The sequence below is a fragment of the Paraburkholderia bonniea genome (genome assembly GCF_009455625.1).
Taxonomy (GTDB): Bacteria; Pseudomonadota; Gammaproteobacteria; order Burkholderiales; family Burkholderiaceae; genus Paraburkholderia; species Paraburkholderia bonniea.
Genome location: NZ_QPEQ01000001.1, coordinates 2,247,738 through 2,304,859, shown reverse-complemented (window position 1 = coordinate 2,304,859; position 57,122 = coordinate 2,247,738). Strand labels below are relative to the sequence as shown.

The 57,122-nt window shown below is 58.4% G+C and carries 52 protein-coding genes (2 of these 52 cut by a window edge); 27 read left to right on the top strand and 25 right to left on the bottom strand.

What is annotated here, in order from left to right:
* From carB to GH656_RS10005, 3 genes are all read left to right on the top strand, one after another.
* On the top strand, window positions 1–1,819 hold the 3' portion of the coding sequence (carB, locus tag GH656_RS10015) for a carbamoyl-phosphate synthase large subunit (RefSeq protein ID WP_153075746.1). Its footprint begins 1,436 nt before the window's first position; 1,819 of the gene's 3,255 nt are visible here — the last part of the coding sequence; its start codon lies off the left edge, out of view; the stop codon is at window positions 1,817–1,819.
* A gap of 142 nt (window positions 1,820–1,961) precedes the next feature.
* Window positions 1,962–2,438, top strand: a complete 477-nt coding sequence (gene greA, locus GH656_RS10010; protein WP_153075745.1) for a transcription elongation factor GreA — start codon at window positions 1,962–1,964, stop codon at window positions 2,436–2,438.
* A gap of 20 nt (window positions 2,439–2,458) precedes the next feature.
* Complete coding sequence (locus tag GH656_RS10005) at window positions 2,459–2,959, top strand: DUF4149 domain-containing protein (RefSeq protein ID WP_153075744.1); 501 nt, start codon at window positions 2,459–2,461, stop codon at window positions 2,957–2,959.
* An 89-nt stretch (window positions 2,960–3,048) separates the two neighbouring features.
* Here the strand turns inward: GH656_RS10005 and GH656_RS10000 are convergent, their stop codons facing one another.
* Window positions 3,049–3,582: a YhbY family RNA-binding protein gene (locus tag GH656_RS10000; protein ID WP_153075743.1), complete on the bottom strand. Its 534-nt coding sequence runs from the start codon at window positions 3,580–3,582 to the stop codon at window positions 3,049–3,051.
* Window positions 3,583–3,786: 204 nt separating this feature from the next.
* Between GH656_RS10000 and GH656_RS09995 the strand changes: the two genes are divergently transcribed.
* The 4 genes from GH656_RS09995 to glmM all read left to right on the top strand — a co-directional run bounded on the left by GH656_RS09995 (window position 3,787) and on the right by glmM (window position 8,879).
* Window positions 3,787–4,452: an RlmE family RNA methyltransferase gene (locus GH656_RS09995; RefSeq protein WP_153075742.1), complete on the top strand. Its 666-nt coding sequence runs from the start codon at window positions 3,787–3,789 to the stop codon at window positions 4,450–4,452.
* Between the two features lie 172 nt (window positions 4,453–4,624).
* Window positions 4,625–6,514: an ATP-dependent zinc metalloprotease FtsH gene (ftsH, locus tag GH656_RS09990; RefSeq protein ID WP_153075741.1), complete on the top strand. Its 1,890-nt coding sequence runs from the start codon at window positions 4,625–4,627 to the stop codon at window positions 6,512–6,514.
* Between the two features lie 102 nt (window positions 6,515–6,616).
* Entirely contained in the window at window positions 6,617–7,486 is an 870-nt protein-coding gene (folP, locus tag GH656_RS09985) for a dihydropteroate synthase (protein ID WP_246184244.1), read from the top strand.
* A gap of 34 nt (window positions 7,487–7,520) precedes the next feature.
* Entirely contained in the window at window positions 7,521–8,879 is a 1,359-nt protein-coding gene (gene glmM, locus GH656_RS09980) for a phosphoglucosamine mutase (RefSeq protein ID WP_153075740.1), read from the top strand.
* 805 nt (window positions 8,880–9,684) lie between these two features.
* Here the strand turns inward: glmM and GH656_RS09975 are convergent.
* Both GH656_RS09975 and GH656_RS09970 read right to left on the bottom strand, forming a co-directional pair.
* Complete coding sequence (locus tag GH656_RS09975) at window positions 9,685–10,290, bottom strand: hypothetical protein (protein WP_153075739.1); 606 nt, start codon at window positions 10,288–10,290, stop codon at window positions 9,685–9,687.
* Complete coding sequence (locus GH656_RS09970; RefSeq protein WP_153075738.1) at window positions 10,283–10,588, bottom strand: hypothetical protein; 306 nt, start codon at window positions 10,586–10,588, stop codon at window positions 10,283–10,285. The genes GH656_RS09975 and GH656_RS09970 overlap by 8 nt, the downstream gene beginning before the upstream one ends.
* Window positions 10,589–11,427: 839 nt before the next feature.
* Here GH656_RS09970 and pstS point away from each other — a divergent pair.
* From pstS to phoR, 7 genes are all read left to right on the top strand, one after another.
* Complete coding sequence (gene pstS / locus GH656_RS09965) at window positions 11,428–12,459, top strand: phosphate ABC transporter substrate-binding protein PstS (protein ID WP_153075737.1); 1,032 nt, start codon at window positions 11,428–11,430, stop codon at window positions 12,457–12,459.
* Window positions 12,460–12,590: 131 nt separating this feature from the next.
* Complete coding sequence (pstC, locus tag GH656_RS09960) at window positions 12,591–13,577, top strand: phosphate ABC transporter permease PstC (protein ID WP_153075736.1); 987 nt, start codon at window positions 12,591–12,593, stop codon at window positions 13,575–13,577.
* Complete coding sequence (pstA, locus tag GH656_RS09955; protein WP_153075735.1) at window positions 13,574–14,470, top strand: phosphate ABC transporter permease PstA; 897 nt, start codon at window positions 13,574–13,576, stop codon at window positions 14,468–14,470. Before pstC ends, pstA begins: the two co-directional genes overlap by 4 nt.
* Window positions 14,471–14,483: 13 nt before the next feature.
* Window positions 14,484–15,320, top strand: a complete 837-nt coding sequence (gene pstB, locus GH656_RS09950; protein WP_153075734.1) for a phosphate ABC transporter ATP-binding protein PstB — start codon at window positions 14,484–14,486, stop codon at window positions 15,318–15,320.
* A 77-nt stretch (window positions 15,321–15,397) separates the two neighbouring features.
* A complete protein-coding gene (gene phoU / locus GH656_RS09945; protein ID WP_153075733.1) occupies window positions 15,398–16,102 on the top strand; it encodes a phosphate signaling complex protein PhoU in 705 nt (234 codons plus the stop codon).
* Window positions 16,103–16,131: 29 nt separating this feature from the next.
* Window positions 16,132–16,833 carry a phosphate regulon transcriptional regulator PhoB gene (phoB, locus tag GH656_RS09940; RefSeq protein WP_153075732.1) on the top strand — a complete coding sequence of 234 codons (702 nt, stop codon included), beginning with the start codon at window positions 16,132–16,134 and terminating at the stop codon, window positions 16,831–16,833.
* A gap of 100 nt (window positions 16,834–16,933) precedes the next feature.
* Window positions 16,934–18,250 (top strand): phosphate regulon sensor histidine kinase PhoR, encoded by a 1,317-nt coding sequence (gene phoR, locus GH656_RS09935; protein ID WP_153075731.1) that lies wholly within the window; start codon window positions 16,934–16,936, stop codon window positions 18,248–18,250.
* A gap of 107 nt (window positions 18,251–18,357) precedes the next feature.
* Here phoR and GH656_RS09930 read toward each other — a convergent pair whose 3' ends face one another.
* Window positions 18,358–18,828, bottom strand: a complete 471-nt coding sequence (locus tag GH656_RS09930) for a SixA phosphatase family protein (protein WP_153075730.1) — start codon at window positions 18,826–18,828, stop codon at window positions 18,358–18,360.
* A 220-nt stretch (window positions 18,829–19,048) separates the two neighbouring features.
* Between GH656_RS09930 and ppa the strand changes: the two genes are divergently transcribed.
* Window positions 19,049–19,582: an inorganic diphosphatase gene (ppa, locus tag GH656_RS09925; protein ID WP_153075729.1), complete on the top strand. Its 534-nt coding sequence runs from the start codon at window positions 19,049–19,051 to the stop codon at window positions 19,580–19,582.
* A 204-nt stretch (window positions 19,583–19,786) separates the two neighbouring features.
* Here ppa and GH656_RS09920 read toward each other — a convergent pair whose 3' ends face one another.
* From GH656_RS09920 to GH656_RS09885, 8 genes are all read right to left on the bottom strand, one after another.
* The gene (locus GH656_RS09920; protein ID WP_174769735.1) at window positions 19,787–20,710 is read right to left on the bottom strand and encodes a dihydrodipicolinate synthase family protein; all 924 of its coding nucleotides are present in this window, start codon (window positions 20,708–20,710) and stop codon (window positions 19,787–19,789) included.
* Window positions 20,711–20,753: 43 nt separating this feature from the next.
* Complete coding sequence (locus GH656_RS09915) at window positions 20,754–22,100, bottom strand: MFS transporter (RefSeq protein ID WP_153075728.1); 1,347 nt, start codon at window positions 22,098–22,100, stop codon at window positions 20,754–20,756.
* A gap of 59 nt (window positions 22,101–22,159) precedes the next feature.
* Window positions 22,160–23,887: an IlvD/Edd family dehydratase gene (locus tag GH656_RS09910; protein WP_153075727.1), complete on the bottom strand. Its 1,728-nt coding sequence runs from the start codon at window positions 23,885–23,887 to the stop codon at window positions 22,160–22,162.
* A 72-nt stretch (window positions 23,888–23,959) separates the two neighbouring features.
* Window positions 23,960–24,973 carry a porin gene (locus GH656_RS09905; protein WP_246184243.1) on the bottom strand — a complete coding sequence of 338 codons (1,014 nt, stop codon included), beginning with the start codon at window positions 24,971–24,973 and terminating at the stop codon, window positions 23,960–23,962.
* A gap of 172 nt (window positions 24,974–25,145) precedes the next feature.
* The gene (locus GH656_RS09900) at window positions 25,146–25,799 is read right to left on the bottom strand and encodes a 2-dehydro-3-deoxy-6-phosphogalactonate aldolase (RefSeq protein ID WP_153075725.1); all 654 of its coding nucleotides are present in this window, start codon (window positions 25,797–25,799) and stop codon (window positions 25,146–25,148) included.
* Window positions 25,800–25,831: 32 nt separating this feature from the next.
* The gene (locus GH656_RS09895; protein WP_153075724.1) at window positions 25,832–26,806 is read right to left on the bottom strand and encodes a 2-dehydro-3-deoxygalactonokinase; all 975 of its coding nucleotides are present in this window, start codon (window positions 26,804–26,806) and stop codon (window positions 25,832–25,834) included.
* 62 nt (window positions 26,807–26,868) lie between these two features.
* Window positions 26,869–27,801, bottom strand: coding sequence for a 2-hydroxyacid dehydrogenase (locus tag GH656_RS09890; protein WP_153075723.1), 933 nt, complete (start codon window positions 27,799–27,801; stop codon window positions 26,869–26,871).
* A 66-nt stretch (window positions 27,802–27,867) separates the two neighbouring features.
* Window positions 27,868–29,187 (bottom strand): MFS transporter, encoded by a 1,320-nt coding sequence (locus tag GH656_RS09885; RefSeq protein WP_153075722.1) that lies wholly within the window; start codon window positions 29,185–29,187, stop codon window positions 27,868–27,870.
* A 289-nt stretch (window positions 29,188–29,476) separates the two neighbouring features.
* On the opposite strand from GH656_RS09885, the gene GH656_RS09880 reads away from it, so the two are divergent.
* Window positions 29,477–30,274, top strand: a complete 798-nt coding sequence (locus GH656_RS09880; RefSeq protein WP_153075721.1) for an IclR family transcriptional regulator — start codon at window positions 29,477–29,479, stop codon at window positions 30,272–30,274.
* 227 nt (window positions 30,275–30,501) lie between these two features.
* Here the strand turns inward: GH656_RS09880 and GH656_RS09875 are convergent, their stop codons facing one another.
* Window positions 30,502–30,825 carry a GIY-YIG nuclease family protein gene (locus GH656_RS09875; protein WP_153075720.1) on the bottom strand — a complete coding sequence of 108 codons (324 nt, stop codon included), beginning with the start codon at window positions 30,823–30,825 and terminating at the stop codon, window positions 30,502–30,504.
* 301 nt (window positions 30,826–31,126) lie between these two features.
* On the opposite strand from GH656_RS09875, the gene GH656_RS09870 reads away from it, so the two are divergent.
* From GH656_RS09870 to glnK, 4 genes are all read left to right on the top strand, one after another.
* Complete coding sequence (locus tag GH656_RS09870; RefSeq protein WP_153075719.1) at window positions 31,127–31,555, top strand: hypothetical protein; 429 nt, start codon at window positions 31,127–31,129, stop codon at window positions 31,553–31,555.
* Window positions 31,556–31,786: 231 nt separating this feature from the next.
* Complete coding sequence (locus GH656_RS09865; protein ID WP_153075718.1) at window positions 31,787–32,932, top strand: GNAT family N-acetyltransferase; 1,146 nt, start codon at window positions 31,787–31,789, stop codon at window positions 32,930–32,932.
* Between the two features lie 524 nt (window positions 32,933–33,456).
* Window positions 33,457–35,178 carry an NAD+ synthase gene (locus tag GH656_RS09860; RefSeq protein WP_153075717.1) on the top strand — a complete coding sequence of 574 codons (1,722 nt, stop codon included), beginning with the start codon at window positions 33,457–33,459 and terminating at the stop codon, window positions 35,176–35,178.
* Window positions 35,179–35,275: 97 nt separating this feature from the next.
* Window positions 35,276–35,614, top strand: coding sequence for a P-II family nitrogen regulator (gene glnK / locus GH656_RS09855; RefSeq protein WP_153075716.1), 339 nt, complete (start codon window positions 35,276–35,278; stop codon window positions 35,612–35,614).
* A gap of 207 nt (window positions 35,615–35,821) precedes the next feature.
* Here the strand turns inward: glnK and GH656_RS09850 are convergent, their stop codons facing one another.
* From GH656_RS09850 to GH656_RS09825, 6 genes are all read right to left on the bottom strand, one after another.
* Complete coding sequence (locus tag GH656_RS09850) at window positions 35,822–36,955, bottom strand: porin (RefSeq protein ID WP_153075715.1); 1,134 nt, start codon at window positions 36,953–36,955, stop codon at window positions 35,822–35,824.
* A 541-nt stretch (window positions 36,956–37,496) separates the two neighbouring features.
* Window positions 37,497–38,999 (bottom strand): pentapeptide repeat-containing protein, encoded by a 1,503-nt coding sequence (locus tag GH656_RS09845; RefSeq protein ID WP_217352246.1) that lies wholly within the window; start codon window positions 38,997–38,999, stop codon window positions 37,497–37,499.
* 397 nt (window positions 39,000–39,396) lie between these two features.
* Entirely contained in the window at window positions 39,397–40,176 is a 780-nt protein-coding gene (locus GH656_RS09840; protein ID WP_153075714.1) for an ABC transporter ATP-binding protein, read from the bottom strand.
* 17 nt (window positions 40,177–40,193) lie between these two features.
* Window positions 40,194–40,907: an ABC transporter permease gene (locus tag GH656_RS09835; RefSeq protein ID WP_153075713.1), complete on the bottom strand. Its 714-nt coding sequence runs from the start codon at window positions 40,905–40,907 to the stop codon at window positions 40,194–40,196.
* Complete coding sequence (locus tag GH656_RS09830; protein WP_153075712.1) at window positions 40,904–41,593, bottom strand: ABC transporter permease; 690 nt, start codon at window positions 41,591–41,593, stop codon at window positions 40,904–40,906. Before GH656_RS09830 ends, GH656_RS09835 begins: the two co-directional genes overlap by 4 nt.
* A 115-nt stretch (window positions 41,594–41,708) precedes the next feature.
* Window positions 41,709–42,485 carry an ABC transporter substrate-binding protein gene (locus GH656_RS09825; protein ID WP_153075711.1) on the bottom strand — a complete coding sequence of 259 codons (777 nt, stop codon included), beginning with the start codon at window positions 42,483–42,485 and terminating at the stop codon, window positions 41,709–41,711.
* Between the two features lie 414 nt (window positions 42,486–42,899).
* Between GH656_RS09825 and GH656_RS09820 the strand changes: the two genes are divergently transcribed.
* Window positions 42,900–43,598: a pirin family protein gene (locus GH656_RS09820; RefSeq protein ID WP_153075710.1), complete on the top strand. Its 699-nt coding sequence runs from the start codon at window positions 42,900–42,902 to the stop codon at window positions 43,596–43,598.
* A 150-nt stretch (window positions 43,599–43,748) separates the two neighbouring features.
* On the opposite strand, the gene GH656_RS09815 is transcribed toward GH656_RS09820, so the two are convergent.
* Window positions 43,749–44,324, bottom strand: a complete 576-nt coding sequence (locus GH656_RS09815; RefSeq protein ID WP_246184242.1) for a Spy/CpxP family protein refolding chaperone — start codon at window positions 44,322–44,324, stop codon at window positions 43,749–43,751.
* 326 nt (window positions 44,325–44,650) lie between these two features.
* Here GH656_RS09815 and GH656_RS09810 point away from each other — a divergent pair, with 326 nt between their 5' ends.
* Window positions 44,651–45,376, top strand: coding sequence for a response regulator (locus GH656_RS09810; RefSeq protein ID WP_153075709.1), 726 nt, complete (start codon window positions 44,651–44,653; stop codon window positions 45,374–45,376).
* Entirely contained in the window at window positions 45,360–46,679 is a 1,320-nt protein-coding gene (locus GH656_RS09805; protein ID WP_153075708.1) for an ATP-binding protein, read from the top strand. The genes GH656_RS09810 and GH656_RS09805 overlap by 17 nt, the downstream gene beginning before the upstream one ends.
* Window positions 46,680–46,852: 173 nt before the next feature.
* Here GH656_RS09805 and GH656_RS09800 read toward each other — a convergent pair whose 3' ends face one another.
* On the bottom strand, window positions 46,853–47,119 hold the full coding sequence (locus GH656_RS09800) for a double-stranded DNA-specific endonuclease (protein ID WP_153075707.1): 267 nt from the start codon (window positions 47,117–47,119) through the stop codon (window positions 46,853–46,855).
* Between the two features lie 110 nt (window positions 47,120–47,229).
* Window positions 47,230–48,933 carry a sensor domain-containing diguanylate cyclase gene (locus GH656_RS09795; RefSeq protein WP_153075706.1) on the bottom strand — a complete coding sequence of 568 codons (1,704 nt, stop codon included), beginning with the start codon at window positions 48,931–48,933 and terminating at the stop codon, window positions 47,230–47,232.
* Window positions 48,934–49,446: 513 nt separating this feature from the next.
* On the opposite strand from GH656_RS09795, the gene GH656_RS09790 reads away from it, so the two are divergent.
* Together GH656_RS09790 and GH656_RS09785 are read left to right on the top strand one after the other, a co-directional pair.
* Window positions 49,447–51,201, top strand: coding sequence for an ABC transporter permease (locus tag GH656_RS09790; protein ID WP_153075705.1), 1,755 nt, complete (start codon window positions 49,447–49,449; stop codon window positions 51,199–51,201).
* 21 nt (window positions 51,202–51,222) lie between these two features.
* Window positions 51,223–52,572 carry an ABC transporter ATP-binding protein gene (locus GH656_RS09785; protein ID WP_153075704.1) on the top strand — a complete coding sequence of 450 codons (1,350 nt, stop codon included), beginning with the start codon at window positions 51,223–51,225 and terminating at the stop codon, window positions 52,570–52,572.
* A gap of 70 nt (window positions 52,573–52,642) precedes the next feature.
* Here GH656_RS09785 and GH656_RS09780 read toward each other — a convergent pair whose 3' ends face one another.
* The 3 genes from GH656_RS09780 to GH656_RS09770 form a co-directional block, all read right to left on the bottom strand.
* Window positions 52,643–53,155, bottom strand: coding sequence for a hypothetical protein (locus tag GH656_RS09780; protein ID WP_153075703.1), 513 nt, complete (start codon window positions 53,153–53,155; stop codon window positions 52,643–52,645).
* A complete protein-coding gene (locus GH656_RS09775) occupies window positions 53,152–53,685 on the bottom strand; it encodes a hypothetical protein (RefSeq protein ID WP_153075702.1) in 534 nt (177 codons plus the stop codon). The genes GH656_RS09780 and GH656_RS09775 overlap by 4 nt, the downstream gene beginning before the upstream one ends.
* A 307-nt stretch (window positions 53,686–53,992) precedes the next feature.
* Window positions 53,993–55,066: a sigma-54 interaction domain-containing protein gene (locus GH656_RS09770; RefSeq protein ID WP_153075701.1), complete on the bottom strand. Its 1,074-nt coding sequence runs from the start codon at window positions 55,064–55,066 to the stop codon at window positions 53,993–53,995.
* A gap of 456 nt (window positions 55,067–55,522) precedes the next feature.
* Here GH656_RS09770 and GH656_RS09765 point away from each other — a divergent pair, with 456 nt between their 5' ends.
* Both GH656_RS09765 and GH656_RS09760 read left to right on the top strand, forming a co-directional pair.
* Entirely contained in the window at window positions 55,523–55,747 is a 225-nt protein-coding gene (locus GH656_RS09765; protein ID WP_153075700.1) for a hypothetical protein, read from the top strand.
* A 494-nt stretch (window positions 55,748–56,241) separates the two neighbouring features.
* Window positions 56,242–57,122, top strand: the 5' portion of a protein-coding gene (locus GH656_RS09760) for a sigma-54-dependent transcriptional regulator (protein ID WP_153075699.1). It continues 490 nt past the right edge of the window; only the first 881 of its 1,371 coding nucleotides appear in the window; it begins with the start codon at window positions 56,242–56,244; its stop codon lies off the right edge, out of view.

The following is a 57,122-nucleotide window of genomic DNA, read 5'->3' as shown; positions in this document are numbered from 1 at the left end:
GGGCCGCACGCTGGCAAGTCTGTCCAGGGATGAACTGTATTTCCTGAAGCAAAGCGGTTTTTCGGACCGGCGTCTGGCGAAGCTGCTTGGCGCTACGCCTGCCGAAGTGCGCCAGTACCGTATCGAACACAAGGTGCGCCCGGTGTACAAACGGGTGGATACCTGCGCGGCAGAATTCGCTACGAAAACCGCCTATATGTATTCGACCTACGAGGAAGAATGCGAAGCCAATCCCACCAGCAACAAGAAAATCATGGTGCTGGGCGGTGGGCCTAACCGTATCGGGCAGGGTATCGAATTCGACTACTGCTGCGTCCACGCGGCGCTGGCGATGCGCGAAGACGGTTACGAAACGATCATGGTCAACTGCAATCCGGAAACGGTTTCGACTGACTACGACACATCTGATCGTTTGTACTTCGAATCGCTGACGCTCGAAGATGTGCTTGAAATCGTCGACAAAGAGCAACCGGTGGGCGTGATCGTCCAGTACGGTGGCCAGACGCCACTGAAGCTGGCGCTGGATCTCGAGGCCAATGGCGTCCCTATCATTGGCACCTCGCCAGACATGATCGACGCCGCCGAAGACCGTGAACGCTTTCAGAAGCTGCTGCAAGATTTGGGGCTGCGTCAGCCGCCTAACCGCACCGCCCGGGCGGAAGATGAAGCGCTAAAGCTGGCTGAGGAGATCGGCTATCCGCTGGTCGTGCGTCCGTCGTATGTGCTGGGTGGCCGGGCGATGGAAATCGTGCATGAGCCGCGGGATCTTGAGCGTTATATGCGTGAGGCGGTGAAGGTGTCGCACGATTCCCCCGTGCTGCTCGACCGCTTTTTGAACGATGCGATCGAGTGTGATGTGGACTGCATTTCAGATGGCGAGGCGGTGTTTATTGGCGGCGTGATGGAGCATATCGAGCAGGCTGGTGTGCACTCGGGCGACTCAGCGTGTTCGTTGCCGCCTTATTCGTTGTCGGCACCGACGATTGCTGAATTGAAGCGCCAGACGGCCGCCATGGCGCAAGCGTTGAATGTGATTGGCTTGATGAATGTGCAGTTCGCCATTCAGCAAGTGCCGCAGGCCGATGGCTCATCGCACGACGTGATTTACGTGCTTGAGGTGAATCCGCGTGCGTCGCGCACCGTGCCTTATGTGTCGAAGGCGACCAGCTTGCCGCTAGCGAAGATCGCTGCGCGGGCGATGGTAGGCCAGACGCTAGCCGCGCAAGGCGTGACCAAAGAAATTAATCCGCCGTATTTCAGCGTGAAGGAAGCGGTGTTTCCATTCGTCAAGTTCCCGAGCGTCGACCCGGTGCTCGGACCTGAAATGCGTTCGACCGGTGAAGTGATGGGAGTTGGTCAGACCTTCGGTGAAGCGCTTTTTAAGTCGCAGTTGGCGGCGGGTTCACGCTTGCCGGAGTCTGGAACGGTGCTGCTAACCGTGATGGATGCGGACAAGGCGAAAGCGGTTGAGGTGGCGCGGATGCTGCACGAGCTGGGCTACCCGATTGTGGCTACGAAGGGCACCGCGGCGGCAATCAGCGCGGCAGGTGTGCCGGTGAAGGTCGTGAACAAGGTCAAGGATGGCCGCCCGCATATCGTGGACATGATTAAAAATGGCGAAATCGCACTGGTTTTCACCACAGTCGATGAAACCCGTGCGGCGATTGCCGATTCACGCTCAATTCGCATGAGCGCCCAGGCAAACAAGGTCACGTATTACACGACGATGTCGGGTGCGCGTGCGGCAGTTGAAGGCCTGCGTTATCTGAGAAACCTCGAAGTCTATGATTTACAAGGGCTTCACGCTCGCCTACACTGAAGCATCAGATTTGTGTCACAGATGTAAGTGCCGCGGTTAAGCGGTGTTTCGCAGGGTCTGGCTTAGGTTCTCGCCAGATTTTTGTGAGATGCACTTAACCGCGGTGATTTTTTTATGGTCGTTTTTGCCACATGAACGGTTTATGAGCACTACTCCATTGACGAAGCGTGGCGCAGAGCAACTGCGCGACGAGTTGCAGCGCCTGAAGTCGGTTGAGCGCCCCTCTGTAATCAGAATGATTGCTGAGGCGCGTGCCCAGGGTGATCTGTCAGAAAACGCCGAGTACGACGCGGCTAAAGAAAAGCAGGGCTTTATCGAGGGCCGTATTGCGGAAATCGAATCGAAGCTCGCTGGAGCCCAGGTGATTGATCCATCGTTAGTGGATGCTGACGGCCGGGTGGTCTTCGGCGCGACGATCGAGCTGGAAGACCTGGCTTCGGGCGCGCCGGTTACGTATCAGATCGTCGGTGATGACGAAGCGGATCTCGAACATGGCCTGATTTCGATCAGTTCGCCTGTCGCCCGTGCGCTGATTGGCAAGACAGAGGGCGATGTGGCGTCGGTCCAGGCACCGAGTGGCGTGCGCGAGTACGAAATCATTTCGGTGCGTTACGTCTGATGCGCAAGGTGATGACGGGAATGCCGCAGCGTCTCTTTCAACTGCTTACTGTGGTTTGGGTCGGTAGTTTGCTGACGCTGGGGTATGCGGTAGCGCCTGTGCTGTTTACTTCGCTGGACCGGATGATGGCGGGGATGGTCGCAGCCAGGCTGTTTCATTTCGAAGCGATTGCCGGGGTGGTGTGTGGTGTGGCGCTACTGGGGCTGGCGAACCTGCTGGTTCGTCGCGGCTGGCACGGCTATCGCCGCCTGCGCTGGCTGATTGTTGGTATGTTGCTCTGCGTACTGGTGGGCTATTTCGCGCTTCAGCCTTTTATGAATGCCTTGCGGGTCGCGGCATTCAATGCGGGTAGCGATGTGAGCCATTCAGCTTATGCAAGCCGGTTTGGCATGCTGCATGGTGTGTCGAGCGTGTTTTATCTGCTCGAGAGCTTGCTGGGGCTTGCGCTGTTATGGCTGTTGCCAGCAGCGCAGCGCGAGGCACCTGCTCTAACCGAGGTGGCTGGAGATCGGGGCGCTTAAGTTTCTGCGCATGATGGTGTATCGGCAGAGTTTTATCCGGGCGTCTGCTGACGCCCGATGCTGACTGATACCTGCCGGATATCTGATACCTACTTCGAAGACTGATGCTGGCGTTTGGCGCTGGGCAGACGTTTTTTGGCCCGTTTGATATTGCCGCCAGCCGTCACACGTTCATTACCCCGCACCAGCATCTTTTTTGGCTTGGGCTTGCGCATGGGGTTATCCGCGGGCTTGACGACTTTCACCACGCGTGGCGGTGCCCGGCCTTTGTCCAGCTTGCCTTCTTTCGCTGCTTCACGGGCACTGGGAAGCACACCGCGTTTGAGCTTGACGGGATCTGGCTGGGCCGCCTCGGGCTTCCAGATCACCAGCAGCTTGCCAATGTGCTGAATGGGCGCAGCGTTCAACTGGTCGCAGATTTGCTCATAAATGGCGATCCGTGCTTCACGCTCATCACCAAATACGCGGATCTTGATCAACTGATGCACGTTGAGGTGGACGCGGATTTCTGCCAGTACCGCGTCGGTCAGGCCTTCAGCGCCGATGAGCACAACCGGTTTGAGCGCATGTGCCTGGGAGCGCAATTCAGCGCGCTGGTCGGAAGATACTTTAAGAACTGGCATGGAAAGTGAAAGACTCGACTAAAATGGCGGCACCTTGAGTCCAGACGGATCAGTGATTGATGCGTTGCAAGACCGTGGGGCGCGTCAGAACGACAGAAGGATCGCGGTTGCGGGCCAGATGAAAGGCCAAGCATGGCAGCCGCGCGATATAAACGCGTATTATCCGCTAAAAGCACGGCGTCACGCAGAAGAGTTCATCGCTTAATGGCAAAAAATCGCTTCAACCACTCGTGGCTCCACGATCATATCAACGACCCGTACGTAAAACTGGCGCAACGCGAGGGCTATCGGGCCCGCGCAGCCTACAAACTCAAGGAAATTGACGAGCAGGACAAACTGATCCGCCCAGGTCAGGTCATTGTCGATCTGGGCTCGACGCCAGGTAGCTGGAGCCAGTATGTGCGCAACAAGCTGTCGCAGGGGACACGGCGCGGCACCGCTGAGCGCGAAGGCGGAATCGACGGCATGATTATCGCCCTTGATCTTTTGCCGATGGAGCCGATTGCCGATGTGCACTTCATCCAGGGCGATTTCCGTGAAGATAGCGTGCTGATCCAGCTGGAAGAGATTCTAGGGGAACGCGAAGTTGATCTTGTAATTTCCGATATGGCGCCCAACCTGTCGGGAGTAGCGCTGGCAGATGCTGCACGGATTGAGCATGTTTGTGACTTGGCGCTCGAATTCTCGCAAAAGCATTTGAAGCCAGATGGTGCTCTTTTAGTTAAGTGTTTTCATGGCAGTGGTTACAGCCAGATTGTCGAAAAATTCAAGCGTCAGTTTCGGACTGTGGCACCGCGCAAGCCCAAAGCATCACGAGATAAATCGGCAGAAACATTTATTTTGGGCAAGCATTTGAAACAAGCCCGTTAATCGGGAAGTCATGCGCCGTCCTGCATACCTGCTGGGCCAGAAAATAACGTAGCTACTGTGTGGGGCGGCTATGTTTAGTGAATGGCAGGGGTCTGCGGAGTGGATTAGAATGCCTGAGGGTATGCCGCAAGGAAAATGTAGGCGCCCGTTCTATGAGTGAAGGAGTGGTGCTTTGAACAACAATATGTTTTCGAAGGCGGCAGTGTGGGCGGTGATTGCACTGGTGCTATTTACTGTGTTCAAGCAGTTCGACAAGCCGCATGTCCAGGAAAGCGTTTCCTATTCCAAGTTCATGGACGATGCCAAGAATGGCAAAGTCAAGGACGTTGTGGTGCAGGGCCGCAATCTGATTGTGACGCCGCAGGATGGCCAGAAATACCAGATTGTCTCGCCGGGCGATATCTGGATGGTGGGCGATCTGCTGAAGTACAACGTTCAGGTTAGCGGCAAGGCAGATGAAGAACCCAGCATGCTGGTGTCAGCGTTGACCTATCTTGGTCCGACCATTCTGATCATCGTTTTCTGGTTTTATATGATGCGGCAGATGCAGGGCGGGGGCAAAGGCGGGGCCTTCTCGTTCGGAAAATCACGTGCGCGTCTGCTGGACGAAAACAATAACGCGATTAATTTCACCGATGTCGCGGGTTGTGACGAAGCCAAGGAAGAAGTCTCTGAACTGGTTGATTTTCTGCGTGATCCACAAAAATTCCAGAAGCTCGGTGGCAGGATTCCGCGCGGTGTACTGCTGGTGGGGCCGCCGGGAACGGGTAAGACCTTGCTGGCCCGGGCGATTGCCGGTGAAGCAAAAGTGCCGTTCTTCAGCATTTCAGGTTCAGATTTCGTTGAAATGTTTGTCGGTGTGGGCGCAGCCCGTGTGCGCGATATGTTTGAGCAGGCCAAAAAACACGCGCCGTGTATTGTGTTTATCGACGAAATCGACGCAGTAGGCCGTCATCGTGGCGCTGGCACAGGCGGTGGTAACGACGAGCGCGAGCAGACGCTGAACCAGATGCTGGTTGAGATGGATGGCTTTGAAGCGAACTCAGGTGTGATTGTCATTGCCGCAACCAACCGCTCGGACGTGCTCGACAAGGCCTTGTTACGACCGGGACGTTTCGACCGCCAGGTTTATGTCGGGCTGCCTGATATTCGTGGCCGCGAGCACATCATGAAGGTTCACCTGCGCAAGGTGCCGATTTCAAATGACGTGGATGCCGCTGTTATTGCACGTGGCACACCAGGTTTTTCGGGTGCTGACCTGGCTAATCTCGTCAATGAAGCCGCGCTTTTTGCTGCACGCCGGGGTAAGCGGATTGTCGAAATGGCCGACTTCGAAGATGCGAAAGACAAAATCTTCATGGGTCCTGAGCGCAAGTCTGCGGTGATCCGTGAGGAATCGAAGCGAGCGACGGCCTATCACGAGTCCGGGCATGCGGTGATCGCCAAGCTTTTGCCGAAAGCGGATCCGGTGCACAAGGTGACGATTATTCCGCGTGGCCGCGCGCTAGGTGTCACGTGGCAGTTGCCGGAACACGATAACGAAACTTATTCGAAAGACTATTTGTTGGACCGTCTGGCCATTCTGTTCGGTGGCCGGGTAGCTGAAGAGCTGTTTCTTAATCTCATCAGCACGGGTGCATCAGATGACTTCAATAAGGCGACGTCGACGGCCCGGGCCATGGTGGCACGCTTTGGGATGACGGATGCACTTGGGCCAATGGTCTATGTCGACGACGAAAATGACGCGACGCCATTTGGCCGTGGTTTCACACGGACCATCTCCGAGGCGACCCAGCAAAAGGTGGATGCTGAAATACGCCGGGTGCTTGATGAGCAGTACAACCTGGCCAAGCGTCTGCTGGACGAAAACCGCGACAAGGTTGAAGCCATGACTGCGGCACTGATGGAGTGGGAAACCATCGACGCCGATCAGATCAACGACATCATGGCGGGCCGCCCGCCGCGTTCACCTAAAAACGCACCTCCTCCCACAGGTGGTGCCGCTCCCGGTGGCAGTACAGGCACCGAGGTGAAGCCTGGTAATGCGACTGCCCCTGCCTGATCGTTAATCGGTTTGAAGTACGGGCCGGTGTGATTTCACACCGGCCCGTTTTGCATTCTTCCCTGATCTGTCCAAAACTTTCCTGTGTTCAATTCCGCTAGCGTGTCCCGCGCCGTTCCCGAGCCGTTGCAATGTGGCCGTTTTACGCTGACGTTCGAGCGGCCATTAGTGATGGGAATTTTGAATGTCACGCCGGATTCGTTTTCCGATGGCGGTCAATTTGCCGCGCGAGATGATGCGTTGCGTCAGGCCGAGCAGATGCTGCGCGCTGGCGTGGACATCATTGATATCGGCGGCGAGTCATCGCGTCCCGGTGCGCCGCCGGTGCCACTTGAAGTCGAGCTTGAGCGGGTGATGCCGCTGCTGGAGCAATTGCGTGATGCGCAGGTGCCGTTGTCAGTCGATACCTATAAGCCAGAGGTCATGCGTGCGGCACTCGCGGCAGGGGCGGACCTGATTAACGATATCTGGGGTTTTCGCTTGCCTGGCGCGCTCGAGGCTGTGCGTGACAGTACCTGCGGCTTGTGTGTGATGCATATGCAGGGCGAGCCGCAGACCATGCAGCTTGGCGCAACGGTTTATCAGGATGTCGTGGCCGAGGTGCGTGAATTTCTGCAAAGCCGTGCCGATGCGCTTATCCATGCAGGAATTGCGAAGGCACGGATTTGTGTCGATCCAGGGTTTGGTTTCGGTAAAGGCGTGGTTGAGCACAATTACGCGTTGCTTGCGCAGTTGCAAGCTACCGCGCCACAGGGTGCGCGGCCGTTTCCGATTCTCGCGGGAATCTCACGCAAGTCGATGCTGGGTGCGGTCACGGGGCGGGCTGCCTCTGAGCGGCTCGCAGCGAGCCTTGCCGCAGCGGTCTGTGCAGTCGAGCGGGGAGCGGCAATTGTGCGTGTGCACGATGTGGCACCAACGGTCGATGCACTCAAAATCTGGGTAGCCGTGCGCGATGCCGCGCTTGGCGGCTGAACCTGTAAGCAAAGCAATCAAGGATATTTCAACGATGGCACGTCGCTATTTTGGTACTGATGGGATTCGCGGGAAGGTAGGAGCAGCGCCCATTACCCCTGATTTCGTCTTGCGCCTGGGTTATGCCGCGGGCAAGGTGCTGGCGGGAGGCGAGCACTGGGTTGGCACCGCGCAGCGGCCTACGGTGCTAATTGGCAAGGACACCAGAGTGTCGGGCTATATGCTCGAAGCGGCGTTGGAGGCAGGGTTTTCGGCCGCTGGGGTTGACGTAATGCTGGCAGGGCCGATGCCTACCCCTGGCATTGCTTACCTGACGCGCGCATTGCGGCTTGCAGCAGGCGTCGTGATAAGCGCTTCGCATAATCCCTACGATGACAACGGCATCAAATTTTTCTCCGCCGATGGCAACAAGCTGCCGGATGAGGTTGAAGCCAGAATCGAAGCGCAGCTTGAGCAGCCATTGGCGTGTGCGTCGGCTGAACAGCTTGGCAAGGCGCGTCGTCTCGATGACGCCCCAGGGCGTTATATCGAGTTTTGCAAGAGCACCTTTCCCGCCGCTTTCGATCTGCGTGGCATGAAGCTCGTGGTGGATTGTGCGCACGGTGCGGCGTATCACATCGCTCCCCATGTTTTTCATGAGCTAGGCGCGGATGTGATTCCGATTGGCGTTGCACCCAATGGTTTCAACATCAACGATGGCGTGGGTGCGACTGCGCCGGATGCCCTGGTGCGCGCGGTGCGGGCCAATCACGCGGATCTCGGGATTGCGCTGGATGGTGACGCCGACCGCCTGCAGGTGGTGGATGCAGCCGGGCGGCTCTACAACGGCGACGAGTTGCTGTACGTGCTGGTCAAGGACCGGATAGCGACTGACGGCGAAGTCCGGGGGGCGGTTGGCACGCTGATGACCAATCTGGCGATCGAAGTCGCGTTGCAGCGCCTCGGCGTGCCATTCGTGCGGGCGGCGGTGGGTGACCGTTATGTGCTTGAACAATTACGGGAACATGGCTGGCAACTGGGCGCTGAAGGCTCGGGGCATATTTTGTCTCTCGACCGGCATTCGACGGGCGATGGCATTGTTTCGTCGCTGCTCGTGCTGGCGGCGATCAAGCGCAGTGGCCAGACGTTGGCGCAATTGCTCGATGGTGTGACGTTGTTCCCGCAAAAGCTGGTGAATGTGCGCATGCAGCCGGGTATGGACTGGCAGGGAAATGCGGCGATCCAGCGGGCGATTAGCGCGGCAGAGCAGGCGCTGCATGGTCATGGCCGCGTGCTGATTCGCGCGTCGGGCACTGAGCCGCTGCTGCGCGTGATGGTTGAGGCCGAAGCGCGGACCGATGCGGAGCGTCATGCCGAGGCGATTGCTGCGGTGGTGCGTGAGGCGAGTGTTTAAGGCGCCGTGGTGAAACGGGTTAAACCGGTTTCACCGAGGGGGCGGGCGGACGTGCCCAGACAATCAAGGCACGAAGCTGATTGCTTGTCAAAGATGGCCGTTTCAAGCGCCAGGTGCTGCGCCGACTAATTTGGCGGTACCGGGTGCCGCAGGCCATTGACGTTCTCGTTGCTGCCGCGTTGCCAACGGTCAGGTAGGTTAGTAAATCCGGCACTGGGATTCAAGCCTTCCAAGCCTTCGTCATGGCCGGTCGTTTGGTGTCGCATTCACTTTTTATCTGCCGCGTGAAGCCTGGGCGGTACTGCCGTCCAGGTGACACGACATTTAATTAGAGCTGACTCGGCCAAGGCCATGTCTTAAAACCTTCGGAAGGGGGCATTTCCCCAATTTAATGCTTCTTTTAAAGTCCACTGCGGAGTATCTGGCACAGCTTCGATTTTTTCGAATTGTGGCACGTTAAACACAGGTTCAATGTGGTGTTTTAATCTGATTGCATGCTCTGCTGCAGCAAAAAACTGGAGAAGTTATAGAGGGGATCTTTTAATATATTCTTCGTGAAATGCGGCAATTCCATAATTAAAAGTCAATTTTTTATTTTTGGAAAAATTTTTATATTCGATACATATCTATCAAGAAAGTCATACAGATATCCCAGTGAAATAATATTTGATCCGGATAAATCTAGAGTCTCCAGAGACGGAAGTTTCGTGCCGGAAGGTAGATTATTTAAATCAAAATAATCCTCGTCTGAGACTAAATTTAAATGTTTTGCTGACTCATTGTTGATGGCGGCAATAGGGCATTTTCACTTGAATTTTATCTCCATGGTTTCTAATCTATTGAATTGGCTTATATCCGGAATGGAGGTTTTTAGCGCTATCTGTTCTTTTAATTCTTTGCACTGATAGGCCGCATAATTTGTTTTTTCAACACTTGGATGCCGTTGATACCAGGCAGGTTTGCTGATTTTTTCCTGCAGAGAAAGGTCGTGGTGTAGTTTAGACAAAATGCTTTCGTATTGCTGTCTACGTTTAAAAATCAAATCTGCCTTGGAAATTGTGTTCGTATTCGAGGTGGGTGCGCAAAGCGAGGGGTCATTTTCAAAACCGTCTGTGCGGGTGGCGCATGTATCGAGATCGTGAGTCTTGTATTTGATTAAAATTGCCGTGTCAGGCGGTGCTATTTTGCTATCAATAAGTCGAAATGAAAAATATAAAGAAGAAATGAAATATTTCCCCTCTGAGGTATCGGTTTCTTCGAGTGCTTCATATACCCACTGCCGAAAATCAGTGCTATATAAACCTTTCGATCCCGAGATTTTTATTTTATAAAAACCGATGCCGCCATTTTCCCCAAATAAAAATCCGGTAATTTTTTTCTTTGCCAGGACCTTTCTGTTCTCGTCACTCATGCGATGACATATTGAGAATTTCATTTTGAATCGATAAAAGGCCTTCTTCGCATGAATTTTTATCATTGACAAGGTGCCACAATATTTCCTTTTTAAGGACTAAATTGTTCCAGACTTTAGCGACGGAGATTTCTGTCAGCGGCGTAGAATCTGGAATGTCTGGCGCAGCATTCATGGAAATGCTGCTCAGGCTGCCCTCCCTGCGCAGGAGAGATGCCCTTCCTGAACTTCCAGTACCGCTCTCGTCCTGGACAGAGTTACTGCCATGTATGGATTTTGTATTCTGAATTTTTTGCATGGGCCCACGGGACTCATTCGGTTCGACCTGTTGGATCGTATCCTTGAAAGATGACTGCAAATCATTGTCTGAGGCGCAGCTGTGCAAAAAAGTTTGATGGGTTTCAGTACGCATTCAGTCAATTTAAAATTAATCAGTTTCATAACTCGTATTTTGTTTGTGCCTGCATTAAATAACAGCGACTGTTTGCCACGATGTAGCTCTTACAGCCAGGGTGCCTTGGGATACAAGGCCCAAGGTGACAACCCGCAACCCTGACAAATTGGCTTGGCTAAACTGTCGGTTTTAGCCACTCGGCCGACCTGGCCAGCACGGCTGCCAGCATATTGCGTCACTTACCGGCCTGAAACGTTCCATTAGAAGGCCACTTATGGCTGATTTTCCAGGATGCCATTAATCCATGCCGCATAGATACAAGAAGTTCTGGCTAAATTAACTAAGGAATGTCTGCAAAAATTCTGCTATCAAGGTTCTGATGAACTATCCTGGGATAGCAGAAAAATTAACTGGGGGAGAGGCGTGATGATGTGCTGGTTAAAACATCCGAACTTCGAAAATCAGGTTGTGCAGGTATTTCATGCAAATCGGCAGTTTAATTTTCCACTGACCTTTAAAGCGTGGAGCGAACTGACAGCACCCAGTTGGTTCATCAGATACCCCCCACTGGGCTTCCTTCCGGCTTTTTCCCGAGGGTATATCGGTTCGCATGACCTAGACTTATTTCTTCCCGATGGCAGTCCGGTGACTGTCACATTCGTTTCATCATTCGTCACGGTACTGTCATAAAGCAACGTTAGTCTGCGTGGTGTTGTGTTTCCGCTCATCCCACTGGAGGTCTTATGAAGCTGATGTATACCGCGTTCGCTGGTCTGGCTGGCATGTGCTTCGCGCTGGCCGCGCAGGCCGCCGATATCACTGGTGCTGGCAGCACCTTCGCCGCGCCGATCTACACCAAATGGGCCGATGCCTATCAAAAGTCCGGTGGCGGCAAGGTGAACTATCAGGGCATTGGTTCGTCAGGCGGGATCAAACAGATCATTGCCAAAACAGTCGATTTCGCCGGTTCCGATGCGCCGCTCAAGGATGATGCACTCGCTAAAGATGGTTTGTTCCAGTTTCCAACGGTGGTCGGCGGGGTAGTGCCCGTGGTGAATGTGGCGGGTATCAAGCCGGGTGAACTGGTGCTGTCTGGTGAGTTGCTGGGCGAGATCTATCTGGGCAAGGTCACTAAATGGAATGATCCGGCGATTGTCGCGCTGAATCCGAAACTGAAGCTGCCTGACACCGATATCGCGGTGGTTCGCCGTGCCGATGGTTCGGGCACCAGTTTTATCTGGACTAACTATCTGTCGAAGGTGAATCCGGAATGGAAGTCGAAGGTCGGCGAGGGCTCGACCGTCAACTGGCCAACGGGCACGGGCGGTAAGGGCAATGATGGCGTCGCCGCTTTTGTGCAGCGTCTGCCGGGCGCAATTGGCTATGTTGAATGGGCCTACGCGAAGCAAAACCGCATGGCCTATGCCGGCCTGAAGAACGCAGCGGGTGCGCTGGTCGAACCAAAAATCGAAACTTTTAAAGCGGCTGCGGCGGGTGCTGAATGGTCGAAGTCGTTCTATCAGATCCTGACCAATGAGCCCGGCAAGAACGCCTGGCCGATCGTCGGTGCGACATTCGTGTTGTTGCACACCACCCAGGACAAGGCTGCGCAAGGTGCCGAAACGCTCAAGTTCTTTGACTGGGCATTCAAGAATGGTGCCCAGGCAGCGAGCGATCTGGACTACATCACGTTGCCTGATTCGGTGGTGGCAGAGATTCGTTCGCAGTGGAAAGCAAAGGTTAAAGACGCAACAGGTAAAGCGCTGGCTGAGTAAGCGGCGCGGCAGTCTGTGCTGTGGTTTTTAAGCAGCTCTTGTCTGGCGCGGTGGTAGTGCGTTAAACCACCGCGCCAGGTGCTCTCCGAAGCATCACGTGAGGTGGTGCGCCTTTTCTGGAATGGGTTCTCATGTCCGATGTCCATCCTGTGCCGAACCAGCCTCGCGTGTCTGCTGCGCCCAGAGCTCCGGGCCGTTTCGGGGACCTGATTTTTGCCTCGCTGACCCGTGCATGCGCTGCCATTACGCTGCTGCTACTGGGCGGCATCGTGGTGTCGTTAGTGATTGCGTCGCTGCCGTCGATTCAGCAGTTTGGCTGGAATTTCCTGTGGAATGCCGATTGGGACCCTCCTGCCGATCAGTTCGGTGCGCTGGTTCCGATTTACGGCACGCTAGCCACATCAGTCATTGCCTTGCTGATCGCTGTGCCTGTCAGCTTTGGCATTGCGCTGTTTCTGACCGAACTCTCTCCGGCCTGGCTGCGTCGTCCGCTGGGTATTGCCATTGAACTGCTCGCCGCGATTCCGTCGATTGTGTACGGCATGTGGGGGCTGTTAGTGTTTGCGCCGATTTTTGCTTCCTGGTTTCAAAAGCCGCTAGGCCATGTGCTGGGCGGCATACCGTTTGTGGGTGCGTTATTTCGCGGCGCGCCGATTGGCATTGGCATCCTGTGCGCAGGGGTGATTCTGGCGATCATGATTATTCCGTACATCGCTTCGGTGATGCGCGATGTGTTTGAGGTCACGCCGGTGCTGCTGAAAGAATCGGCGTATGGCGTGGGTTGCACCACGTGGGAAGTCATGTGGAAGATCGTGCTGCCGTTCACGCGCACCGGGGTGATCGGCGGCATCATGCTGGGCCTTGGCCGGGCGCTGGGCGAGACCATGGCGGTGACCTTCGTGATCGGTAACACCAACTTGCTGGATAACGTGTCGCTGTTTTCGCCGGGCAATAGCATCACGTCGGCGCTGGCCAATGAGTTTGCCGAAGCGAGCCCGGGCTTGCATACCGCGGCCTTGATGGAGTTGGGCCTGATTCTCTTTGTCATTACTTTTATCGTGCTGTCGGTGTCGAAGCTGATGCTGCTGCGCCTTGAACGCAAGGAGGGGGCGAAATGAGCCAGCCAATGTCCGACATGCCCGCGTCAAGCGGTGGGGCCGCACTCGAAGCCATGCGGGTGCGTTTGCAGCGCCGTCGCCGGGTGACCAATGCCGTGGCGTTGACCTTGTCGCTGGCAGCCATGGTGTTTGGCTTGATCTGGTTGATCTGGATTTTGTTCACCACGTTGCGGCTCGGTGTGGGCGGGCTGTCGCTGGCGTTGTTTACTGAGTCGACGCCGCCGCCTAATACCGATGGCGGTGGGCTCGCCAATGCGATTGTCGGCAGCCTGATGATGGTTGGCCTGGCGACCTTTGCGGGCACGCCGATCGGTATTCTGGCTGGGGTGTTTCTGGCCGAGTACGGACAAAAAAGCTGGCTGGCGAGCATCACGCGTTTCGTCAACGATATCTTGCTGTCCGCGCCGTCAATCATCGTGGGCTTGTTTGTGTATGCGCTGGTGGTGCTCAAGATGGGCCATTTCAGTGGCTGGGCTGGGGTGATCGCGCTGGCGCTGTTGCAGATTCCGATTGTGATCCGCACGACGGAAAACATGCTCAAGCTCGTGCCGAATGCGCTGCGTGAAGCGGCTTTTGCGCTGGGCACGCCGAAATGGAAGATGGTGCTGTCAATCACGCTTAAGGCTTCTACGGCGGGCATCGTGACCGGTGTGCTGCTGGGCGTGGCCCGTATCGCGGGTGAAACCGCGCCGCTTCTGTTCACTGCGCTGTCGAATCAGTTCTTCACATGGGACATGAGCCAGCCAGTTGCCAATCTTCCCGTGACTATCTTCAAGTTTGCGATGAGCCCGTTTGCCCAGTGGCAGTCGTTGGCATGGGCCGGAGTCTTTCTGATTACGCTTTGCGTGCTGGGGCTGAATATCCTCGCACGCACGATCTTCTCGAAACGCTAAGGAAAACCAGGTGATGAATCTGAGCGAACTCTCTCCCAATAAACCAGCGCGCGGGTTTGAGCGCGCGGGTGCAAGCCTGAGGCCCGTGCCGCACGCGGCCGCGAAGATCTCGGTCAATCATTTGAATTTCTTTTATGGCAAGTTTCATGCGCTGAAAGATGTCAACTTGCGGATTCCCGAGCACAAGGTCACGGCTTTTATCGGTCCGTCAGGTTGTGGCAAATCCACGTTGCTGCGCACTTTTAACCAGATGTATGCGCTTTATCCCGAGCAGCGTGCCGAAGGCGAGATCCTGATGGATGGCGAAAACCTGCTGACTTCCCGGCGCGATATTTCGTTGCTGCGCGCGCGGGTGGGCATGGTGTTTCAGAAGCCAACGCCGTTTCCAATGTCGATCTACGACAACATTGCGTTTGGCGTGAAGATGTTTGAAACGCTGTCGCGCTCCGAAATGGAGGATCGCGTGGAGTGGGCGCTGACCAAGGCCGCGCTCTGGAATGAAGTGAAAGACAAGCTGGGACAAAACGGCTATGGGCTTTCTGGCGGCCAGCAGCAGCGTCTGTGTATCGCACGCGCGATTGCGGTGCGCCCGGATGTGTTGTTGCTCGACGAGCCGTGTTCCGCGCTGGACCCCATTTCGACTGGCCGGATTGAAGAGTTGATCGCCGAGCTGAAAGACGATTACACGGTCGTGATTGTCACTCACAACATGCAGCAGGCCGCACGCTGCTCGGACTACACCGCTTATATGTACCTGGGCGAATTAATCGAGTTTGGCGAAACTGAAAAAATCTTTATCAAGCCGCTCCGCAAGGAAACCGAAGACTACATTACCGGCCGTTTTGGCTGACTGGGCTGAGCGCATCTCAGGCTGCCGTTTTTGCCCGCTATTTTTTGCCTGCCACTGGCCTGACCACGGAGCACGATATGTCCGATAAACACCTTTCCAGCCAGTTCGATGCTGACCTGAATCTCGTATCTTCGAAGGTGCTCGAAATGGGTGGCCTCGTTGAATCACAAATTGTGAATGCGATGCACGCGCTGAATCATTTCGATGCCGACATGGCCGATCAGGTGATCGCGGCCGAGGCTCGGCTGAATGCGATGGAAATCGAAATTGACGAAGAGTGCAGCAACATCATCGCGCGCCGTCAGCCAGCGGCCCGCGATCTGCGTTTGCTGATTGCGATTTCAAAGACCATCACCAACCTTGAACGCGCGGGCGACGAAGCCGAAAAAATTGCCAAGCGCACCCGGCGTCTGATGGAAGACGGTGCCGCGCGCACGATCAATATCGCGGAGATCAAGCTCTCGGGCGAACTGGCGGTGTCGATCCTGCGGCGTGCGCTGGATGCCTTCGCCCGGCTGGATACGGTGGCGGCCGCGCAGATCGTGCGCGACGACAAAGCCATCGACGAAGAATTCCGTGCGTTCGTGCGCAAGCTGATCTCTTACATGACAGAAGACCCGCGCTCAATCTCGGTTGGGCTCGATTTCCTGTTTATCGCCAAGGCGATTGAGCGCATTGGCGATCACGCGAAGAACATCGCCGAATTCATCATCTACATCGTCAAGGGCAAGGATGTGCGGCATCAGTCGCCCGATGAGCTCGAACGTGAGGCCTTGAGCTAACTTCAACTGGTTTCAATCAAGAGGTGACGATGCCTGGCAGCATTCTGGTGGTCGAAGACGAACCCGCGATCGCTGAGTTGATCGCGGTCAATCTGCAGCATTCAGGTTACTTTGCGATTCGTGCGTATAACGCAGAACAGGCGGCGCATCTGATCGGTGATGTGCTGCCGGATCTGGTGCTGCTCGACTGGATGTTGCCGGGCAAGTCAGGGGTTGCGTTTGCTCGTGAACTGCGTGGCAGCGAGCGCACGAAGCATATTCCGATCATCATGCTGACCGCGCGCGGTGACGAGCAGGACAAAGTGCTTGGCCTCGAAATTGGCGCAGATGATTACGTGACGAAGCCGTTCTCGCCTAAAGAACTGATGGCGCGGATCAAGGCGGTGTTGCGCCGCCGTGCGCCGCAACTGACGGAGGATGTCGTGTCGATCGACGGCTTGCGGCTTGATCCCGTCACGCACCGGGTGGCGGCGCATGCGCCCGCAGGCGAGATCAAGCTTGATCTGGGACCCACCGAATTCCGCCTGCTGCACTTTTTCATGACCCATCCCGAGCGCGTGCATAGCCGCACGCAATTGCTCGATCAGGTGTGGGGCGATCATGTTTTTGTCGAAGAGCGCACGGTGGATGTGCATATCAAGCGTCTGCGCGCGGCGCTTAAGCCTGCTGGTTGCGATGCGATGATCGAAACCGTGCGCGGCAGCGGTTACCGCCTCGCCAAGGCATCCTGAGCATGCGTGCCTGGCTGGAACGAGCATCCCGTAGTGCGTGCTTCATGATTTGTGGCACGCTCCCGTTTTTTCCTGCTGTGTTCTCGCTGAGCGCTCGCTCATGAATCCGATCTGGACGCGCTCTCTCATCGCCATCGTTTTGCTGGGCTTGCTGTGCTTCGTCGCTGGCGCGCTGGCAGGCGTGACGGCGGCGCTGGTGCTGGCGGTGGTGGTGCTGCTGGCACAAAGTCTGTCCGGGACGTTTCACAAGCAACGGCTGTGGCGTTTGCTCGACGCGCCCGCGTATGGCGAAGTGCCCAGCGCGTCGGGTGTCTGGGGCGAAATTTATTACCGCCTGTACAAGCTCGCCAAACGCTGGCACGGCCAGGTGCGGCAGATTGAGCAGCAGCATGCGCGGTTTATTCAGGCGATTCAGGCTTCGCCCAACGGTGTGGTGCTGCTCGATCAACATGACCGGATTGAGTGGTGCAACGCGATTTCGCAGACGCATTTTGGTCTCGATGCACAGCGTGACCTGCACCAGCACATCACGCATCTGGTGCGCCAGCCTACGTTCGTGCGCTATCTGAACGCGCATCAGTACGACGGCACGCTGGTGATGTCGGGGATGGGTGAAGCGCGCTACAACGTGTTGTCCGTGCAGGTGTTTCCGTATGGCGAGCGCCGCAAGCTGGTGCTGTCGCAAGACATTACCGAGCTGGAGCGCACGGATGCGATGCGGCGTGATTTTGTCGCTAACGTGTCGCATGAGCTGAAGACGCCATTGACGGTGTTGTCAGGGTTTCTCGAAACCATGCGCGAGTTGCCGCTGGGCGAGGCCGAGCGGCAGCGCTATCTGGAGCTGATGGCGCAACAGGCTGCACGGATGCAGCACATCGTGAGTGATTTGCTGGTGCTGGCGAAGCTCGAAGGCGATAGCCGCCCGCCTGGCGAGCACATCGTCGATATGCGCGCAGTGCTGCGGCATCTGCGCGACGATGCGGAGAATTTATCGGGTGGGCGGCATCGCCTCACGTTTGCTAGCGACCTGGGCTTGAGCGTGGCGGGGGTGGAGAGCGAGATTCTGAGTGCGCTTGGCAATCTGGTGACGAATGCCATTCGCTACACCCCTGATGGCGGCACGATTCATGTGGTCTGGCATGACGTGATGGGCTGTGCTGTGTTCGCGGTGAGCGATAGCGGGTTGGGTATTCCTGCTGCTGATATGTCACGGCTCACGGAGCGTTTTTACCGGGTGGACCGCAGCCGTTCGCGCGATACCGGTGGCACGGGGCTGGGGCTGGCGATCGTCAAGCATGTGCTGCAACGGCACGATGCACGGCTCGAGATCAAGAGCGAAGAAGGGCGCGGTAGCACTTTCTCAGTGCAGTTTCCGGTGTCGCGCACGGTGTGGTGCGAGGCGTCTTCCGAAGATTGATGCCGCGCTTGATACCGTGCGCCTGGGGTACGTCTGGTGTGCGCTGGCATCGGCGTAAATCGTGTGGGCCGTGCGGCCACACTGGTTTATTCCGTTCATCGAGTTCATCAAACCTGGTCGGGTGTCAGTGCGGCGTGCAGAAGTGCCGTGCTCGCGCCCTGATCTGTGCCAGCCATGTGGTGTTGCAACCACCACAGGCCAGCTTTCTGCAGCGGCCAACTGCGGCGCTCGCCTGCCAGCAAATGAGCGGCGACATGCCCGAGCGTTGGTTGATGGCCGACGATCACTACCGTATTGGCCACGCTGCCATCCGCCCAGCCTGCCGCGCTGAGTACTTCTGCAACGCTCGCATCCGGCGCGAGCAGTGGCACCACGCGATAGTGCTCGCTGAGTGCCTGAGCCGTCTGGCGCGTGCGCAGCGCTGGACTGGCGAGCACCACGGCATCGGGATCGAGGCGGGCCTGCAGCCATTGCGCGACGGCTTGAGCCTGTTGCTGGCCACGGGGCGTCAAGGGCCGGGCGAGATCGCTGGCAGCGTAGTCTTCGGCTTCGGCATGACGCCAGAGAATGAGGTTCATTGACGTGGTTCCTGATGAGGGGGCAAGGGGCATCACGTTACGCCAGGCCATGGGAAGGTGCAATTTTGTGCCGCTGCAGCGTATGTGGGCAAATGGTGTGAGCACCAGTTGAACAGGGCTGATTGGCTATAATGCGGGCCTTGTGGTTTGGGCATGACGGTGCAGGTTTTGGCACTGCTTCGCCGCTACCTTCCGAATTCCTTCCGATTAGAGAGTGCTCATGAGTTTCAATCACGTCCCCGCAGGCAAAGACCTTCCGCATGACTTCAACGTCATCATCGAAATTCCCGCGCAAAGCGAGCCGGTAAAGTACGAAGCCGATAAAGAAATGGGCCTGCTCGTCGTCGATCGGTTTATTAGCACCGGTATGCGTTATCCAGCGAATTACGGCTTTATTCCACAAACGCTGTCAGGTGATGGCGATCCCGTCGACGTGCTGGTAATCACCCCGTTCCCGCTGCTGGCTGGCTCGGTGGTGCGGGCCCGGGCGCTGGGCATGCTGCAAATGACCGACGAAGCAGGTGTCGACGCCAAGCTGATCGCCGTGCCACATGACAAGGTGTGCCCGATGACCGCCAGCCTGAAATCAGTGGATGACGTGCCGGCGTATCTGAAAGACCAGATCAAGCATTTCTTCGAGCAATACAAGGCGCTTGAGAAAAACAAGTGGGTGAAGGTTGAAGGCTGGGCGGGGGTGGATGCCGCGCATAAGGAAATCGCCGATGGCGTGGCGAATTTCGGCAAGTCTGTTTGAATGGCTGGGTTGAGGGTTGGCCAGAGGGTGCCAGGGCGGGTTTAGCGGTTCGGGTTTGATTTCTGGCTAAAGCAGGTCTGGAAAAACCGCGTGTGCTCATTAAGAGCCACGCGGTTTTTTTGTTGCTGTCTGGATGCCGGATATTTCGGTTTCGTGCGCGCGCTTCCAGTCAAAGTTCAATCAAAGTTCAACCAGGCGGCCAGATCAGTGCAGTGGCCCGAGCATTCTGGCAAACCGCTTCGCTGCCTCCAGGCCAAAGCCGCTCGGCAGCAATTTCACATCGCGGTCGCGTAAAACATCGAAGCCCATGCGCCATGCCGCAATGCGCTTGCCATAACAAATCAGCGTATCGAGCGACTGCATCACGAAGACGATAGTGGGCAGTACCTGTTGGTACAGCACTTCCGCTTGCTCGATGTCACCTCTTTTGAACGCCTCATAGATATGGTGTTGCCAGTCGAAGCAGTCGGGCGCGACGATCATGCCCGAGCAACCGGCGCGCAGATTGTCGATCAGTTCCAGGCCGCCGCGGCCATTGAAAACGGGCATCAGATGCCCGACGCGGGCAACGGCTTCGGCTAATACGATCGACGGGCCTTCGCCTTTGAGCACGCGAAAGTTGGGGCACTGCGCGGCGAGCTGCTCAAGACTTGCCGGTGTGAGGCCGACGCCCAGGTATTCAGGTGCGTTTTGAATCCCGACCGTGATGTCGAGCCCATCCATCACGGCGGCGAAGAAATCGAAGTAAAACGATTCCGCTTGTGGCGCGGCACCCGCCACGAGGGGCGGCGGTTGCAGGATGAGCCAGCTCGCGCCTTGTGCTATCGCGTATTGCGCGAGTTCGCGCTGCGCCTCAACCGAGCTGCCGGTGATGGTGACCGCGAGCGGCACCGCGCCTGCGCTATCTTCGCGGGCCCATTGAATGATTTGTTGCCGTTCGGTTTGCGACAGCTTGTTGACTTCGGTCGCCAGCCCGAGCACGGCGACGCCGGGCGCTCCCGCCTGTATCGTGGCTTCCATCTGCCGCCGCATCGCAGCGCGATCAAGCCGGTTGGCGCGATCGAAGAACGCGTAAAGGATCGGATAGATGCCAGCGATATCAGCCGGGCGGACGGCAGGGTAGTTCATCACGTGTAAGTCCAGTACAGAGGGTTTGTCAGAGAGTTCGTGGTTAGTGAAGATGCTCGCGCTGAAGCTGAGCCGAAGCAGGCTGCATGGCGGCATCGCGCTGTTCTGAGCGGCGAATGACCGCTTGCATCACAAAGGTCATCAGCGCACCGAACGTGAGACAGGCAGACAGAAACAGCATGGGAGCGATCACGCTGCCGGTGTGCTCCTTGATGATCGGCACGACGTTCTGCGAAATGAAACCGCCGAGGTTGCCGATCGAGTTGATCGCGGCGAGGCCTGCGGCGGCATTCGCACCGGTCAGAAAGCGGCTGGGCAGCGACCACAGCACGGGCTGGCCAGCGAACATGCCCGCTGCAGCGAAACACAGACAGATGAACTGCAACGTGTGGCCGGGCACGAAGACGCTCAGCAGCAGGCACAACGCGCCGAAGAGTGTTGGCACCACGATATGCCAGGTCTGCTCGTTCTTTGCGACGGAGCGGCGCGGCACCCACCACAGCGCAATGCCGACCATCACCCACGGGATGATATTCAGCAGGCCATTGATCGTATTGCTGACACCGAACCCCTGGACGACCGTTGGCAACCAGTAGCTGAGGCCATACGCGGACAGTGGAAAAAACAGGAAGTAAAACGCCATCAGCAACACGCGCCGGTCAAGCAAGACCGCGAATGGGTTGCTATGGCCGGTTGGCGCAATGCGTGCGGCTTCAGCCTGTAGCGTCGAGAGCAGCCAGTTTTTCTCGGGCTCGCTAAGAAAGCGTGCTGTGCGTGGCGTTTCGGGCAGGATCTTGAGCACCACGCCGCTCATCAGCACCGCAGCCATGCCGGTGACGAGAAACACCCACTGCCAGCCGCGCAAGCCGAGCAAACCGTCGAAGTCGAGCAGCACGCCGCTGATCGGCGCGGTGATCGCGTTCGCTACTGCGCTGCCGATCATGAAATAGCCGACAAGGCGCGCGCGATAGCGCGCTGGAAACCATAGCGTCAGGTAATACATCACGCCAGGATAGAAACCCGCCTCGCATGCGCCGAGCAGAAAGCGCAGCAGGTAAAACATTGTCGTGTTGTGCGTATACGCGAGTGCAACGGTTACGGCACCCCACGACAGCATGATGCGGGCGAACCATCGGCGTGCGCCGATCTTGTCGAGCATGAGATTGCTCGGGATCTCAAATAGCAGATAGCCGATAAAAAATAGCGACGAGCCCAAGCCATAGGCGGCCTCGCTGATGCCTAGATCGGCAACCATTTGCAGCTTTGCAAAGCCGATATTTTGCCGGTCAATGTAAGCGATCAGATACAGCAAACCCAGCAACGGCATGAGCTTGAGTGTGGCGCGCCGGATAATCAGCTCGCCTTCAACGGCTGGCGTGTTCAGCGACATGTAGGGTTCTCCTGTTCGGCCAGTTAATCCTGGCTAATCCTGATTAATACCTGGCCTGGTTAATGCGAGTCGCGCGGGACGGCCGCGCCGCTCGCACCGACGAGGAAATCAAGGTCTGCGCCGAGATTGGCTTGCTGGACGCTAGTGACATACAACTTGCTCCAGCCGCGGCTGGGCACATCGGGTGCTTGCCACGCGGCACGGCGGCGTGCGAGTTCTGCGTCGTCGACGTCGAGATGCAGGCGCCGGCCTGCTACGTCGAGTTCGATCATGTCGCCGTTTTGTACCAGCGCGAGCGTGCCACCAGCAGCGGCTTCTGGTGCGACATGCAAGACGACGGCACCGTAGGCAGTGCCACTCATGCGGCCATCAGAAATCCGCACCATATCGGTAATGCCTTGCTTGAGTACCTTGGCGGGCAGCGGCATGTTGCCGACTTCGGCAAACCCCGGGTAGCCCTTGGGGCCCGCGCCTTTGAGCACCATCACGCAACTGGCATCGATATCCAGACTGTCGTCATTGATGCGCGCGTGCAGGTCTTCGACACTGTCGAAGACCACCGCCCGGCCGCGATGCTGCAACAGTCCTGGCGTTGCCGCGGATGGTTTGATGACTGCGCCATCGGGTGCCAGGTTGCCTTTCAGCACAGCAATGCCGGCCTTGGGCTTGAATGGTGCCGTTACCGGAAATATCACTTTGCGGTCGTAGCATTCGGCTGTGCCGACGTTGTCCCAGATGGTCTGGCCATTGACCGTCAGCGCCTCACGATGCAGCAGGCCAGCTTCGCCTAGCTCACGGAGCACAGCGGGCAGGCCGCCCGCATAGTAGAAGTCCTCCATGAGGAATTCACCGGAGGGCTGCAGGTTCAAGAGGCATGGCACATCAGAGCCGTGCTCCCAGTCTTCGAGTTTCAGCTTGATGCCGATGCGGCCGGCAATGGCCAGCAGATGCACGACGGCATTGGTTGAGCCGCCGATTGCAGCGTTGGCGCGAATCGCATTCTCGAACGCTGCGCGGGTCAGGATCTTGTCCATCGTCAGATCCTCCCTGACCATCTCCACGATGCGGCGTCCGGCCATATGCGCCAGCACCTGACGGCGCGCATCGACGGCGGGAATCGCAGCGTTGTGCGGCAGTCCCATCCCGAGCGCTTCGACCATGCTGGCCATGGTCGAAGCCGTGCCCATGGTCATGCAGTGGCCGCGCGAGCGGTTCATGCCGCTTTCAGCTTCGATGAATTGATCGAGGCCGAGCGTGCCTGCACGAACCTGTTCGGACATTTGCCACACGCCCGTGCCAGAGCCGATGGTTTGGCCGCGATAGCGGCCGTTCAGCATTGGCCCGCCTGACACCGCCAGGCTTGGAAGATTGCACGACGCGGCACCCATCAGCAGCGCAGGCGTGGTCTTGTCGCAACCACACAGCAAGATCACGCCATCAATGGGATTGCCGCGAATCGACTCTTCCACATCCATGGAAGCCAGATTGCGAAACAGCATGGCGGTAGGGCGCAAATTCGATTCGCCTAGCGACATCACGGGAAACTCCACCGGAAACCCGCCCGCTTCGTACACGCCTTTTTTCACGTATTCGGCAAGCTCGCGGAAATGCGCGTTGCACGGCGTCAGCTCAGACCATGTATTACAGATGCCGATGACCGGCCGGCCGTCGAACAGGTGATGTGGCAGCCCCTGGTTTTTCATCCAGGAGCGGTGAATAAAGCCGTCCTTGTCGGCCTTGCCGAACCAGGCCTGGCTGCGGAGGGGTTTCTTGGTGATGTTGTCCATGACTCATCCGTGAGGTAAGAGGAGGCGAAAATTTTTTGTCGGGGTGTGCAAGGTTTAAGCGTTTGAAGCGCTTTAGAAGCGGTGGCGCAGGCCGAGTGAGAAGCTGAACTGATTGTTTTTGCCGTAAAAGGGCGTGACAAACGAGGGCTGCGCTGCAAACGTGACCCATGCGCCGCCTAGCCGGGAGTAATCGGCTTCGACGTAAATATCAGTGGCTTTGCTCAAGTTGTAGTCGAGCATCACGGCACTGGTCAGCCGGTTGCCGGAAGTGCCAGCGTGCTGGAGATGGTCCCCGGTAATGGCCGTGATGAATTGCGTGAAGGGTGTGATGAAGTATTTGACGCCGACGTTGACCGCCTGGTTACGGTAGTCGGCGTTATCAATCCAGCTATGGGTATAGCCTAGAAACAACGTGCCGGACGGGATCGCATAGCTGCCGCCGACGCTCCAGATGCGCTGCAGGCTCGATGGCACGGTCAAATCATAAAAACGTGTCAGGTCGTGGATGACCTGATAGGCCCCGCCTACCTGCCAGCCATCTTTGGCATAAGCCAGCGAGATGCCATCCGTCGCGTTGCGCGAGAAGCTGCCGGCCACATTGCCAAAGGAGTGCTGAGTTTTGAGTGTCACGCCACCGTAGGTAAAGGTGTACTTCACCATGTTGTCCTGCCTGTCGCCGGTGTAGTTGCCGCCCTGGAACCCCACCACTGCATAGTTGGACAAGCCCATTGCGTCATAGGTGGGGATCATCTCGTGCATGGTGGTGTACTGGCGGCCCAGCGTCAGCGTGCCAGCCGTACCCTGGATGCCGACGTAGGAGGACCGGCCAAAGAGCCGCCTACCCTGCAAGCTGTGGCCGTTAGGCAGGAAGTAGCCGGATTCGAGAACCAGCAGGATTTTGGTGCCGCCGCCGAGATCCTCCACGCCCCGGATACCCCAGCGGCTACCCGTCAGCGGGCCGTCAGCCATGCGCAGATTGCTTTTGCCGTCTGTGGTCTGGTTGGTGGTGTAGCGCATCGTTACGTCGAGCAAGCCGTACAAGGTGACTGAGCTTTGTGCCAGTGCAGTACAGCTAAGTAATGTCATCGAACTGCCAAAAATAAGTGAATCTCGTAAAGCCATGCTGCTGTCTCCATGTCTCCAGAATCTTGTTTTCTCAAGTTCTGGGTTTGACCGTCTGGTTCGGTGCCAGGTGTGCTGGGGCATGCCTTACGGCTAGCCCGCTAGTGTTGCTAATGCGGCTAGTGCTGTTGCGCTGCTAACGGGCCGCCTGCGAGCCCGCCTGCGAGCCCGCCTGAGCGCGCTGCCATGCGGCGACGAAATCACGCGCCTGCAGTGCAACTTCCGCGGCACTCTGGCCAGGTTTGTACAGCGCACTGCCCAGACCGAAGCCGTTTGCGCCTGCGGCTACAAAAGTGGCGAGACTGGCTGGCGTGATGCCACCCACCGGCAGCAACGCAAGTTTTTGCGGTAATACCGCACGCCAGGCTTTTAGTACGGCTGGGCCAAGCTGTTCAGCCGGAAACAGCTTGAGTGCATCAGCACCTGCCGCGAGCGCGGCAAATGCTTCAGTCGGCGTTGCCACGCCAGGCATGGCGATCAGCCCGGCTTCCCTGGCGCAGCGAATCACGCTTGGATCGCTGTGCGGCATGACGATCAACTCGCCGCCGGCAGCGCGTACCGAAGTGACTTGTTCAGGGGTGAGCACCGTGCCTGCGCCAATCAGGCAATCTGCGGGCAAACGCTGGCGCAAGGCGTTGATGCTCTGCAATGGCTCGGGTGAATTGAGCGGCACTTCGATGATGCGCAAGCCCGCCTCGTAAAGCACGCTGCCAATCGCTTCGACCTCAGTTGGCGTGACACCACGCAGAATCGCCACCAGGCCACATTGGCTTAACGTTTGTTCGATCATTGCCCGTTCCTTCAATGGTTTGGTTTGTCAGATCACGCGGGGCCGATGAGCCCGGCCTGTCGCGCGAGTTGCCAGAGCCCATGCTCGGTGGCGTGTTCGATGATCTCGACGCGTGAGTGCCCGTAGAAGGACAGTGCGCGGGTGTAGCGCTGACAGAGCGCGGCGTCGCCGACTAGCACGATATGCGGCGTGTCAGGCCCGGTTCTGGCAGGCAAGCCTGAGCTGGCGTGAAGCCCCGCCAGTTCATGGCCGATCAGCAAGCCAGAGAGATAGTCCGCTTGCGCGCCAGGCCGCAAGGCACCGGTTAGCCCCAGCGTGCGGCAACTGAAGATCGTTGACAGCACGCCAATTGAGGCTTCGCTGGAGAGCGTTACCCGCAGGCCTCGTTCAAAGGCCTCATCGTCAGCGGGTATCGAGCTTTGTATCGTGCGGCTCAGGATCGTATGGTCGCGGAGCGCGGCATACACCTCACCGGTCATGAACGTATCGAAGTGTTCGATGCGCGTGCCGTTCACGCGGACCCACTTGGAATGCGTGCCGGGCAGGCCGACCAGGACATTCGTCTGGCTGGATGGCGGGTGCATGTGCAGTGCGCCAATGACTTGGGTTTCCTCACCGCGAATCACGTTAGGCAATGACGAATGCTCGATCAGACCCGGGACGACGTGAATGACGTTCCCTCGCTGGGTTTCGATGCGCGTCAGTTGCTCACCGACCCGGGTGAGATCGACCGGCAGCGCGAGATAGGGCGTTTCGCGCCAGCCTTGCGCACTGCCAATCATGCCGGCGGCGATCACCGGCAGCGTGGGGGCTGCGTCTAGCCAGGTGCCGCAGATTTCATCGAAAGCCTGGGCAAAGGCTGCGGCAGTTCCGCCATTGGGAAGCTGCATCAGGCCCCACGGCCGATGGCGCTGCTCCAGGACAGTCGCTTGTGCGCTGAGCAGATAGGCCCTTAACGAAGAGGTTCCCCAGTCCAGTGCAATGAGTTGCGCTTGAGGCGCGTGCATGCAGTCACCTTGTTTATGGTTGTTGGGTGGATGGCAGGTATTGGCTATTGGCTCTCGCGGGTTCAGGGCACCGGTGTTGGCAGGGGCCGCCCCGAAAAATGCGCGTCCAGGTTGTCGAACGTGAGATCGGCCATAGCCTGGCGGGTCGATGCTGTACCGCTGGCCATGTGAGGTGTCAGCACCACGTTGTCGAGATCAAACAGCGCGGCGGGTACTTGTGGTTCATGGCAAAAGACATCAAGCCCGGCACCACCAATTGTGTTCTCGCGCAGCGCATTGACCAGCGCTGTTTCATCAATGACAGACCCACGTGCCACGTTGATGAGCAAGCCGTTGGGCCCGAGCGCCTGGAGTACCCGGGCATCAATGAGCGCACGTGTGGTCGGCCCGCCATAGGCGCACACCACCAGAAAATCAACGTTGGCAGCGAGTGTTTGAGGATCGGGGAACCATGCGTAACTGACATCCGTTTTACGGCTGCGGCCGGTATAGGCGAGGTGCATGCCGAAGGCGGCCGCGCGTTGTGCGATGGCCTGGCCGATGCGGCCCAGGCCGACGATGCCGAGGCGCTTGCCGGAAACCCGCGTGCTTAACGGATATTGCCCCGCTGGCCATTGTCCGCGCCGGACAAAACGGTCGGCGGACACTACCCGGCGCGCGGTGGCGAGCAGCAGCGCGATGGCGAAATCGGCGACGTCGTCGGTCAGGACGTCCGGCGTGTGGGTGACATGCACCGCGTGCTCACGCGCTGCCTCGACATCAATGCCGTCGTAGCCAACACCAAACACGGCGATGATTTCGAGGGCCGGTAAGCGCGCGATCAGCGCGCGCGTCACGCTTGATTCGCCGTTGGCGGCAATCCCGCGCAGCCTGGGCGCGAGTGCTGCCAGGCTGGCTTCGTCGAGTTGCGTGGCGTGGTGGCAATCGAAATGCGTATTCAGTTGGTGCTGTAGGGCATCGGGCAACCTGGCAACAACGAGCAGACTGGGTTTCATAGCTTTTCCGGCCGAAAAGTGAGGAACGTGATGAACGTGAGGAAAACGAAGAGATGACCCGCAGGGCTAGGCATGGCGCTGCACCTGCTTGGCCCGCTGACTCCGGGATGCGATGCGCAAGCCGAGTGCGCCGCCAATGAGCAGTGCAGCGGCAACCAGCAACAGCGCCAGATCGTAGGAGTGGGTGACGTCCTTGATACGCCCCATCACGGGGGGCAGGGCAAGACCCGCGATATTGGCGACCGCATTGATTAACGCAATCGCCGCCGCCGCAGTCATGCCGGAGACGTACTCGGTGGTTACCGCCCAGAACACGGGTGTGACAGCCCAGTTCAAGCCAACTGCCAGCACCAGCATGGCGTAGGCAACGGGGAGGTAGCCCAGATGCGCGACATAGATGCAGCCTGCCAGCAAGGTGCCACTGAGCAGGAGCGGCAGGCCAAGGTGCAACGCGCGCTCACGGGTGAGGTCGGAATGGCGGCCGTTGCAATACATGAAGATGCAGGCGAACAGGAACGGCAAGGCCGATAGCGCGCTGACGACGAAGTTGGACTGGCCTGAAATGTTTTTGACCAGCAGCGGCAGAAACAAGGTGATGCCGATCGTGCCGAAGGCCTGCAACAGCCAGAACGCGGCGAGCGCCCAGACCTGACCATTGCCAAAAGCCGCCTTCAGTGCTGCTACGCCATGCTCTTCAGCATTGCGTGGCGCTTCTTGAGCGAGGGCGCGCTTGAGCCATCCGAGTTGATCCGCAGAAAGCCAGGTGGCCTGTTCAGGGTGATCGGGCAGCTTGCGCAGCACGACGAAACCAAGCAGCACAGCGGGGAGGCCTTCGAGGAAGAACATCCAGCGCCATCCTTCCAGGCCAAAAATGCCATGCATGTTCAGCAATGCACCTGATAACGGCAAGCCGATCAGGGAAGCCAGCGCCGCCGCGATATAGAAGAACGACATCGCCCGGGCCCGGCCGTTTGATGGATACCAGCGTGAAATGTAGTAAATGATGCCTGGCGTGAACCCGGCTTCTGCCGCGCCTAGCAGCACCCGCATGCCATAGAACTGTGCGGGCGTCTGGATGAAAGCCATGCCGGTGGCGATGATGCCCCAGGTAATCATGATGCGGGCGATCCAGCGGCGCGCACCGACACGGGCGAGGATCAGGTTGCTTGGGACTTCAAGCAGGATGTAGGTGATGTAGAAGAGGCCGGCTCCGAGCCCATACATTTCTGCGCTCAACTGGAGATCGGCGTTCATTTGTAATGCAGCGACCGAGATGTTGGCGCGGTCGATATAGGCCACTAGATACAGCAGCATTAGAAAAGGCATCAGGCGGAGATTCAGCCGTCCGATGGTCGCGGCATCCAGCCCGTTTGCTTGACGATTCATTGATTGGTCTCCATCAGGGCGAGCGTTGTAATTCGCTCGTCGTTACTTCTATGTGTATGTCTACGGCAATTCGATCGATGCTTTGGGAGTGCGAAGCAGGTGATTGGCGAACTCTACTGATAGATAAAAATCTCGTCAATATGTGAGCTTGTATCCCAATATATGGAATTTATTCTGGCTGATGCATCAACTGACAGATGTGGATCTATCGCGGGTTTCTACTAGTTCCTGCCGCTGTGGCTCGCATAGAATGCCTTCCGTGCCAACACAACCACGAGACTCGAGCGACATGACACAGGACATCAGCGCGCCCACAGGGGTGCAGACGCTATTGCGTGGTTTAGCGGTAGTGCAGGCAGTGGCGGCTGGCGCACGGGATTTGAAGGAAATCGGGCACATGGTTGGCACGACCCGCAGCACGACGCACCGTCTTGCTGCGTGCCTGGTTCAGGAGCGATATCTGTGTAACCTGCCCGGAATCGGTTACACGCTGGGTTCCCGCCTGATCGAACTGGGTTTTCAGGCGCGCGATGAAATCTCGCTGGCCACCATCGCCAAACCTTTCGTTGCAGCGCTGGCTCAGGCTACGGGCTGCACCATTCATCTGGCGGTGCGAGAGGGCGATGAGGTGCTGTATATGGACAAGATCGCCGGCAAATTCGGCCTTGAGATGCGCTCAAGGATTGGCCACCGGATGCCGGTTGCGCGCACGGGGGTAGGCAAAGCGTTGATGCTCGACCTCAATGAGGCGGAGTGGAAAAAGCTCTTTGATGCTTCGGCGGGCGGATCAGGGGCTGCGGCCTACGCGCTGGCACCGAAGATGCACTGGAAGGCGTTTCAGCAGCGAATGCAGGAATATGCGGCTGGTGGCTATGCGCTCGACCTGGAAGATAACGAGCCGTCGATTCGCTGTGTGGCTGCACCTATCCGTGATGCTTCCGGCGAAATCGTCGCGGCCGTCAGTGTCTCCAGCACGCTCCCTTACATGTCGACCGAGCGGATGCAGGAGCTGATTCCGGTGGTGGTGAACGCCGCCGCAGGAATTTCACATGAACTGGGCGGCACAAGAGCGGATCGCATGAAATAAATCCTGCAGGAGCAGGAGCAGGAGCAGGAGCAGGAGCAGGAGCAGGAGCAGGAGCGAGAGCGAGAGCGAGAGCAGGAGCGAGAGCGAGAGTTGATTTGAGGCCGCTCCGAACCAGCGGGGCGGAGAGCCTGGCGAGATGCTTGCTGCATTGGCTGAACCGGCGAGGTGCGGCAAGTTACATGGGACGCGGCACAGCGGCATCGCCGCGTTGCATGGGCCAAAGGCCGTTAAGTGATCTTCTGCACGTCGTCGTCTGGCGGCGCTGCATGCTCTTCCATCACAACCGGCAGTACCGATTCAAGCGTGCGCTGGCCCGCTGCCAGTGCGCGCTTCTCGCTGGCGCTAAGCCGTTTGATCCAGTATTCGGCGCGCGAGGCGCTGGCGCGATCAGCGCATTCGAATGACGCCAGCAAGCGCACCGGCTTGCGTGAACGCGTATAGCGCGCACCGGTGCCGTTCAGGTGTTTGTGAAAACGCGCGTCGACATCGGTGGTGATGCCGGTGTAGATGCTGTTATCGACGCATTCGATCAGATAGACAAACCAGGACATGAGGGCGGCGCGATAAAAAGCGGAATCAGCGAAGCATTAAGTGGCAGCAAATGAAAGTAAGCCAGGCAGGTGAGCGCTGACAGGTTCGCACAATGCCGTTCCCGGCGGCCCGCTGCAAGTGATTTTCCGTTCAGTTTCCCTTCAGTTCCCGTTGGGTTTTCGTTTAGTTTCCGCTCAGTTCCCCTTCAGGCGGTGCACCAGCCGCGCTGCAGTGCAATGCCGGGCCACAGGAATCAGCGCATGGCGCGGGCATCATCTATAACCCAAGCTGTATCACGCACTAACAACAAAGGAGACGCTCGTGAAGCGAAGACAGCAGAAGAGGCAACAGCGGTGCACGTTTCGGTTCGTGCTGCGGGTGTGGTTTGCGCTGAGCGTGCTGGGCATGACGGGGCTTTCCGGCGTGAGCACGATGGCGTTTGCCAGCGATGAGCGCACCAGTCAAACCGTCGAAGTAGCAGGTGAGCGAGCGCATTTCGCGCAGGAGTTTTGCGGCTTTGCGCCGGAGCAGGTGGCCAGCTACCGTGAGCGGCTGAAAACGGCGCTGACAGGGGTCGACGATTTTGACGAGCGCTGGCAAGTGGGCTGGCGTCGTGAAGAAGATGGCGCAATCCAGATGCAGGCGCTGCGCTTGAGCGATCCGGAGGATTTCGCCGCGCGGCTCAAGGGCGATTGCCGCCGGGTTAAATGGCAAGCGGACAATCTGCTGCGGACTCATCAGGCGAAGTAACCGAGACCGAGGTGAAATAACCGGGCCGATATTTTCAGGCGGCCTGGTGCCAGGTTCGAGGCCAGGGAGGGAGAGCCACCGGCGCTTCCGGATGCCTGGTATTCCAGCGACAATGCCGCTTTGCCGCTGGTCAGCGGTAGTTAGTGGTAGTCAGCGGCAATCAGCGGCAGCCGGCCGCTAGCGGTTAGCGGCCAGTAGCCAGTAGCCAGCAGGTTCAGGAGTGAAGTCACGGTGAGCAGTCAGGTTGAAATTCATGTGGTCGATTCCGTTTCAGACATCCCAGCGGTGCAATGGGATGCCCTCACGCAAGGCAATCCATTTGTCGCGCATGCGTTTGTCAGTGCCTTGCATGACAGCCAGTGCGCTTCGGCGCAGACCGGCTGGCAACCGCGCTATCTGCTGTTGCGCGAGGATGGCGCACTGACGGGAGCCATGCCGCTTTATCTGAAAACGCACTCACGCGGCGAATACGTGTTTGACCATGCGTGGGCGGATGCTTTCCAGCGTCATGGTTTGCGCTATTACCCCAAGCTGGTGTCGGCGGTGCCGTTTTCGCCGGTCACGGGGCCGCGCTTGCTGGCCGCGACGCATACGGCACGGGTGTTGCTGGCCCGTGGCGCGATTGCGCTGGCGCAGCAGCTTGAGGTGTCGTCAATTCACGTGCTGTTTTCTCATGAGGCCGATTTGCAGGCGCTGACCGAAGCCGGTTACATGCTGCGCGAGGGCGTGCAGTTTCATTGGGAAAACGCCGCTTACACCAGCTTCGATACGTTTCTCGCGCTGATGAACCACGACAAGCGCAAGAAGATCCGGCAAGACCGGCGCCGGGTGGCAGACGCCGGCGTGAGCTTTCGCTGGTTGCGTGGCGCTGAGATTGACGCCGGGACGCTCGGGTTTTTCTACGAGTGCTATGCCAACACCTATCGTGAGCACTGGAATCCGCCGTATCTGAGTGAGGCGTTTTTCTTCCAGCTGCATGCCACGATGCCTGACGCAATCATGCTGGTGCTGGCCGAGCGCGATGGTGAGCGGCTCGCGTGTGCGCTCAATGTGATTGCGGGCGACACCATGTATGGCCGTTACTGGGGCACCCGGGCGTTTATTTCGGGGCTGCACTTCGAGACTTGCTATATGCAGGGCATCGAATACTGCATCGAGAATCAACTCGCTAGTTTCGAGGGCGGCGCGCAGGGCGTGCACAAGATGTCGCGCGGCTTGCTGCCAACCGCCACCTGGTCGGCGCACTGGATTGCCGAGCCGCAGTTTGCCGAGGCGATCGCCCGGTTCCTGGGCCGCGAGACCGCAGTGATGGAGCAGCACATGGGTGAGCTGGAAGCGCATACGCCATTCAAGCGTGCTCAAGGTTTGCCGGAGTGAGCTGAGTAACTTGGCTTCAGGGTGGGAAGGGCTGGAAGAGCTGGGAGACCCAAGGCGCGCCTGGCTCCGTGTGCCGCGAAGTTATCGCGTAGTTCGGGCATCCCCATTGCTTTGCCCCAAAGCCCCAAAGCCCCAAAGCCCAAAGCCCAAAGCCCAAAGCCCAAAGCCCAAAGCCCAAAGCCCAAAGCCCAAAGCCCAAAGCCCGGAGCCCCAAAGCCCCAGAGCCCCAGAGCCCCAGAGCCCGGAGCCCGGAGCCCAAGGTCCAAGGTCCAAGGTCCAAGGTCCAAGGTCCAAGGTCCAAGGTCCAAGGTCCAAACCCCAAACCCCAAACCCCAAACCCCAAACCCCAAACCCCAAACCCCAAGGCCATGGCGAGCACCGGCCAGCGCAAAAGGCCCGTGCGATAATCGCGCGTTTACGCATGCGGGTGGTGCGTCGTCCTGAATCCTTCCGCGCTGCATCCGGTAGCGCGTCATCTGTCTTATCTGTCTGCGCCATGCTCGCGGCCCGTTTTTGATCCAGCCATGAAGACCCAGATCGCTCTTGCTCAACTGAATGTGACCGTCGGCGATTTCGCTGGCAATGTCGCGCGCCTTGTTGCCGCCGCCCATGCCGCTTACCGCGAGGGCGCACAACTGCTGATCGCACCTGAATTGGCGCTGTCCGGTTATCCCCCTGAAGACCTGCTGCTGCGTCCCGCGTTTTACGCGGCCAGCGCCGCCGCTTTGGCGGACCTCGCCACCCAGCTCAAAGCCCTGCCAGGCCTGCATGTGATCGTCGGCCATCCGCACCGGGTGCGGCCAGAGGAGCAGTCGGGGCAATCAGCGCAAGCAGCACCGTCTGCACCGCCGGCACAGGCACCGATTGCACGGGCTGTGCCACCCGTCGATACGTTTAACGCGGCGTCGTTGCTGCGGGATGGCGAGATCGTCGGCACCTATCTGAAACACGATTTGCCGAACGCCGAAGTCTTCGATGAAAAGCGCTATTTCGCCTCGGGCTCGGAGCCGTTTGTGTTCGATCTGAATGGCGTGCGCTATGGCGTGGTGATCTGCGAAGACGTGTGGCACGCGTCAGCGGCGCAGCAGGCGAAGGCCGCGGGCGCACAAGTGCTGCTGATCCCCAATGGCTCGCCTTTTCATCTGGATAAAAGTGCCGTGCGCGCCGGAATCTTGCGCGCGCGCATCCGCGAAACCGGCTTGCCGATGGTCTACGTGAATATGGTGGGCGGCCAGGATGAGCTGATTTTTGATGGCGGTTCATTTGTGCTCAATGCCCAGGGTGAACTAGTGGCGCGCATGGCGCAGTTTGAAGAAGGCTGCGCGCTGGTCGAGTTCGATGGCGCGACGCCAGTGCCAGGTGCGATTGCGCCTGAGCAGTCACTGGAAGCGCAGGTCTATGCCGCGCTCGTGCTGGGCGTGCGCGATTACATCGGCAAGAACGGTTTTCCGGGGGCGTTGATCGGTTTGTCGGGCGGAGTGGATTCCGCGCTGGTGCTGGCCGTGGCCTGCGATGCGCTAGGCCCGGAGTGTGTGCGTGCCGTGATGATGCCGTCGCGCTATACCGCTGGTATCTCCACCACCGATGCCGCCGAGATGGCGCGCCGCACCGGGGTGCGTTATGACGAGATCGCTATTGCACCGATGTTCGACGCGTTCGGCGCGGCGCTGGCGGGTGAGTTCGCGGGCCGTGAGCCGGACGCCACCGAAGAAAACATCCAGGCACGAATTCGCGGCACGCTGCTGATGGCGCTCTCCAACAAGTTCGGCTCAATCGTGCTGACCACCGGCAACAAGAGCGAGATGGCGGTGGGGTATTGCACGCTGTATGGCGATATGGCGGGTGGCTTCGCGGTGCTCAAGGATATTGCCAAGACGCTGGTGTACCGGCTGTGCCGGTATCGCAATGCGGCGAGCTGCTTTGCGCTGCGCGACATCATTCCGGAGCGGATTTTGACGCGTGCGCCATCGGCGGAGCTGCGTGAGAACCAGACCGATCAGGACAGCCTGCCACCTTACGAGGTGCTGGACGCGATCATGCGCATGTACATGGAAGAAGACCGCTCGCTGGCCGAGATCGTCGCGGCGGGCTATGCGGCGCAGGATGTGCAGCGCGTCACTCGCCTGATACGGCTCAACGAATACAAACGCCGTCAGGCCCCCATCGGCATCCGCGTGACGCATCGGGCGTTTGGCCGCGACTGGCGTTATCCGGTTACTTCCCGCTATGCCGAGCCGCTGGCCTGACGCGCCGCATTCATCCGGCGCACTAGACTGGCTATTGGTTCCTGGCTTCTGGCTGCGCGATTTTTTTGTATGACTACAACACGAGACGAGGTTTTTCATGAAACGCATCACCGCCATCATCAAACCGTTCAAGCTCGACGAAGTGCGCGAGGCGCTCGCGGAAGTCGGTCTCACAGGCCTGACCGTGACCGAAGTGAAAGGCTTTGGACGGCAAAAAGGGCATACCGAGCTGTATCGCGGCGCGGAATACGTGGTCGATTTTCTGCCGAAGGTGAAGATCGAAGTGGTGGTTGCCAATGAGCAGTGCGATCAGGTGATCGACGCGATCATCGGCGCGGCGCGCACGGGCAAGATCGGTGACGGCAAGATTTTTGTGGCGGAAGTGGAGCGGGTGATCCGCATTCGCACAGGCGAAGAAAATGAAGCAGCGGTTTAATCCGCCAGGCGGATGCAGTCGTAGCGCTGCCAGCTATCAATCAAGCAGACATAAAAAAAGTGCGATGCCCGAAGGGGACATCGCACTGGTACGCGCCTCTCATAGCAGCGTGAAAACCGTTTCAAGCGTGTGTTGTTGTGGCCCGGGGGCGAGGAGAGCGCAAGCCTCCTATGCCCCTTGCGCTTTCTGTATCAGCCAGTGCGTGCTTTAGAACACGTGCTGGATGCCTGCATACACTCCCGACTGGCTGTGGCCAACCAACGGATTGTCGGTCGCTGAGGTGACGCCAGCGCCATTCGCATTCAAGCCGAAATTCGCGGTGCTGCTGTTACGCACCGTCGCCACCTGGATATCCAGCAGCGTGCGCTTGGACAAATTGTACGAGCCGCCCACGGTGTAGATCGTCGCGTTGCCGCCACCCTTGTTCGCATTCACGTGATACACCGCCGCGATCAACGCTGCGACTGGCGTTGCTTGCCAGGTGACGCCGCCCCATTCGTGGTCGATTGAAGTTGGAATCAGGCCCGATGCCGCAGTGGCTACGCCGCTGGTGCGGATGGCCTGGTAAGCCGCCTGAATCTTGAACTGGCCGAGGAACACATTGACGGCCGCGGTGTACTCGCGTGAGTACTGGAACGCGTCGGTGAACTGGCCGTTATTCGGGTTGCGGATTTCGTCGTAGATGCCGCGCAACTGGAACACGGGCGCGGTATAGGTGATTTGCAGGCCAGCCTGACGCCCCTGGCCGGTTGGGTTGCCATTGGCATCCAGCGGCGAGTTGCCATTCCAGTTGGTGGTATTGGACAGCGAATACTGGCCGTACATATCAAAGCCAGCGATTTTGGGTGACTGATACGAGATGTTGTTGCTCGATTGCGTCCAGTTGCGTCCACGCACCAGCGAGGCTGACGACCAGTTGGACTGGCCAAACGGATCGAAGTCCCACACGCCATTGGCGATAAACAGCTCACGGCCCATCAGCAACGTGCCGTAGTTGTCATTGCTGACACCGATCGTGGCCCACCGGTTGAAGATCCCGCCGCCGCCAGGGCCGGCACCCGTCATCGTATTGAAGCTGCCTTCAAGGTGGAACAGCACTTTGTTGCCGCCGCCGATATCTTCCACACCCTTCATCCCCCACAGGCTGGTGCCCCAGTCGCCGCTTTCGGCGCGGAAACGGCTGCCACTGCCCGTTGCCTGGCCGTTCGGACCGGCGCCTGTCGGTACGCCCGACATATATTCGAGCCCGGCGTCAAGACGTCCGTAGAGCGTGACGCTGCTTTGCGCATGAGCGGCTGCGCCCATGGTCAGCAACGATGCGGCGAGCAAAGCTTTCTTCATTGTTTCCTCCATACCCTGTCAAAAAAGTAAACCCAGTACTGCGAACGTGCCCACGCGCTGAAGACACGGGGCATAAATTCTGGAACTGGAGAGATATACGGGTAGCCGGAGCGGGTGGGCTGGATGGCGCAGTCTGGATCAGGCCAACTGGCGCTTGGGTCTTGGCGCTTCGCTCTCAGCTAGTCTCCTCGTGCTTTGAAGTAAAACTACTTTTAATTAACTGCATTTTGCTACTCTGGTTACTAATTTAGCAAAATTAATTATCACGCGGGCGAAGAAAAATAGCGCATGCGTGTTATTTGTCTCGAAATTGCACGGATGAAGGCGGGGATAGAAGCGGCTGGAATGCTGTCGCAGCGTTATTTGGTATGGGAATCACGTGATATGGCGCTGTTGCGCCAAGGATTTCCACTATTGACCTGTTTTGCTGGCGAGAGTAAAGCGGCGCGGAGAGACGTGAGTCTCGGGCTGAACCAGCCCAGCCCAGTGTGTGCGGATGGGCTGGTTCAGCGCAGGAGCGTTAATAAAGCCGGGAAGGGCTTCAGAATATGTAACGAGGATCAGTCAGGAAGCGTAGGGTATCGGTTTCTTGTTCTGGCGTAACTGGATCCTTGGCTTGTGTGAGGCGATAGTTGTCAGCGATTGCTTTGAAAAGCTGTTCAACATACTGGGGCTTCAACCGGGCCGTGGTTTCTGACGACGGGAATGCTGTTTGCTTTTTCACGAATTCAGAAAAATTCGTGACTGGGGGTTTCTGCTTCAGACCATCAAGCAGGATTCCGGACTGAATGGCAAACCAGATGGCTGAGCGAGTGCGGTGAAATAATGCCAGTTGGCCAGCGTTGAAGCCTTTGTTGATTAAGCAGGCATTGATATGCTCTTCGACTTTAGCTTTATCGCATGCCTCGATTTTGGATGAGTTAATAACTCTGTCGTCAAGATAAAATTTGGATTCGGAATCTGAATTTTTCGGCAGATATATATCCTGCGCAAAAGATGAGCGGGTGAGATTATTGCTTATTGATTCGACGCCATGATTTTTGTGATCTTCAGTAATATTTATAATAATTTTATCGTGAAAATCACTTAATTCTTTCTGGTCGACTGGGAGGGTTTGATATTTTTTATTTATGATCGACAAAGTGTTATTGATCAAGTTCTGGATATAGATATCTTTGTCGCCCTCCGTGCCAAAGAAAATTAATGTCTCTGGCAGAAAACTTGGGAGCGAGCAATTTTCCAGGTTGGTGTTTGAAAAGTCGGCATGGGACAATTTCGTGCGTGCCAGATCGGCGTTGCGGAAAATTGCTGAGCGGCAGATAGCGCCTGTGAGATTGGCTCCCGTGAGTTTCGCTCCTGTGAGATTTGCCCCTGTAAGATCAGCTCCCGTAAGGTCAGCCCCCGTGAGATTGGCCCCCGTGAGATCCACCCCTGAGAGATCCACCCCGGACAAAATCAGATTGCTCAGATTGGCGTTTTTTAAATCTTTTGGGAATTGTGTTTTGGTTAGATTGATATCTTTCAGATAATAGTCACCAGGAAAATCCCATGACATCCGGGATAAATCAATTTTTTGATTGGGCGCAAGATTATATCGCTTAATATTTATATAAGTGATGAGGCAATCTTCTTTGACCTTGAAAAAATTGATTCCGTGAGTGTGCCTCTCGAAATCAGTGGAGTTTTTGCTTTTTATGATAATTGTATTATCTAATGGATTTTTATGGTTGGATATGTCAACGGTGAATTTTTCGCCGTGGCATTCGAATTCCGAGTGATGCAGGCTGGAACCTTCAGGTGCCTTGCTTTCCAGAATTTTCTCGATAAAAGAGGCGCAGGCCGTATGAATTTCGTTTTTTAATTCTGTGGCTTTCTCAATTTTCTGGTTGCTATATTTTATGTTGAAAAAATCGAACATGGAAATTAAGAATAGATCTATAGTCGAAACGCCCGTATTTTTGTGGATAAATTCCTCTGTTCTTTGGTCAATTTCGATGGGGCGGCTGAATATTGGCGTGGCATTAGTTATTGCAATTTTAGACATAAAAAATCTCCAGAATAGATATTTAATGCATTAACTTCAGAATATTAAATTAAAGATAAAAAACACAATTTTCTTACACTTGTTATCCCAATCCCGTTGCGTACACCGCCATGCCGTCCTGGCTGGTTTGGGATGCTGGCCGTTGATTGGTAATACTTTGTAACATTCCTGCTTGAGCCGTTCCATCTGGACGTGATTTATAGCGGGTTGCTAAGGGGGATATGCGTAATGAATGGCCATGTCTTTGTCGGATATGGCCAGGGCGATTTATTCACGCAGATATGATTTCGGCCGGATAACAGAAAGTCTGTTATCCGGCCGAAGGGGTGATGCAGCGTAGCGAAACCTTTATTGAATATCGAACCGCTCGGCAACCGCTCGGCAACCGCTTGATGCGTTACTTCAGGCTGCCTGACAGGAACTGCTTGAGCCGCTCGCTTTTGGTGTGCTGAAACACTTCCTCGGGATGGCCTTGTTCTTCAACCAGGCCCTGATGCAAGAACATCACCTGATTTGACACGCTGCGGGCGAAGGCCATTTCGTGCGTGACGACGATCATCGTGCGGCCTTCTTCCGCGAGCTTTTGCATCACTTTGAGCACTTCGCCGACTAGCTCTGGATCAAGCGCTGAAGTTGGCTCGTCAAACAGCATCACGTCAGGATTCATCGCCAGTGCGCGGGCAATCGCCACACGCTGTTGCTGGCCACCCGACAGGTGTGATGGGTATTGTTTTTCGAGGCGCGGCGCGAGGCCCACTTTCTCCAGATAAATCCGGGCGCGTTCTTCGGCCTCACGGCGCGACAGGCCCAGCACATGCACGGGCGCTTCGATGATGTTCTCCAGCACGCTCATGTGCGACCACAAGTTGAAATGCTGGAACACCATCGCCAGTTTGGTGCGTACGAGTTGCAGCTGCTTGTGATTGGACACGCGCAGCGCACCGTTTTTGTCTTTTTGCGTGCGCACTTCTTCACCGTCGACGACGATGCGGCCCGCGTTGGGCTGCTCAAGGAAGTTGATACAGCGCAGCATCGTGCTTTTGCCCGAACCAGACGAGCCAATCACGCTGATAACGTCGCCACGGTTCGCTTTGAGCGAAACACCTTTCAGGACTTCGTTGTCGCCGTACTGCTTGTGGAGGTTATCGACAAAGAGTTTTTGCATCGGGGAATTCATCGGGATCCTTGACAGGCTTATTTGCCCTGCGGCCGCAGATAGGCGAGCCAGCGGTGTTCGGCTGCACGGAACAGCCAGACGAGCGCGAATGAAATGACGAGATAGATCAGAGCGGCAATGCCAAAAGCGCCGAACGACTGATACGTGGCGGAGTTCACATCGCGGGCGATTTTGAGGATATCTGGCACGGTTGCGGTGAAGGCGACCGTGGTGGCATGCAGCATCAGGATCACTTCATTGCTGTAGTAGGGCAATGCGCGCCGCAGCGCCGACGGCAAAATGATGCGCCGGTACAGCGTGAAGGGCGACATGCCATAGGCGCGAGCCGCTTCAATTTCGCCATACGGCGTGGCCCGGATCGCACCGGCGAAGATCTCGGTGGTGTAGGCGCAGGTATTGAGCGTGAACGCCAGCAGCGTGCAGTGCATGCCATCGCGGAAAAAAGCGTCGGTGAGGGGATGAGCGCGGATGACTTCGAGGCTATAGAGCCCGGTGTAGCACAGCAGTAACTGCACATAGAGCGGTGTGCCGCGGAAGACATACGTATAAAGCCACACGCTGCCCGAGAGCCATTTGCGCTTTGACACCCGCGCCACCGACAGCGGGATTGACAGGCAAAAGCCCAGCCCGATCGACACCACCAGCAGCCACATCGTGATGGCCAAGCCCGTGAAGCGATAGCCGTCGGTATAGAGATAGTTGCGCCAGTACTCTTGAATCAGCTCGATCATAGGTCCGCCTTTCGCACGCCAGTCGAGTAGCGCTTTTCGAGGTACATCAGCACGAAGTTCGACACCGTGGTGATGGCGAGATAGATCGCCCCGGCCAGCAAGGTGAAGAAGAAGAACCGCAGCGTGCCTTTACCGGCATCCTGCGAGGCCTTCACCACATCGGCGAGGCCAATGATGGACACCAGCGCGGTGGCCTTGACCATCACTTGCCAGTTGTTGCCGATGCCAGGCAACGCAAAACGCATCATCTGCGGAAACATGATGCGCGAGAACACTTGCCAGCCGCTCATGCCGTAGGCCGAGCCCGCTTCAAGCTGGCCGCGCGGCACTGCGAGAAACGCGCCGCGAAAGGTTTCCGTGAAATACGCGCCATAAATAAAACCGAGCACGATCACACCCGCGACGAACGGGTCGATGTTGATCTGGTCCCAGCCGATCAGGTCAGTGAGATGGTTAAGCCAGATCTGGATGCCGTAGAACAGCAGCAGCATCAGCACGAGGTCAGGAACGCCGCGCACGAGCGTGGTGTAGAGCGTGCCGACGCTGGAAGAGATCCGGTTTTTTGACAGCTTGGCGGCTGCGCCGAGCAGGCCCAGCACGAAGGCGAAGGCCAGCGATAAAAGCGCGAGCTCGATGGTTTGCCAGGTACCGGCGAGGATCAGCGGGCCGTAGCCTTGAAGAAGCATATGAGGGTCCTTGGCGGCGCTGACGTAGACAGCGCGTTTTCCGACGATACAGCGTGTGTGGCTGGCAATGCACTACGCACGCGATGGCCTGCGGCCAGCCACGACGAACATCAGGCTAGCGGTTGCGAAAGATATCGAAGTCGAAATACGGTTTGGCGAGTTTGTCGAAGGTTCCGTCCTGATGGATTTCCTTCATCGCCTGGTTGAAGCGGGCTTTCAGCTCGCCATCTTCCTTGCGCAGGCCAATGGCAGTGCCTTCGCCTAGCGTTTTTGGATCGCTCAGGGCCGCGCCTGCCCAGGTGAAGTCTTTGCCGCGCGGGGTTTTCAGAAAGCCGACTGAGGCTTGCACTTCGTCTTGCAGGCTTGCATCGAGACGGCCCGAGAGCAGATCGGTATAGACCTGATCCTGGTTTTGGTAGGGCACGACGGTCACGCCTTTGGATTCCCAATAGGTCTTGGCGTAGGTTTCCTGGGTGGTGCCCTGTTCGACGCCGACGCGGCGGCCCTTGAGCGACTGCGCGTTGGGTTGCAGCGGCGAGCCTGCATGCACGACCATCCGGGTGCCCGCGTCAAACAGCTTGTCGGAGAAATCAATTTGCTGGCGGCGTTTGTCGGTGACCGTCATGGACGACACGATGGCATCGAATTTTTTGGCCTTGAGCGCGGGGATCATGCTGTCGAAATCCTGTTCGACCCACACGCACTTGACGTTCATCCGGGTGCATAGTGCGCGGGTCAAATCGACCGCGAAGCCGACTATCTTGCCATCAGGGCTTTTGGATTCGAAGGGCGGGTAGCTGGCGTCCACGCCGATCCGCACGGTTTTCCACTCTTTGGCGCCCGCGCTGGCGGCCATCAAGGCTAGCGCGAGGCACAGTGCAAACTTCTTCATGTTTCTCCTGAATTTGCTGACGGGTTGCCGCGCATGGCGCGGCCAGAATATTCCCCGGCGTGATGGCTGGCCGCCATCATGCCAGAGGTCAAAATTGTGTGGCCAAGGTATTACAGGCTAGTGCCGCCGGGAACCGTCCAGGCTAGCTGAGGCGGCTAACTGCGGCGGCTGTTATAGCGCTGGTTGCAGCGGATTAGCCGCTGGCACAACACCGCTTGCCGCAACGTCATGCCTATCCAGTGGACATATTCGAGGCGCGCGGCATTCTACCCGAACCCACGCTATGCGCCAGCGCTGCAAAGCTGGTGATTACGCTGATTTATGGAACAAAGCGGTGATTTTAATGAGATTGTGCCGGGGGCTTCACGCCCCTACATTGACTGGGCTTGTTTCTTCACTACCAGGGAACCCATCATGACTGAAATCCGCCGCTCCGCTGAACGGGGTCATGCCAATCATGGCTGGCTCGATTCGTATCACAGCTTTTCGTTTGCTGATTACCACGACCCGGAGCATATGCATTTTGGGCCGTTGCGCGTGATTAATGAGGATCGTATCGAGGCGGGGCAAGGCTTCGGCACGCATGGCCACCGCGACATGGAGATCATCACCTACATGCTGAGCGGCGCGCTGGCGCACCGCGACAGCATGGGCAATGGCTCGACGATCGGCCCGGGGGACGTGCAGCGGATGAGCGCTGGAACCGGCGTGATGCATAGCGAATTCAATGCATCGAAAGAAGCACCGGCGCATCTGCTGCAAATCTGGATCGTGCCGCGGCGCACGGGAGACCAGCCGGGTTATGAAGAAAAACGCTTTGATGAAGCGCAAAAACGCGGGCGCTTGCTGGTGCTTGCCACCCCGGATGGGCGCGATGGTTCGGTGACGATTCACGCTGATGCCACGCTTTATGGCGGGTTGTTTGATGGCGCTGAGCGCGCGGTCTGGTCGCTGCTGCCGGGGCGGCGTGCCTATGTGCATGTGGTGCGTGGCGCGCTGACGGTGAATGGCGCGGTGCTGTTAGCCGGGGATGCTGCGAAGATCAGCGGCGTGGAGACGGTGACGCTGGAGCAGGGCAAGGATGCCGAGGTGTTGCTGTTTGATCTCGCCTGACTGGCGTGAGAGCGTGGCTGACTGAGCGTGAAAGTGGGCGTGGGTTTCTGACCTCAGGCCTAGGGCCCCAGACGCGCGTTGCCTGAGGCTTTTGCTTCCCGGCGTTTTCAAACATCGCCCCGGCAAGCTTGCGTTGCCGGGGCGATGTTTTTATGGCTGAGCTACTGGCGCTGAAGCCGCTGCCGCTGCCGCGCCTGAGCCTTGCGCCTGATGGTGTTGCATGCGCTCACGCATCTTCTCGTGACGCGTTTCCATCCTGGCAAAGTGCTGCTTGAGCGCGGTGCTGACGAGTGTTTTCTGCTGCTCGTTCAAGCTGTTGTAGAGCGCCAGCCAAGCCCCGGTAGTTTGTTCACGACGTTGCGCGGCTTGCTGCTGCGCTTGTTGATGAACCGCGTGCAGCGCATTCAGGTCAAGAATCGCTGGTTGCTGCAACGCCTTGAATTGCTGGCGCATCTGTTCGCGGCTCGCACGTGCAGCAGCGCGGTTTTGCTGCGAGATATCGAGTGCCGCCTGCCACTGCTTTTCCTGATCGGCGTTCAGATTGAGCTGGCCATGCAATTTGCTGATCTGTTGCAGCATGGAATGGCCGGGCATGCCCATACCCATCATGCCCATGTCCTGCGTGCCGTCAGACGGCGCGGCATGAGCGGAGCCGACGGCCAGGGCCCATGCCGTGGCGGTGAGCGCAAGCAGACGTGCCGAACGGATGGAAATTCGATCAAACATGGCATCACTCCTTGAGTTGAAAAATCAGCCGGGACGTCAACAGTGCAACCAGAAAATGGCCGCGTTGGGCTGTTGGTCCGTTGAGCTGCTGCAGTGGCCATGGCTGACTGGCCAGGCCCGTTACCACTGCGCCGTTTTGCTGACACCGGACAAGACGCAGCGTAAGAGCTGCCGCGTCGTGCTGTGTTACACCACCTGAGCGGGCGATTACGTCTGATTACAAGTGCCTTTCGTGGTAACCACTAGTAACCCTTTGGTCGCTACTTCTTCCTGAAAATGCTGCTTGAGCGGTTTACACTCCGGCCCATGACTATTTACATCGGCCCATGACTACTCAAATTCTTGTCGTCGATGACGACGCCGAATTGCGCGACTTGTTGCGCGTTTACCTGGTCCGGCAGGGCATCGAAGTTTCGGTGCTGCACGATGCCGCTTCGCTCGAACGTCGGCTAGAGCGTGAACGTCCCGATCTGATCGTGCTTGATCTGATGATGCCAGGGGTCGATGGCCTGACCGCCTTGCGGCGGCTGCGTGCGTCAGGCGACGACATTCCCGTGATCATGCTGACGGCTCGCGCCGATGATGTTGACCGGATCGTCGGGCTTGAGCTGGGTGCGGATGACTACCTGGGCAAGCCGTTTAATCCACGCGAGCTGCTGGCGCGGGTGCAAGCGGTATTGCGCCGCAGACGCACTTCACCGTCGGCTGCGGCCCCCGAGCAACGCGAACCATTTGCGTTCGGCCGCTTCTCGCTTGACTTCCATGCGCGCACGCTCGATTTCGAGGGCAAGCCCATCACACTCTCTGGCAGCGAATTCGCGCTGCTGAAAATCTTCGTCAACCACGCCATGCGCACGCTGACCCGTGAGCGCCTGCTGGAGTTGCTGCACGGGCCTGAATATGACGGCACTGATCGCGGCATCGACGTACAGGTCTGGCGGCTGCGGCGCATTCTCGAAACCGATCCTTCTGTGCCGCGTTTTATCCAGACGGTGCGTGGGCGCGGCTATGTCTTTGTGCCGAATGGCGAGCAGCATGCGACGCCCGGTTGATTCGCTGTTTGGGCGGCTCGCGCTGCTGGTCGTAGGGGTGCTGTTGCTGTCGCATTTCGCCTGGTACGCGCTGATGCGGCTTGAGCGCAATCAGCAGCAAACCCGCTATGCGGTTGAAGAGGCTGTGTTTGTCGTCGATGCTGTGCGCCAGCACGTCGCGCATTCGCCCGGTCAGCCGCTGCCGTCGCGTGTGCAACTGGTCAATCCGCAAGACGCGGGGGTGCCAGAAGACCGTCCTGATGCGCCATTGCCGCTGAAGCATTTTCTCGATGAGGTGCGCGAGCGGTTACCAGCCAGCACGCAAGCACGTGTTGGCTCGCCGGGCAGGCCGCCGACACTTTGGGTGCGGGCGGCCGCCGACCGCAACTGGATCGTCGTGCCAGTGCAGGCGTTGCGGCCACCGCGCTCACTGGACCGCATGGTGTCGTGGCTGGCCATTATTTTTGCGGCGGCGGTGATGGCCGCGCTCTTTGCCGCGTGGCAGTTGCAGCAGCCGTTGCGCTCGCTGGCCCAGGCGGTGGCGCGTTTTGGCCGTAATTTACCGGTGCCGCCAGTGCCGGAGCGCGGGCCGCGCGAGCTGCGTCAGCTCACCCATGGTTTCAACCAGATGGTGCAGGCTGTGGCGCGCACGGAGAACGACCGCGCTGTGATGCTGGCCGGTGTCGCGCATGACCTGAAAACCCCGCTGGCGCGGCTGCGCTTGCGGGCCGAAATGATGGACGATCTGAAAATGCGTGATGGTGTGGTGCGCGATGTGGATTCAATGACGCATATCGTCGAGCAGTTTCTGGTGTTTGCCCATGATGGGGTGGACCGCAGCGAAGTGGTCGAAGTCGATGCGCAGTGCGAGCGTGTGGTGCGTCATTACCGCGCGGCAGCGACCCGCGCGGTGGAGATGCAGACTGAACTAACGGCGGGTTCGGCGTTTCGCCTGCCTGCCGCCACGCTTGACCGGATTCTCTCGAACCTGCTGGATAACGCTCAGGCCTATGGCGCACCACCGATCGTGGTAGCGACGGCACGCACGGCGACGGGTTTTGTGCTTGAGGTGAGTGACCACGGCAGCGGCATTGCCGCACACGATCTGCTCAATGCCAGCAGGCCGTTCGTGCGGCTCGATCCGGCGCGCGGCGGCAATGGCCATAGCGGTTTGGGGCTGGCGATTGTCGAGCGTCTGGTGCGGCGTGAGGGCGGGGAGTGCGAGATTGATAACCATCTGGCAGGCCACGGCTTGAGGGTGCGAATGCAGTTCCCGCTGGAAGCGTTGCCAGTTGTAGCGGACACCAGTCTGGGCGAGCGATAGCGGGCAGGGTGCGGCAAGGGTGAGGCAGGCGCGCGCCGCGCGATGGCGGGTGGCTAAAACGAACAGTGCGGCGAACCGTGCGCGGCGCGTTGAGCTGCCTGAGAGTAAAAAGTGAGAGCGAGGTTGTGTTGCCCTTGAATCAAGCGGCGAGCCCTGTGTGAACAGGCATGCGCTTATTCGGCAAACAAAGTGTTGAGTGCGGTGGCGGCGTCGCTATCGACGGTATTCCACGTAACGGTTTCGGCTTCGAAAATGTAGTGCGTGGTGTACTTGCCGAGTCGCTCAAGAATTTCTTCCTGAATGATCTCCGGCGCTATCTCCAGTTTCAGATACCACGTGGTGGACGATAGACGTATCTGGAATGCGCCATAGTCAGCCAGTAGCTGGTCGAACGCGCTGGCGTCCTGATCGCGGCAGACAATCACCAGATTTCCCTTCATGCAAACCTCCCTGTTATGCAGTAGGTGACGAGGGCTGATGATACTCGCCTTCGGTTTGCACTCTGATGCGGCCATCTTGCGCAGTGGCCCTTCCGGATTTGGCGAGTGGCTCAGACGGCGCTGAAGGGGCTCACGGGAGGCGGTGCTGCTGCGCTGCGGTCGCGCCCACCTGATTTCGCCACATAGAGCGCGGCATCGGCGCGTTGCAATAGTTGTTCCGCGGGTTCATCCGGGGCGAGTTGCGCGACGCCGAAACTCGCGCTGACGCAGGCCAGTGTCGGTAGCGCCGCAGGGGGCTGCTGTTTGAGCCGCAGGCGCAGGCGCTCAGCGATCTCAATGCCGGCGAGGACCGGTGTGGTGGGCAGCAAGATGGCGAATTCTTCGCCACCAAGACGGCCGACGGCATCCCGGCTCCGCAAGCTGGTTTTGCAACTGGCGACGAAATGTTCAAGCGCGCGGTCGCCTGCCGCGTGGCCAAAATCATCATTGATCTGCTTGAAGTGATCGAGATCGGCGCTAATCACGCACAGCGGCGTGCCGGTGACGCGGGCGCGTTCGACTTCATGCCGCAGCAGCGCCAGAAAGTAACGCCGCGATAGTGCGCCCGTCAGCGCATCTTGCCGCGCCTCGGCGGACAGCATCGAGTTTGCGGTTTGCAGTTGCTGCGCCATCTGGCGCGCGGCCTGGTGATGCCGCCGCTCCCGCAGGTAGGTCCAGCTCACGACCCATGTGAGTGTCACCGCACCGGCCAATGCGAGAAACAGTAGCCAGCGGTCGCGTTGATGGTTGCGCAGCAGGTTGGGCCAGATGGTGATGGGGTCGATCAGATGGGCGGAGAGGGCGGAGTTCAGCCCTTCGCGGTTCTGGTAGAGCGCGGGCAGAGGCCGGCTAGGCATTTCATGAAGCTGGGCGGCCAGTGCACCCGTGAGCCACTGCGCCTGAAGGTGCATGCGCGGTAGCGCTGGGTTGAGCGTGAGAGTGGGAAATGCGTCGCGGTGATACAGGCTGATGCGCGTGGCGGCAGGCATCTGGATGACTGGACTGCGCGGCAATGCCCAGCCTTCGAGCGCGCGGTCATACGCCATGATGACGACCCCGTTGGCATCCGCGACGAATGCGCCAGGCCGCGCCACCCAGTGACGCAGGCGCGCCAGGCCGAGTTTCGCGCCGAGCGCGCCGACCAGCACGCCGTGGTCATACACCGGTGCCGCAATGAAAATGCCGGACTCTGCGCTGGCGAGGTTGTCTGGGCCGCGCTGGCTCGCGGATGCGGTGGCGTCATCATCCAGGCCGTAAGTCTCGTTGAAGGCCCCCAGCAGGGCCTGGGCCATACAGGGCTGCTGCCGCAAGCTGAGCCCGTTGAGCGAGGTGGGACTGTGCCGGCTGCTGGTGGCAATGCCGCGGCCGTTGTCGTCGATGAGCCAGATCGCATCGAGCCCGGAGAAGCCCTGGGCGTCTTGCAGCAAATGGCCGACTAGTGCCAGCTGAGAAGTTTTTAATGTTTTGTTGCGCCAGGCGGGTTCCGTGGCGGAAGGCTTCACGGCATAATTCCGGGATTGCGCCAGTACGCGCTGGATGGTGTCGAGTTCGGCCAGCGTCGCGGGGATGGCGCGCGACATCGCCAGATCGTTGGCGATCACCTCGGCCATGTTGTCTACTGCTGCGGCAGTAATCCGGCTCTGGGTCTGGACTGCGGTGTTCAGCTCTTGCTGTACCATCCGGTCCGCAATGAGGCTGGCTGCAAACCAGCATGCCGCCAGCGCCAGCACAAAGCTGGCTGGCCCAGACACCCGGCGCATCAGGCTTGTGTTCATCGACTGGTCCCATCGTCTGAGGTTCGCTTGAGCCTGTGGGGGCGCGTGTTGTGCCGCTATGCCGCTATGCCGCTGTGATGCTTTTGTAGTGCCCTGGGTGCGGCAAACATGCGCCGGACTAGTGTGCCTGATGCCTGATGCTTGCGATGGTCTGCAGATGGCCTGCCGGCGACGCCACGCTCTGATGTCCGGCTTGGGCTTTCGGCGTTTTGGAGCGTTCGGAGCGCTTTGATCCCGTGCCTGCCCGTCTGACCATGGGCGATTCTATCCGCTTGCGCTAAATGCCAGCCCGACGCCGCGATGGCGGCGTTTGAAATAAAGATTGAGTAGTGTCGTGCCGGCCTGGTTGTGATTCGCACCTTTGCCGGTCCACGCGTTGTCCACGCCAACGAATCATCGCGCCCAAGCGTTTGCCATGTCTGATTTCCACCGTTCGGAACGTGTTTTTAACCGTCATGCCTGGCCTTTGCTCCATGGCATCAAACCAGCGTCTTTACCTCAGGAGGGCCTGTGATGGATTTCGATCCGGGCCGGACCGCCAATGCTTCCGCGTGGCGGGTGCTGCCTAACCGCTGGGACTTCGTTGCATTTCCGCTGATTATCTGCGTGATTGCGATGGCGGCCATCGGCTTTCATGAAACGATGGCGCCCATCTCGACGCTCAAAACCCAGACGATCTCGCTTGACCCGGCCAACTTGCCTGAATACGCGATGCGCACCACGCTGCGCATGCTCGCGGCAATGGTCGCTTCGCTGGTGTTCACGCTGGTGTACGGCACGCTGGCGGCCAAGAGCCGCCGGGCCGGGCAGGTGCTGGTACCGATTCTCGACATCCTGCAATCGGTACCGGTGCTGGGCTATATCTCGTTCACCGTGACGTTCTTTCTCGCGCTGTTTCCGGCGCGCGTGCTGGGTGCCGAGCTGGCGGCGATCTTCGCCATTTTCACCGCCCAGGCGTGGAACATGACGTTCAGTTTTTATCAGTCGCTGCGCACGGTGCCGCGCGATCTCGATGAAGTCTCGCGCGGCTTTCATCTGACTGCCTGGCAGCGTTTCTGGAAGCTCGAGGTGCCGTTCTCGATGCCCGGGCTGATCTGGAACATGATGATGTCGATGTCAGGCGGCTGGTTTTTCGTCGTCGCGTCCGAGGCCATCACGGTTGGCAACAACACCATCACCTTGCCTGGTATCGGTGCCTATCTGGCGCAGGCGATTGCAGGCAAAAACCTGCATGCGGTTGGCTGGGTCATTCTGACGATGACCATCGTGATCCTGATCTACGACCAGTTCCTGTTTCGTCCGCTGGTCGCGTGGGCCGACAAGTTCCGCATGGAAACCACCAGCTCAGGCAATGCGCCGGAGTCCTGGCTGCTCGATCTGGTCCGTCGCACGCGTTTGATCCATCGTTTGCTAGTGCCGCTGGGCTGGCTTCTGGCCAAGGCCGCGCGGGTGCCGCTGCGCTTGCCGGTATGGCGTCGCGCGAAGTTTGCGGCGCTGGCCTCGCGCGCCCGGCCGCAGTCATCGCGCCGCGGCGATATCGTCTGGGCAGCGCTTGTGCTGGCTGCGACGGTGTATGTCGTGTACTACGTGGTGACGTATGTGCGCACGGGTGTCTCGCTCGATGAAGTGGGTCACGTGTTTTTACTGGGGCTGGCTACGCTGTTGCGCGTGATGTTGCTGATCGCGCTGGCCTCGGTGGTGTGGGTGCCGATTGGCGTGATGATCGGCTTGCGTCCCACGCTGGCGGAAAAAATCCAGCCCGTGGCGCAGTTTCTCGCGGCGTTTCCGGCCAATTTGTTGTTTCCGGTATTCGTGCTGTTGATCGTGCGCTTTCACCTGAACCCGGATATCTGGCTGTCGCCGCTGATCGTGCTGGGCACCCAGTGGTACATCCTGTTCAACGTGATCGCTGGAGCGAGTGCGTATCCGAACGATTACCGTGAAGCCGCCGCCAACTTCCAGATACGCGGCTGGCAATGGTGGCGTCAGGTGATGCTGCCGGGTATTTTTCCGTACTACGTCACCGGCGCGATTACCGCTTCGGGTGGCGCGTGGAACGCCAGCATCGTCGCTGAATACGTGCAGTGGGGTGACACCCAGGTCGTCGCGCATGGCCTGGGTGCCTATATCGCCCAGACCACCGAGGCGGGCGATTATCCGAAGATCATCATGGGAATTGCCGTGATGTCACTGTTCGTGACCCTGTTCAACCGTTTGCTATGGCGTCCGCTGTACGCGTATGCCGAAGCCAGGCTGCGACTCGACTGAGCAACATTGAGGCAAAACGTGATGCAAAACCCTAAAACTGTCACCGCTCCCACTGGGTCGGCACCGCCTGCAGCGATGTCCCCGCACACTGGCGTAGAGATTCTGCGGGTTAAAGATGTGTGCCGTGGATTCAATAAAACCCAAGGCGAGCTGCTGGTGCTCGACGACGTCAACCTGACGCTGCGTGAGGGCGAAATCGTTGGCTTGCTGGGCCGTTCTGGCTCGGGCAAATCCACTTTGCTGCGCATCATCGCCGGGCTGATTGAGCCGACCGACGGCGAAGTCACGTATATGGGCGAGCCGATTGATGGCCCGGCCAAAGGCGTGGCGATGGTGTTTCAAACCTTCGCGCTGTTTCCGTGGCTCACGGTGCTGCAAAACGTTGAGGCTGGGTTGGAGGCGCAAGGCGTGGGAGCACGGGCGCGGCGCGAACGCGCGCTGGCGGCGATCGACCTGATTGGTCTCGATGGCTTTGAAAATGCTTATCCGCGTGAGCTTTCGGGCGGAATGCGGCAGCGCGTGGGCTTTGCCCGGGCGCTGGTGGTCGATCCGACGTTGCTGCTGATGGATGAGCCGTTTTCCGCGCTGGATGTGTTGACCGCCGAGACGTTGCGGACCGATTTGCTTGATTTGTGGACGCAGGGCCGGATGCCGATTAAATCGGTGCTGATCGTCACGCACAACATTGAAGAAGCGGTGTTTATGTGCGACCGGATCCTGGTGCTGTCGTCCAATCCGGGGCGCGTCATTGCTGAAATCAAGGTGCCGTTCAAGCATCCGCGCAACCGTCTGGACCCGGCGTTCCGCCGTCTGGTGGACGACATCTACGCGAAGATGACCGCGCGCCAGATTGGCGAAGCGACGCGCAAGGGGCTCGATCTCGGCAGCTGGTTGCCACATGTGTCCACCAACCTGATGGCGGGCCTGATCGAGATGCTGGCTGCCGCGCCTTATCACGGCCGCGCGGATATGCCGGAGATTGCCCGTTCGCTGCACCTCGAAGTGGATGATCTTTTCCCGGTGGCGGAAGTGCTGCAACACCTCGGTTTTGCCGATGTGCGCGAAGGCGATATTTTCCTGACGCCACCGGCCCGGGTGTTCGCGGAGTTCGGCACCCAGGAGCGCAAGCTGATGTTCGCTGAACATTTGCTGCGCCATGTGCCGCTCGCCGCGCGGATCAAGAAAGTGTTGAATGAGCGGCCCGGACATCGCGCGCCACGCGTGCGCTTCGAGCAGGAACTGGAAGACTTTTTGTCGGATAGCGCCGCAGAAGAAACGCTCGACGCCGTGATCAACTGGGGCCGTTACGGCGAGATTTTTTCGTACAACGACCAGACTGAAATTTTCAGCCTGGAAGATGTCGAAACTTGAAGCACGATGCTTTTTAAGCCGCGATCCTCTCGCGGCTATTTGTTATTGCAGGCGGCTTATTGCAAACCGCTTATTGCAGGTTGCCCCAGCGCAGCACGGCGGGCTCGGCGGAGGCCCATTTCCAGCCATTACCCCCTTGCTGGCGGCAGGCGCTGGCGGTGTACCACGCCTCGGGCGCATCCGGTTTGGCGCTCTGCGCGACTGAAAACACGAACTCTTTGCAGAGCGCGAGTGCTGAGCTAAAGGCGCGGGTCACGCGGACCTGACCGCGGCCATTTTCAATTGGCAACGTGTGCTTGACCTGCCACGGCTTTGCCTGGCCTACCGCCAGGCTGCCAGCCAGCGTGGCGATCACCGCTTGCTGGTCGCTGTGCATCATCTTCATATAGCGGTTGACGGCTTCGTCGGTGACGGCCTGCACCGCAATCCCCACGCCAATGCCGACCGCCGGGTTGGCGCTCGCCAGACCCGATAGCATGCCCGCTGCTGCACCACTGGCCGCACCCACCGAGGCGCAGCCACTGCCCAGCACGCTCAGGCTGAGGCCTAAGGTCCATCCCGCCAGTTTCAGTCGCAGTGTCATTGCAGGGCACCCCAGCGTTCGGTGGCGGGTTCGGCTGAGGCCCATTTCCATGTGCTGCCATCGCGGCAGATCGCCGCGACGTAAAACACGCTGCTGGCGTTCTGGTCGACCGAAAACACAATCTCTTTGCAATCGAGCGCGCCGCTGCTGATCGTGCGGCTGACGGTGACACTGCCGTGTTCGTTGCTTTCGATGGGGATCGGATGTTTGACGCGCCACGTGGCGATGGTGCCTGGCTCAAGCGCGCCTGCGGCGTTGGCGATCTGGTTTTGTGTTTCGCGGTGAATCGCGCGTTGCGAATACTGCACCCCAGCCCGGGCAGCAGCGACTGCGCCGAGGCCAATGCCTGATGCAACAGCGGCATTCTGGGTGATTTTGGCGGCGAGCGCGGCACCTGCGATGCCGGCGCCTGTTGTCGCGGATTCGCTATAGAGCGAGCTGCAGCCGCTCAGGCCGATGGTCGCGCCCGCAGCAGCGAACAGCAGGGCGCTGCGAGCCCGGACGTGGAGAGGGTCAATCCTGTTTTGCATAGTGCATTCCTTGCTGCCGGATGGTTCTCGAACACAGCCAATCGCACTGCTGTGTAAATTCCGACGGGCATTGTGCAGGATACCTTTGGAAAATGGCACAAGAAAAATGCAGGAAAAGTGAAATTTAAATCTGCGCTGTGGGGCAGAAAAGTACGGAAAAATCCCGAGTTTTTTCGCATGATTTCAGCGGGATTTATTTGGGGATAAAGAGGGGGTGTTGCCTGCAATCAGATAAAAGGATCGGCAGTGCTTTTCAAGATTAATGAAGGGCGCTGCGGCGTGGCCGTGCAGCGCCGTGTAGCAATGTCTAGTACTGGCCGTGATAGTCGTCGTCGAGGCCGATCACGCTGTTTTTGTCGGCAGCGTCGTAGACGCTCAGGCGGTTGTAGAGCGTTTTCAGGCTGATGCCGAGTGCTTTGGCGGCGCGCCGCTTGTCGTCGTCGCAGTATTTGAGGGTGGCGAGGATGATTTGCCGTTGCGCATCGGCCAGCGGAGTGCCGACCCAGACGTTCATCGCGTCACCAAGCGTGACGGGTTTTTTGACTCGGGATGTTTGATGCGGGTGCGGTAGCTCAAGGATTTTTTCAGCGAGGATGAAGGCGCGGTAGACCGTGTTTTTCAGCTCGCGCACATTGCCAGGCCAGGTCCAGCCACGCAGGGTGTCGAACGCGCGTTTGCTAAACGTCTTGCAGGTGTTTTCCTGGCGGTTGAGTTCGCCCAGAAAATATTGCGCGAGCAGCTCCCGGTCGTTTTCCCGCTCTCGCAGCGGTGGAGCCCGCAGCGGGAACACGGCGAGCCGGTACAGCAAATCTTCGCGCAAGCCGTTTTCCTTGACCGCCAGCGAGGGATCACGGTTGGTCGCGGCGATCACCCGGACGTCGCTATGCACCAGATCGCTGCCGCCTACCCGGTAGAAGCTGCCGGTCTCTAGTGCGCGTAATAGTTTGACTTGGCGCATCGGGGTCATTTCGGTGACTTCGTCGAGAAACAGCGTGCCGCCGCTGGCGTGTTCGAAATAACCGATGCGTCCTTGCACCGCTCCGGTGAAGCTGCCTTTTTCGTGGCCAAACAATTCGGCTTCGATTAGTTCGTCAGGAATGGCGCCGCAGTTCACCGTGATGAACGGCGCGCTGCGGCGTGCGCTGTGCAGGTGAATCGTGCGGGCGATCAGCTCCTTGCCAGTGCCTGATTCGCCGACGATCAGCGCGGTGGCGTCGGTGGCGGCGACCTGCTCGATCTGTGCATATAACTCGAGCATCACGGGCGAGGTGCCATAGAGCAGGCCGTAGGCTTGCAAGCCATCGACGTGAGGGACCGCGCGTGGCTTCGAAGAGGCGGTATTCGCGGCAGCGGCCAGTGTGGCCGGATCGATTGACGCCATAAACAGGTGTCCTATGCGCAAAGCGTGGTGTGAAAGGGTCGAGGGCAGCTCAGGGTTGCGGTTGCAAGCATCTCAGCGTGCTGGCTAGTTTGCTGGCCTGGTTCGCTGTGCCAGTCAGATGATTCAGTCAACTACGTAACTTTGGCGTGTGCGGCGGACAATTTAACCACTTGCATGCATCACACAGCAAGGCGCACTTGCGTGAGCGGAGCTCGCCGTGATGCGTCGTGCTTGAGCGCTGAGCCTTGGTTTCAAGCGCGGCTGGCATGTCAGGCACGCGTGGCATGAGAGTGGCAGGCCAGCGATTGGCGCAAGCAGGTACGATGCTTGCGAGCCGCTAGCGCAATCCCGGCGGATTCATCTGGTTTGCCGTAGCGCTTTGCTGCCTGGATGGCAACCTGGGTGCAGCGTCCGGCAAGATCCTTTCAATGCTTGATTTGCTTAAGGGAGTTCGAGATGGCACGACCCAAAATTGGCTTACTCGGTGCGTTGGTTGCGGTGGGTGGAATCCTGGTGTGGAACTGGTCGCAAAAACGTCAAGCGTCCCAGGTGCGTCTCGTGCGCGAATTGAACCGCTGGGAGGGCGAGGGTGGCTCACTGGCACCGGGCGTGCGAACGCTGCGTGAACCTGACGTGGCCGCTGGCCAGCGTGAGCGCCGCCGTGCGGGTGCCAGGTCGTGATTGTTGTGGCCGTGGTGAGCGTTGCTGTGCTGCTTTGCGCGTAGCAGAAGCAGAAGCAGAAGCAGAAGCAGAAGCAGAAGCAGAAGCAGAAGCAGAAGCAGAAGCAGAAGCAGAAGCAGAAGCAGAAGCAGAAGCAGGGTGAGGCTGGCGCGCATACGCGTTTTGGTTTCTCGTCATGAGCCTTGCTGGCCGCATGGCTAGCAAGGCGAAACGCTGAGCTGAACCCTTATTGAGGCTTGAAAAAAAGGGGCATCAGCAGGTGCTCAAACTTATCCCAATAATCCGTATAATGAACAAATTGACAACAATCGAATGATTTTTATCGAGTTTTAGTTAGTATTGTTGTCTGTTTGATGCAAATTGGATGGTTTTACGTTGGCGGCATGGCATTGGCGCAGCGCTTGAATGGGCGCGCTTTTGTAGCGTGCCGTTACTGTCTGGCGTGGCCTTGTCACGCCATTTCCTCTTTTTGCCTATGGGCTTTCCGGGACGCGATGCCACACGTACTGATTGTCGATGACGACCTTGCCACTCGAGAAGCGCTCGCCGCGATCATCGCGGAAGACGGCCTGACCACTGCGATGGCAGCGGACTTGCGCGAGGCGCGAATTCAACTGACGCGGCAGATGCCCGATGTGGTGTTCACCGATCTGAAGCTGCCCGATGGCAGCGGTGTCGAATTGCTGGAAGAGCTCGATCTGCGCACGGGCATCGAAATTATCGTGATTACCGGCCATGCGACGGTCGAATCCGCCGTGAATGCGCTGAAAATGGGCGCGGCCGATTATCTGGTGAAACCCATCAATATGCAGCGGCTGAAGGCGATTTTGTCGCGCGTGCCGCGCACGGGCGACCTCAAAGCCGAAATTGGCACGCTGCGCGGCGAGTTGCGGCGGATGGGGCGTTTTGGCTTGATGCTGGGTCATTCGAAGCCGATGCAGGCGGTGTATGACCAGATCAGCCGGGTCGCGCCGACGGCTGCTTCCGTGATGCTGTCCGGCGAATCAGGCACCGGCAAGGAAGTGGCGGCACAGACCATTCACCAGTTGAGCCTGCGCCGCAAGCACGCGTTTCTGGCAGTGAACTGCGGTGCGATTTCGCCAAATCTGATTGAGTCCGAAATGTTTGGCCACGAACGTGGCGCTTTCACGGGTGCGGACCGGCAGCACAAAGGTTATTTCGAGCGGGCGGATGGCGGCACGCTGTTTCTCGATGAAATCACCGAGATGCCCGCTGAGCTGCAAGTCAAGCTGTTGCGGGTGCTGGAGACCGGCATGTTCATGCGGGTCGGCACCACGCGTGAGATCGAAACCGATGTGCGCTTGATCGCCGCCACCAATTGCGACCCGGAGCAGGCGGTGCTGGAGGGCCGCTT

Bases quoted from the DNA above. Each gene is read 5' to 3' on its own strand.
- GH656_RS09845 (WP_217352246.1), bottom strand. From the start codon at position 38,999: ATGTCTAAAATTGCAATAACTAATGCCACGCCAATATTCAGCCGCCCC.
- GH656_RS09975 (WP_153075739.1), bottom strand. From the start codon at position 10,290: ATGAGTGACGAGAACAGAAAGGTCCTGGCAAAGAAAAAAATTACCGGA.
- GH656_RS09900 (WP_153075725.1), bottom strand. From the start codon at position 25,799: ATGATCGAACAAACGTTAAGCCAATGTGGCCTGGTGGCGATTCTGCGT.
- ppa (WP_153075729.1), top strand. From the start codon at position 19,049: ATGAGTTTCAATCACGTCCCCGCAGGCAAAGACCTTCCGCATGACTTC.
- pstS (WP_153075737.1), top strand. From the start codon at position 11,428: ATGAAGCTGATGTATACCGCGTTCGCTGGTCTGGCTGGCATGTGCTTC.
- GH656_RS09795 (WP_153075706.1), bottom strand. From the start codon at position 48,933: ATGAACACAAGCCTGATGCGCCGGGTGTCTGGGCCAGCCAGCTTTGTG.
- GH656_RS09780 (WP_153075703.1), bottom strand. From the start codon at position 53,155: ATGACACTGCGACTGAAACTGGCGGGATGGACCTTAGGCCTCAGCCTG.
- GH656_RS09895 (WP_153075724.1), bottom strand. From the start codon at position 26,806: ATGCACGCGCCTCAAGCGCAACTCATTGCACTGGACTGGGGAACCTCT.
- GH656_RS09915 (WP_153075728.1), bottom strand. From the start codon at position 22,100: ATGTCGCTGAACACGCCAGCCGTTGAAGGCGAGCTGATTATCCGGCGC.
- greA (WP_153075745.1), top strand. From the start codon at position 1,962: ATGAGCACTACTCCATTGACGAAGCGTGGCGCAGAGCAACTGCGCGAC.
- GH656_RS09875 (WP_153075720.1), bottom strand. From the start codon at position 30,825: ATGTCCTGGTTTGTCTATCTGATCGAATGCGTCGATAACAGCATCTAC.
- glmM (WP_153075740.1), top strand. From the start codon at position 7,521: ATGGCACGTCGCTATTTTGGTACTGATGGGATTCGCGGGAAGGTAGGA.
- GH656_RS10005 (WP_153075744.1), top strand. From the start codon at position 2,459: ATGCCGCAGCGTCTCTTTCAACTGCTTACTGTGGTTTGGGTCGGTAGT.
- GH656_RS09770 (WP_153075701.1), bottom strand. From the start codon at position 55,066: ATGGCGTCAATCGATCCGGCCACACTGGCCGCTGCCGCGAATACCGCC.
- GH656_RS09775 (WP_153075702.1), bottom strand. From the start codon at position 53,685: ATGCAAAACAGGATTGACCCTCTCCACGTCCGGGCTCGCAGCGCCCTG.
- GH656_RS09905 (WP_246184243.1), bottom strand. From the start codon at position 24,973: ATGACATTACTTAGCTGTACTGCACTGGCACAAAGCTCAGTCACCTTG.
- GH656_RS09830 (WP_153075712.1), bottom strand. From the start codon at position 41,593: ATGCTTCTTCAAGGCTACGGCCCGCTGATCCTCGCCGGTACCTGGCAA.
- GH656_RS09835 (WP_153075713.1), bottom strand. From the start codon at position 40,907: ATGATCGAGCTGATTCAAGAGTACTGGCGCAACTATCTCTATACCGAC.
- GH656_RS09920 (WP_174769735.1), bottom strand. From the start codon at position 20,710: ATGAACTACCCTGCCGTCCGCCCGGCTGATATCGCTGGCATCTATCCG.
- GH656_RS09765 (WP_153075700.1), top strand. From the start codon at position 55,523: ATGGCACGACCCAAAATTGGCTTACTCGGTGCGTTGGTTGCGGTGGGT.
- GH656_RS09810 (WP_153075709.1), top strand. From the start codon at position 44,651: ATGACTACTCAAATTCTTGTCGTCGATGACGACGCCGAATTGCGCGAC.
- GH656_RS09785 (WP_153075704.1), top strand. From the start codon at position 51,223: ATGCAAAACCCTAAAACTGTCACCGCTCCCACTGGGTCGGCACCGCCT.
- pstB (WP_153075734.1), top strand. From the start codon at position 14,484: ATGAATCTGAGCGAACTCTCTCCCAATAAACCAGCGCGCGGGTTTGAG.
- GH656_RS09910 (WP_153075727.1), bottom strand. From the start codon at position 23,887: ATGGACAACATCACCAAGAAACCCCTCCGCAGCCAGGCCTGGTTCGGC.
- pstA (WP_153075735.1), top strand. From the start codon at position 13,574: ATGAGCCAGCCAATGTCCGACATGCCCGCGTCAAGCGGTGGGGCCGCA.
- GH656_RS09890 (WP_153075723.1), bottom strand. From the start codon at position 27,801: ATGAAACCCAGTCTGCTCGTTGTTGCCAGGTTGCCCGATGCCCTACAG.
- GH656_RS09800 (WP_153075707.1), bottom strand. From the start codon at position 47,119: ATGAAGGGAAATCTGGTGATTGTCTGCCGCGATCAGGACGCCAGCGCG.
- phoR (WP_153075731.1), top strand. From the start codon at position 16,934: ATGAATCCGATCTGGACGCGCTCTCTCATCGCCATCGTTTTGCTGGGC.
- GH656_RS09860 (WP_153075717.1), top strand. From the start codon at position 33,457: ATGAAGACCCAGATCGCTCTTGCTCAACTGAATGTGACCGTCGGCGAT.
- GH656_RS09880 (WP_153075721.1), top strand. From the start codon at position 29,477: ATGACACAGGACATCAGCGCGCCCACAGGGGTGCAGACGCTATTGCGT.
- GH656_RS09970 (WP_153075738.1), bottom strand. From the start codon at position 10,588: ATGCAAAAAATTCAGAATACAAAATCCATACATGGCAGTAACTCTGTC.
- phoU (WP_153075733.1), top strand. From the start codon at position 15,398: ATGTCCGATAAACACCTTTCCAGCCAGTTCGATGCTGACCTGAATCTC.
- GH656_RS09790 (WP_153075705.1), top strand. From the start codon at position 49,447: ATGGATTTCGATCCGGGCCGGACCGCCAATGCTTCCGCGTGGCGGGTG.
- glnK (WP_153075716.1), top strand. From the start codon at position 35,276: ATGAAACGCATCACCGCCATCATCAAACCGTTCAAGCTCGACGAAGTG.
- GH656_RS09820 (WP_153075710.1), top strand. From the start codon at position 42,900: ATGACTGAAATCCGCCGCTCCGCTGAACGGGGTCATGCCAATCATGGC.
- GH656_RS10000 (WP_153075743.1), bottom strand. From the start codon at position 3,582: ATGCCAGTTCTTAAAGTATCTTCCGACCAGCGCGCTGAATTGCGCTCC.
- GH656_RS09930 (WP_153075730.1), bottom strand. From the start codon at position 18,828: ATGAACCTCATTCTCTGGCGTCATGCCGAAGCCGAAGACTACGCTGCC.
- GH656_RS09995 (WP_153075742.1), top strand. From the start codon at position 3,787: ATGGCAAAAAATCGCTTCAACCACTCGTGGCTCCACGATCATATCAAC.
- GH656_RS09815 (WP_246184242.1), bottom strand. From the start codon at position 44,324: ATGTTTGATCGAATTTCCATCCGTTCGGCACGTCTGCTTGCGCTCACC.
- GH656_RS09885 (WP_153075722.1), bottom strand. From the start codon at position 29,187: ATGAATCGTCAAGCAAACGGGCTGGATGCCGCGACCATCGGACGGCTG.
- GH656_RS09840 (WP_153075714.1), bottom strand. From the start codon at position 40,176: ATGAATTCCCCGATGCAAAAACTCTTTGTCGATAACCTCCACAAGCAG.
- GH656_RS09805 (WP_153075708.1), top strand. From the start codon at position 45,360: ATGCGACGCCCGGTTGATTCGCTGTTTGGGCGGCTCGCGCTGCTGGTC.
- pstC (WP_153075736.1), top strand. From the start codon at position 12,591: ATGTCCGATGTCCATCCTGTGCCGAACCAGCCTCGCGTGTCTGCTGCG.
- phoB (WP_153075732.1), top strand. From the start codon at position 16,132: ATGCCTGGCAGCATTCTGGTGGTCGAAGACGAACCCGCGATCGCTGAG.
- GH656_RS09825 (WP_153075711.1), bottom strand. From the start codon at position 42,485: ATGAAGAAGTTTGCACTGTGCCTCGCGCTAGCCTTGATGGCCGCCAGC.
- GH656_RS09850 (WP_153075715.1), bottom strand. From the start codon at position 36,955: ATGAAGAAAGCTTTGCTCGCCGCATCGTTGCTGACCATGGGCGCAGCC.